The organism is Allorhizobium undicola ORS 992 = ATCC 700741 (assembly GCF_000621665.1).
In the GTDB taxonomy this organism is placed as follows: domain Bacteria; phylum Pseudomonadota; class Alphaproteobacteria; order Rhizobiales; family Rhizobiaceae; genus Allorhizobium; species Allorhizobium undicola.
The window spans coordinates 55,796-113,466 of the sequence record NZ_JHXQ01000005.1 but is presented as its reverse complement, the minus strand read 5'-3'; the positions used below and the strand labels follow the sequence as shown (position 1 = coordinate 113,466).

Sequence of the window (57,671 nt, the reverse complement as noted above, 5' to 3'; positions counted from 1 at the left end):
AAGCTCTGGCGCGTGGCAGGAGCCGGCGGAGCCGCTTTTCCTCGGCAATGCAGGCACGGCGACACGGTTCCTGACGGCAGCCGTGGCGTTGCAGAAGGGCCGCTTCACAGTGGATGGCGACCAGCATATGCGCAAGCGCCCCATCCTGCCGTTGGTGGAAGCGCTGCAATCGCTGGGTGTCGCCATTGCCGCCCCCAGCGGCTGCCCGCCCGTTGCCATCGATGCCAAGGGCGGGTTTTCAAAAGACCGGGTGGTGATCGATGCCGGGCTTTCCAGTCAATATGTCTCGGCGCTGCTGATGGCGGCTCCGCTCACCGGCCAGCCCTTCGAGATCGAACTGGCCGGGGCCGAGATCGGCGCGCGCGGCTATATCGACCTGACGCTTGCGGCCATGCGGGCCTTCGGCGCGAAAGTCAGCGCGGTCAGCGCTTCCATCTGGCGGGTGGAGCCCACCGGCTATACGGCGAGCGATTTCCACATCGAGCCCGATGCGTCGGCGGCCACCTATCTCTGGGGCGCGGAGGTTCTGACCGGCGGCAGGATCGATATCGGCACGCCCGCGGCGGCCTTCACCCAGCCCGATGCCAAGGCTCATGCTGTCATTTCCGCCTTCCCGCATATGCCGGCCGTCATCGACGGGTCGCAAATGCAGGATGCCATTCCCACCATTGCCGTGCTGGCCGCCTTCAACGAAACGCCGGTGCGCTTTGTGGGCATTGCCAATCTGCGCGTCAAGGAATGCGATCGCATCCGGGCGCTTTCCACCGGGCTCAACGCCATTCGCCCCGGTCTTGCCACGGAAGAGGGCGATGACCTGATCGTTGCCGCCGATCCCTCGCTTGCCGGACAGGTGCTGCCTGCGCAAATCGACACCTTCGCCGATCACCGCATCGCCATGAGCTTTGCGTTGGCGGGCTTGAAAATCTCCGGCATCACCATTCTCGATCCCGGTTGTGTGGCCAAGACCTACCCCGACTATTGGGATGCGCTGGCAAGCCTGGGCGTGGCCTTCGAAAAACCCTGACCGGGCTTTCCCGGCAAGTTAACCATTGTAAGACGGCCCTTCTTTTTGCTAGCAGGGGCCAGCCGTAAAACTCTGGCCTCTGATGAGGCAAGGAAGCCTGATATGCCTGATCTTCTGCTCGAACTCCGCTCCGAGGAAATCCCTGCCCGTATGCAGCGCAAGGCGGCGGGTGATCTGAAAAAGCTCGTGACCGATGCGCTGGTCGATGCGGGTCTGACCTATGAGGGCGCAAAGGAATACTGGACGCCGCGCCGTCTGACGCTGGACATTCGCGGCCTGACGGCCCGGTCCGCCGATGTGAAGGAAGAGAAGAAAGGCCCCGGTGTCAGCGCGCCGCAGACAGCGATTGACGGCTTTTTGCGCGGTGCGGGCCTTGCCTCCATCGATCAGGCGGTGGTGAAGACCGATCCGAAAAAGGGCGATTTCTACGTGGCCCTGATCGAAAAGCCGGGCCGCTCGGCGGAAGAGATCGTCACCGATGTCATGCCCGGCATCATCCGCAGCTTCCCCTGGCCGAAATCCATGCGTTCCGGCGCTGCTTCAAGCCCGAAGGGCGCGGTCTATGGCGGCATTGAAGGCCGTGGTTCGGAAAGCCTGCGCTGGGTGCGCCCGCTGCAATCCATCGTCTGCACCTTCGGCTCCGAACATGATGAAGTGGCCGTCATCCCCTTCGAGGTGGATGGCATCGTGGCGGGCAATGTCACCTATGGCCATCGCTTCCATGCGCCGGAGGCCATCACCGTCAAGCGTTTCGACGATTATGCCGCCAGCCTCGAAAAGGCCAGGGTGGTTCTCGATGCCGAACGCCGCAAGGACATCATCCTGCACGATGCCCGCGACGTGGCCTTTGCCAGCGGGCTGGAACTGGTGGAAGACGAGGGCCTGCTGGAAGAGGTCTCCGGCCTGGTGGAATATCCGCAGGTGATGCTCGGCACGTTCGAGGCGGATTACCTCGCCATTCCGGCGGAAATCATTCGCCTGACCATCAAGACCAACCAGAAATGTTTCGTCACCCGCCCGGTCGGCGAGACGGACAAGCTCTCCAACCATTTCATCCTGATTTCCAACATCGCCGCCCATGATGGCGGTCAGGAAATCATTCACGGCAATGGTAAGGTGGTGCGGGCGCGGCTTTCGGATGCCCTGCATTTCTGGAAGCGTGATCAGGGCAACCTGCCGGATCTCGAAACGCTGCAAGCCTCTGCCGAGACATTCGGCCTCGACCTGAAAAAGCCGCTCGATCAGCGCATGGCCAAGCTCGACGCCCTGAACGTGACCTTCCACGCCAAGCTCGGCACGCAGGGCGAGCGTGTACAGCGCATTCGGGCGCTGGCCAGGGTGCTGGCCCCCATCGTCGGCGCGGATGCGGCGCTGGTGGACCGCGCCGTGGTTCTCGCCAAGGCCGATCTGCGCACCGAAGCCGTGGGCGAATTCCCGGAACTGCAAGGCGTGATGGGCCGCAAATACGCCCTGCTGCAAGGCGAACCGGACAGCGTCGCCGCAGCCATCGAAGACCACTACAAGCCGCAAGGCCCCTCCGACCGCCTGCCGGAAGACAAGGTGGCCATTACCGTCGCGCTGGCCGACAAGCTCGATACGCTGGTGGGTTTCTGGGCGATTGACGAAAAACCGACGGGCTCGAAGGACCCGTTTGCGCTAAGACGGGCTGCGCTGGGCGTGGTGCGGATTTTGCTGGAGAAAGGGATTCGGCTGGAGCTTTTTAATAAAGCTATTGAAGCTGCTAGGAAAATTTATCGAAGCGCAAATGCTGCGTCCCTCATCAAGAAAGCTTACTTAAGTGATTTGGCTCCTTACGTGTTGCGTGAAGATCATTTGGCCATTGTCTTTCCACCCGGTTATTCGTCCCCATGCACAGAGCGAGAAATGCCTAATGTGGATTTGCTTGTTGAACATGTGCTTTCTCAAACAAAACCGGAAGACGATATTTATTTTAAAACGTTAGGCTTTATAGAAGCCGGCGGGCCAGTGATCGTTGAATTTGCAGAAAATTGGGATTTAAGTGCTGATGACGAGCCAAGCCTAAAGGGTATCCCGCTTGTAGGCGACCTCCTCTCCTTCTTCCACGACCGCCTGAAAGTCTATCTCCGCGATCAGGGCGCCCGTCACGACATTATCGATGCGGTCCTGACGCCGGAGGCCGACGATCTGCTGATGGTCGCCCGCCGCGCCGAAGCGCTCACCGCCTTCATCACCTCCGAGGATGGCAAGAACCTGCTGGCTGGCACCAAGCGCGCCACGCAGCTTCTGGCGGTGGAAGAGAAGAAGGGTACGGTGGTGGCCGATGCGGTTTCGCCGGAGCTTTTCAAGCTCGACGCCGAAAAGGCGCTTTATGCGGCGATCACCGAAGCCACCAAATCGGCAGCCGAGGCCGTGGCAGGGGAAGATTTCCGCTCCGCCATGCAGGCGCTTTCCACCCTGCGGGCGCCGGTGGACAGGTTCTTCGAGGATGTGCTGGTCAATGACGAGGATGCGGCCATCCGCGCCAATCGTCTGGCCCTGTTGAAAGCCATCCGCGAGGCAACCGGCACGGTTGCGGATTTCTCAAGGATCAGCGGCTGAGCATGTCGCGCAAAAGTGTGCAGCGGTTTTGCGATAACGACATGCGTTAAAACAAAATCTTAAAGCACGTTGCATAAGGCTGATAAGCCGCAACGTGCTTTCGAGCATTTTCAGGAAAAGTGGAAACCGGTTTTCCCTCCGAAAATGCGTAGAAACAAAGATTGAGAGCGTTTCAATATTTCCTTGAAACAATGAAACGCTCTGAAGCTTGAGCTTGGCCTCTCGATGATCTACATTTTGCAGAGAACGGCATCAGAGGCGTTATGATCAAGGCTCGACAAATCGCATTGGATGAAAAAAACGATCGGCTGATCGAGCAGCGGCTGGTGTCCGGCCGCTATGCGTCGGCCGAGGATGTTGTCATCGCGGGTCTACGGCTTCTGGAACAGGAAGAGTGCAAACTGGAGACATTGCGCTCGGCCCTTTCGGTTGGAGAAAATAGCGGGCCTACCCGCGTTTTGACACGCGAGGACTTCTTCCGCGCAGTCAAATCCGGACAATAACGCTTGTCCGGCCATCTTCTTCGCCCTCCGGCAGAGCAGGATCTCAAGGATATATGGAAATATGGGGTGGCGGAGTGGTCGGAAGCCCGTGCCTGGACGTATCTCAACGCACTCTTCAATCTTTTGGATGAATTGAGTGCCTTTCCGTTCTCCGGTCACGATGTCGGGTGGGTCATGCCTGGATATAGGCGCAGACATTGCGGGCGGCATTCTGTTTATTATCGTGTAACGGATGGTGGTGAGATCGAAATTGTTCGCATCCTGCATCAGCAGATGGATGCTGCGGAGGGACTTTGACGATGGATAAAATCCTCGTCAGCGCCTGTCTTCTTGGTTTCCCCGTTCGTTAGAGCGCTTTTCGATCTGATTGAATCAGATCGGCGCTCTAAGCTTTTGTTTTCCCGCATTTCCGCACGGAAAACTGTGACTACACTTTTCTCGGAACAATGCTCTACTGCATAATTCCTTAAATCGGAATCGATTTAAGGTGAAAATTATGCAGCAGATTTAAAGTGTTACAGCGCCGTGCGTTTGATAAAACGCACGGCGCTGTAGGATTTTCTTTTCCAAGCATAATATTGTCGATCCTCGTTTCACTCCGGTCGGATTATGCTATAGACAAATGAAAGGGCGGCGGGATTGGTTCCCGCCGCCCTTTCATGTGTGAACACAGTGCGATGAAGGATCAGCCAGCCCGGCGCATCTGCTCGGCCACGGCCGAAAGGCCGGTGCCGGTCTCGCGGGAAACCCGGAATCCCTGGATCAAGGTCAGCAATTCGCCGGTATCATTGGCCAGAACCTCTGCCGATGCGGTGGTTTCTTCGGCCATCGCGGCGTTTTGCTGGGTGGCGCTGTCAAGCTGGTTCAATGCTGCGGAGATGGAGCGCAGCGTGGTATCCTGCTCCTGGGCGCTGGCGGCAATGCGGCCCACCACGTCATTGGCCTCGGCAATCTGATGGGCGATGCGGCGCAAGGCCTCGCCCGTCTGGCCGACAAGCTGCACGCCCTCATTGACCTGACCGGAGGAGCGGGCAATCTGGTCGCGAATTTCTCTGGCAGCGGCCGCGGAGCGCTGGGCAAGTTCGCGCACTTCCTGCGCGACGACGGCAAAGCCCTTGCCGCTTTCTCCGGCGCGGGCTGCCTCCACCCCGGCATTCAGCGCCAGAAGATTGGTCTGGAAGGCGATTTCGTCGATCACGCCGATGATCTTGGCAATCTCGTCGGAGGATTTCTCGATCCCGCTCATCGCTTCGATGGCGCGGTTGACGACGCTATCGCTCTGCTGGGCCTCGACGCTGACGGTTTTCACCCGGTTGGCGGCCTCGCGGGCGCCTTCCGCCGTCTGGCGAATGGCAACGGTCAGTTCGTCCAATGCGGCGGAGGTTTCCTCCAGATTGGCGGCCTGCCGTTCCGTGCGGTTTGCCAGTTCGCCGGAAGCACGGCGGATTTCTTCCTTGCTCACGCCAATATCCGTGCCCTTGAGATTGACGCGGGCCATGGCCTGCTCAAGGCGCGAAAGCGCATCATTGAAATTCTGGCGCAGGCCTTCGTATTTCGGGCCGAGATCGGCGCAACGCACCGTCAGGTCGCCATGGGCCAGCTGCTCCAGCGAGACGCCGATGGTGGAAACGGCGTGCGCCTGCTGGCGGGCCTCTTCGGCCTGCATGGCCTCGTTACGCTGGCGCTCGCTGTCCAGCGCGCGCTGTTGCTCCACCTCGCGGGCGGCCATGGCGTGGCGTTCGCGCACCTTGTCCTGCAAGGAGCGGGTGGCCTTGGCCATCATGCCCACTTCATTGGCCATGTCGGTATGGGGAATGGCGATGGTGACATTCTCGTCGGCAACCGCCTGCAAGCTGTCGTGAATGGATTTCAGGGGCCGCGAAATGCCGCGAATGACCATATAGGCCGCTGCAAGGCCAATGAGACCGACAATGAGATTGATGGATACCGCCTTGAGGATCGCGGAATTCACCTCCGTATCGAGATCGTCCATGTAAAGCCCGGTGACGACCACAACGCCCCACGGCTCGAACGCCTTGGCATAGGAGGTCTTGCGGAAGTCATTGCCTTCCTGGCCGGGCTTGGGGCCATAAAAATCCGTCTGGCCGCCGCCGGCCCGCGCCAGTTTCACCAGCTCGTCGCGATAGGCAAAGCCCTTGCTGTCGGCCTTGCCCTTGTAGTTCTGTCCCACCCGCTTGGGATCGGGATGAAACAGCATGTTGATGTCGTAGTCATAGCCGAAGAAATAGCCGTCGGGATCGAATGCCATGCTGTCAATGACGTCGAAGGCCTGCTTCTGGGCGTCCTTCCGGGTCAATTCGCCGGATGCCTCCTTGGCCTGATAAAGCTTCAGCACGGAGATCGCGGTTTCCACTTCGGTTCGCAGCATTTCATAACGCTGCTGGTAAATCGTCGCGGAGGAGGATCGTATCTGCACCAGCGTTGCCGCGGCAAAGGCCGCCATAAGCCCGCCGACCAGCAGAAAGAGTTGCAGGGAAATTTTCAGGTTTTTCATGCTTGCCCCGGAAGCGTTTGAACAGGCCTCCCGTCTTCGCAAGCGGGGGCCAGATTGGTGTCATCGTCAAACCCCGCGCTCCCCCTGCGCGTGGTCATACTGATGCATTTTAAGATAGGTTGATAAAGAAAGGGTGAACCACCCGCTTGCCTATCGCGGCGGTTGTGCGGTCGCGGTGAGGCGCGGGCACATTCATGCCGGGTGGTGCCCGGCTGGCCCGCAGAAAATGTCGGAAAAGCGTCAGTTCAGCCTGAGGGCGAATTGAGCCGGCGTCATGGCCGGGGGCTCGACGGCGGCGGTGGTGGCGGCGCCATCAATGGCCGGGGGCGCAGTGCTTGCCGCCAGCATGGTGCTATCGCTCAGCCAGCCATCGGCCTTGCTGATGAAAACCACGGGCGAGCCGCCCATCCATGCTTCCGTACGCACCAGTTGCTTTTGCCCGTTCACGGTGCGCACTTCCAGCGTTTGCGTTCCCGGCGCAAGCTGAGGAGGCTCGTAGCCGCCCGGCTTTTTCGGGGCGACGGCCGGGCAATCGGCGCAGCGAATGACGTCTATGCTGTTGCCCGAAAGGCGGGGCGCGGAAATGACGTCGATCGAGCCCGCTGCCACAGGAAGCGGTAGAAGGAAAGCCATGCAGGCCGCAAGAGCAACAGGACGCATCGGCAGAAGCCTTTCGAAAGCAGCACCCGCCCGCCAGACAATTTTCTGGCCGGACGGAAGATTTCTAGCGCTGTTTGTCTTTCATTCCGGTCAGCAAAAACGGTAAAATTTCACTTAAAGCGCTGTGCCGAGAATGAAATTTCCGCAGGAGGGGACGCCACTATTTTCACCCGTTCCGCCCGGACAGCCGCCCTTGCAGGGGAGGCGTCCGGCAGGACGATGTCGGGTAAATCACGCTGAAAACCGTTGAACCCTGTGGTATCCACTTTTCTCGGGTTGCGAGAGTTTGACCCGCTTACTCGCGCTCGATCGCCCGCCAGCCAATGTCGCGGCGGCAAAAGCCGTTTTCCCATTCAACCGTGTCCAGAAGCGCATAGGCACGCGCCTGCGCCGCCGAAACCGTCTTGCCGCGCGCCGTCACGTTGAGGACGCGCCCGCCGGTTGCCACGAGCTGGCCGTCCTTCATCGCCGTTCCGGCGTGGAAAACCTTGGCATCGGCGCTTTCTGCCGGAATATGGCGGATCGGCGTGTTCTTCTCATAGCTGCCGGGATAGCCTTTCGATGCCAGAACCACGGTCAGGGCCGGATCGTCATGCCATTGCGCCGTCACCTGATCGAGCGTTCCGGTGGCGGTAGCGTAGAGAATGGGCAGAATATCGCTTTTCAGGCGGGTCATCAGCACCTGGCATTCCGGGTCGCCGAAGCGCACATTGTATTCGATGAGTTCAGGGCCCTTGGCTGTTATCATCAGCCCGGCGAAAAATACGCCGCTGAACGGCATTCCAAGCTCCGCCATGCCGCGCATGGTGGGCTCGATAATCTCTTTCAGCGTGCGCTCCACCAGGTCCGGCGTCATGACCGGGGCTGGCGAATAGGCGCCCATGCCGCCGGTATTGGGGCCGGTATCGCCGTCGCCCACGCGCTTGTGATCCTGGGCGGTTGCCAGCGGCAGCAGGGTCTTGCCGTCGCACAGGCAGAAGAAGCTTGCCTCTTCGCCATCCAGAAAGGCCTCCACCACCACCTCGGCGCCGGCTGCGCCAAAGGCGCCTTCGAAGCAATCGTCAATGGCGGCCAGCGCCTCTTCCACCGTCATGGCCACCGTCACGCCCTTGCCTGCGGCAAGGCCATCGGCCTTGATGACAATGGGCGCGCCCTGTTCGCGCACATAGGCCTTGGCCTTGGGCGCATTGTTGAAGCGCTGATAGGCGCCGGTGGGAATGCCGAAGCGGGCGCAGATGTCCTTGGTGAAGCCTTTGGAGCCTTCCAGTTGCGCCGCCGCCGCCGAAGGGCCGAAAACGGCAAGCCCCGCCGCCCGCAAGCTGTCGGCAAGCCCGGCCACCAGCGGCGCTTCCGGACCGACGACGACGAAGGTGATGCCCTTTTCCCGGCAAAAGGCGAGAACCGCGTCATGGTCATCGATATTCAGTGCCACCAGCACGGCATGTTCGCCAATGCCGGGATTGCCGGGGGCTGCGTAGAATTCCTCAAGCAGGGGAGACTGCGCAATCTTCCATGCCAGGGCATGTTCGCGTCCGCCGGAACCGATCAACAGAAGTTTCATTGTCTGCCTCCACCTTGGTTGAAGGCCGCGCCTTCACGTTCGTTGAAGGGCGGTTACGGCCCGCCACCGCAAAAATCAAGGAAAAAGCCGCTTTCCTGTGGAGGGTCTTGCACATCCGTTGCCTCGCCACGATCTCACGCTATGGTCCGCCCACAAAAACTGGAGAAGACATCGCCATGGCCGACGACATCAAATCCATTGCCGCCATCATTGCCGGTGAGATCAAGGCGCGTCCCGATCAGGTGATTTCCGCCGTCGGCCTGCTGGATGAGGGCGCGACCGTTCCCTTCATCGCCCGTTACCGCAAGGAAGTGACCGGCGGGCTCGACGATACGCAATTGCGCAATCTGGCCGAGCGGCTCACCTATCTGCGCGAGCTTGGCAGCCGCCGCAAGGCGATTTTCGACAGCATTTCCGGCCAGGGCAAGATGAGCGACGAGCTGGCGGTGAAGATTGCCGCCGCCCAGACCAAGGCGGAACTGGAAGACCTTTATCTGCCCTACAAGCCCAAGCGTCGCACCCGTGCCGAGATGGCCCGCGAAAAGGGGCTGGGGCCTTTGGCAGAAGCAATTCTGGCCGATCGGGCCTGCGATCCGGCCGAGCTTGCCAAGGCCTGGCTTGGCCCTGAGGTGGTGGATGTGAAGGCGGCGCTGGAAGGGGCGCGCGACATCGTGGCCGAGGCCATGTCGGAAAATGCCGAGCTGCTGAAGACCCTGCGCAATCATCTGAAGGACAAGGCTTTCCTCTATTCCAAGGTGGTGGAAGGCAAGCAGGCGGCGGGCGAAAAATTCGCCGACTACTTCGATCATTTCGAGCGCTGGGCCACGGTTCCCGGCCACCGGGCGCTGGCCATGCTGCGCGGCTGGAACGAAGAGGTGCTGACACTGTCCATCGAGGCAGACAAGGACGATACCGCCGCCATCAAGCCCGCCCAGCGCATGATCGCCAATGCCTATGAGGTGAGGGCGAAAGGCCCCGCCGACCAATGGCTGCTGGATGTGGCGGGCTGGACCTGGCGCGTCAAGCTTTCCACCTCGCTCTCGCTCGATCTGATGCGTGAGCTGCGCGAACGCGCCGAGGAGGAGGCCATTCACGTTTTCGCCCGCAATCTCAAGGATCTGCTGCTGGCGGCGCCCGCCGGATCGCGGCCCACCATGGGGCTTGATCCCGGCATCCGCACCGGCGTGAAGGTTGCGGTCGTGGATGGCACCGGCAAGCTTCTGGAAACCGCCACTGTCTATCCCTTCCAGCCGAAAAACGATTTGCGCGGCGCTCAGGCGGAAATCGCCAGCCTGATCCGCAAGCACAAGGTGGAGCTGATCGCCATCGGCAATGGCACGGCCAGCCGCGAGACGGAAAAGCTGGTGGCCGATCTTCTGGCAGCACTTCCCGCCACGGGCGCAAAGCCCACCAAAGTCATCGTCTCGGAGGCGGGCGCGTCGGTCTATTCCGCCTCTGAAACCGCGGCGAAGGAGTTTCCCGGCCTCGATGTCTCGCTGCGCGGTGCCGTGTCCATTGCCCGCCGCTTGCAGGATCCGCTGGCGGAACTGGTCAAGATCGAGCCGAAATCGATCGGCGTCGGCCAGTATCAGCATGATGTCGATCAGGGCAAGCTTGGCCGCTCGCTGGATGCCGTGGTGGAGGATGCGGTGAATGCCGTGGGCGTGGATCTCAACACGGCTTCTGCCCCGCTTCTGGCGCGGGTTTCAGGGCTTGGCGGGGCGATTGCCGAGGCTATCGTCACGCATCGCGATCAGAATGGCCCCTTTGCCACCCGCAAGGAATTGCTGAAAGTGGCCCGTCTTGGCGCACGCACCTTCGAGCAATGCGCCGGCTTTTTGCGCATTCCCAACGGCAAGGAGCCGCTCGACGCCTCCGCCGTTCACCCGGAAGCCTATGGCGTGGCCAAGAAGATCGTGGCGGCCTGCGGGCGTGACCTGCGCACGCTGATGGGCGATAGCGCGGCGCTGAAAAGCCTCGATCCGAAGCAGTTTGTCGATGAACAATTCGGCCTTCCGACCGTGAAGGACATTCTGTCCGAGCTTGAAAAGCCCGGCCGCGACCCGCGCCCGAGCTTCAAGACGGCAAGTTTTGCCGAAGGCGTGAACGAGATCGAGGATCTCAAGCCCGGAATGCAGCTTGAAGGCACGGTGACAAATGTTGCCGCCTTCGGTGCCTTCGTGGATATTGGCGTGCATCAGGACGGGCTGGTGCATGTCTCGCAACTGGCAGACCGCTTCATCAAGGATCCGCATGAGGTGGTGAAGGCCGGTGACGTGGTGAAGGTGCGCGTTGTGGAAGTGGATGTGAAGCGCAAGCGCATCGCCCTTTCCATGCGCAAGGATGGCGGCGAAGCGCCGCCGCCGTCCATGCGGGACAATCGCGGCAATGCCAATCTGCGCCATGCCGGCAAGGGCGAGCCGCGCAAGGCCGAGCAATCCTCCATGGGCGGGCTTGGGGCTGCCCTTGCGGAAGCCATGCGGCGGAAATAGCCGGAGCAGGGCGAACGCCCCCGGTTTTGTTCCCTGATCATGGTTAAAAAATATGTGACAAAAGCATCTTGTCAGACGCTTCAAAGAGCATAGGGTGATGTCCGGCGGACGGAAATCCTTCTCTTCTGGAGGTATCAATGGCATCATCGCTACGTCGCATATTGCAGCGGATCATCCGGCGCGGAACCCTTGAGGTGACAGGTGCGGATGGTTTGACAGAACGCATGGGGGATGGCGGCGAGCCGATTGTCGCCTTGCGCTTTCTCGACGATCGGGCTGAAGAAGAAGTGGCCCGCGATGCCCAGCTCAAGCTGGGCGAAATCTATATGCAGGGCCGGATGCTCGTTGAAAAGGGCGACATCTACGACCTGCTGACCCTCGTCAAGGACAATACCCTCGTTACGGACCTCAATTTCTCCATGCTGTGGCGCGGGCTGCTGCGCATTGCCGCGGCGCGTTTGCGGGGGCTTTTTCCGGTCAATCGCAACCGGCGCAATGTCGCCCATCATTATGATCTCGATGGCCGTCTGTTCGATCTGTTTCTCGATGACGACTGGCAATATTCCTGCGCCTATTTCAACCCGCCCGGCATTTCGCTGGACGAGGCGCAGCTTGCGAAAAAGCGCCATATCGCTGCAAAGCTTTGCCTGGAGGAGGGCCAGCGCGTGCTGGAAATCGGCTCCGGCTGGGGCGGCATGGCGCTTTATCTTGCCGAGATTTGCGGCGCCGATGTGTCTGGCATCACGCTCAGCGAGGAGCAGCTGAAGGTTTCGCGCGCACGCGCCGCCCGGCGCGGCATGGAAGAATTTCTGCGTTTCGACCTTCAGGATTACCGGACCATGCAGGCCGATCCCTTCGACCGGATCGTCTCCGTCGGCATGTTCGAGCATGTGGGCAAGGCCAATTACGGCCATTTCTTCGGTAAACTCTCAAAATTGCTGGCCGATGACGGGGTGATGGTGCTGCATTCCATCGGGCAGCCCTATCCGGCACTCTACAACAACCCGTTTTTCGAGAAATATATCTTCCCCGGCGGTTACATCCCCTCGCTGGCGGAGGTGTTGCCAGCAATCGAAAAAAGCGGCTTGCTGGTGGCAGACTGCGAAATTCTGCCGATGCACTACGCCCACACGCTGCGCCATTGGCGCCAGCGCTTCATGGCGCGACGGCAAGAGGCGGCAAGGCTTTACGACGAGGCCTTCGTGCGGATGTGGGAATTTTATCTGGCAGGTTCGGAAATGGCCTTCAGCCATGAGGACTTCTTCATCTTCCAGCTCCAGATCACCAAACGGCGCATGGCGGTGCCGGGCAATCGCGACTATATCGGCCAGCGCGAGGCGCAGTTGCGCGAGCGTGAAACATGCCGTCCGCCGCTGGAAAAAGTCACGCTCCAGCCTGAGGCCGGAGAGGGCGAGCCGCATGTCCTGCCGCAAGAGACGGCTTTTCCGGCATGGCGACGCGCGGGCAAGGGGGCGCGATAATCGCTGAGGACAGTTGCGCTTTTCGCGCTTGCTGCTTTGGTCTATCAAGGAGGCATGACAACAGCCGATTCCTCCGCCCGCGTCGCAGACGCGCCTTCCGACAACTGGGTCTATCGCACCCTGCCGCGTGCCCTCTGGCCCTATGCCCAGCTTGCCCGCTGGGACAGGCCCATTGGCTGGCAATTGCTGATGTGGCCGTGTTTGTGGTCTTCGGCGCTGGCCGCCAATGCGCTGGCGGGGCAGGGTAGGCTGCATTTCGGTCTGTTTCTTTTCCAGCTTCTGCTGTTTTTCATCGGCTCGGTCGCCATGCGCGGTGCCGGTTGCACCTATAACGATCTTGTCGATCACGAGATCGACATGGCCGTGGCGCGCACCCGCTCACGGCCCTTGCCGTCCGGGCGCGTCAGCCGCCTTCAGGCAAAGCTGTTCATCCTGGCGCAAATGCTGGCGGGGCTTGCCGTGCTTTTGTGTTTCAACTTCTTTTCGGTGGTTCTGGCCATTGCCTCGCTGGTGGTGGTGGCGATTTACCCCTTCGCCAAGCGTTTTACCGACTGGCCGCAATTCTTCCTCGGCCTTGCCTTTTCCTGGGGCGGGTTGATGGGCTGGGCCGGGCTCACCGGCGGGCTTTCCATGCCCGCCTTGCTGACCTATGCCGCAGCCGTGGTCTGGACCATCGGCTATGACACGATCTACGCCCATCAGGACAAGGAGGATGATGCGCTGATCGGTGTGCGCTCCACTGCAAGGCTTTTCGCTGCGGATACGAAAATCTGGCTTATCGGCTTTTACGGCTCGATGATGCTGCTGCTGCTGGCAGCCTTCATCGGCGCGGGCGTCGGGCTTCCGGCCTATCTTGGCCTGCTTGCGGCAGCGGTGCTGCTGGCCTACCAGATCGTGGTTCTGGATATAGACAATCCCGGCCAGTGCCTTGCCCTGTTCAAGATGAATACACCTGTGGGCATATTGCTGTTTGCCGGTCTGCTGATCGGCATTCCTTTCGCGTGAACGCAAGACGCGCGGCGCTGTAAAGCGGCCTGAAATGAAACAGGCCCGCTCTGGTCTGTCCGTGAGCGGGCCGAAGATGTTTGCATTTTTCATGGGGAATATCTCAAGCCTCTGACGCAGTTGAGATATTCGAAATCCCCTCAAGGCAAGGATGCATTCGCATCTTCGAGCCTTGGCATAAGACGCGCTGAGCGCGATATGATTCAGCTTCGCGCGATGATTTCGCGGCCGGAAATCTTCATGGTGACGCCCAGAGTGCCGGTGCTGCGGCGCACGAGGAAGCGCGGACGGCGTTCGGCGAAATAGGAATGGCGGCGGCGAGACTTTGCCGGCTGCGTGCGGATTTCGCCCAGATGGTCTTCCAGCGGGCGGGCCACGCCATCGGCTTCCACCATCAGCATGGGAATGCGGAAAGCCTGCGCCCAGGCCCGCCAGTCGGCGGCAATGTCGCACAGATCATGCGCCACCAGCAGGGGAATGCTCAGTTCGGGATCGTCGTGATGCAGCTCCAGCGTCACCGTCACGTCGCCATTGCCATGATCGATGGCGCGGGCGGCCACACCCTTGAAGGCGCGGGCAGGAAGGGCAAATGACAGCGGCAAGCCGCTGGAAGGCAGGATCTTTCGCAGCACCGCACCCCGTTCATCGACGGTAATGCTGACATCTCCGGACGTGCCGCGCAATGCATAGCTCATCTGCTGCGGAAAGCGGGCCGGGTCCAGGCGGAAAGTCGCTCCGGCCCATTCGGGCTTTGTAACCGTGTTCGTCATCATGCTACCCTTGTTTTACCTGAGAGCCGTCTGAAGGGCTCCTTATCCGGGACGTTTTCGTCCTCTGGGGCAGAAGATAGCGCCGCCCTGTTCCGCAGCGCTTAAAAATCGCGGTTAAGAAAGATTTGCCGTGTGGGATGGTTATCGAAATGCCATTTTCCAAGGTTTCATTTCGATGAACGGGAATCTGAAGATTGCCCGCAAATTTTTAAGGGAAATGGCGTTAATATGTGTAAAGCTATGCCCTGTCCTACAGCCAGGGGCAAGGCTTGCCGGTCATGATGACCTGTCGAAATCTGGGTGCTTCGCCAACATGAAGGCGTGGGGCACCTCAAGGGCGGTATCCGCGCCGGTGGGGCGCAGCCTGTGACGGGAGTAATGGCATGGTCTCGACCTATACGAGCTACGACATCATCGCTCGCGATATGAAGACGAGCCTCAAGCGGGTGTCGCAGGAGCCGCAGGTCAGCCGCGAGGCGCAGTATTACAAGGATCATATCGGCAAGATCACCTCGGTCGATGAATTCATGGCCGATGACCGCCTTTATAATTACGCCATGACCGCGCACGGCCTTGAGGACATGATCTATGCCAAGGCCTTCATGAAGAAGGTGCTGGAAAGCGACCTCAACGATTCCAACAGCTATGCCAACAAGCTGACGGATGATCGCTATCGCAACTTTGCCGCTTCCTTCAACTTCACCAAGGGCACGACCGACAGCCAGACCGCCGCGCAGGAAGATGACGTGATCGGCCTTTACAAGCAGTCGCTGACCACGGAAGGCGACACGCTGAAGGAGGACGTGACCTATTACGACAGCGCGATCGACCAGGTGAAAAGCGTGGACGATCTGGTGAAGAACAGCCGTCTGGCCTCCATCGTGCTGACGGCTTACGGCGTCGATCCCACCTATTATTCCGCCGATCACCTGAAAAAGGTGCTGACCAGCGACGTCAATGACAGCTCTTCCTATGTCAACACGCTGACCACCAACAAATCGGCCTATCTTGCCATCGCCAAGGCCTTTTCCTTCAACAGCGACGGATCGCTCGCCTCCACCACGGCCCAGACCGCCACGCAGAAGGATGAGGTGGAGAACAATTATCTCGAGGCGAAATCCACCGTGGAAAGCGCCTTCATGGCCGAACGCGAGACGGCCTATTACAAGAGCAAGATTGCCACCGTCACGCAGGTTTCCGACATTACCGGCGATGCGCGCATGTTCAACTACGTCAAGACCGCGCTTGGCCTGGACAAGAACATGCTGAAGGCGACCTTCGAAAACATCGTCACCAGCGATCTGACCGACGCCAACAGCTATGCCAATACCCAGGGCGATGGCAGCTATCCGGCTCTGGCCAAGATGTTCAATTTCTCCACCGATGGCACGGTGACAGCCGGCAATGCGCAATCCACCGCGCAGCTCGACCAGACGACCAGCCAGTACACCACCAATTACGACGATGCCGACCAGAAAAGCACCGATAGCCTGACCAGCTATTATTCCACCCAGATGAAAAGCATCGCCAAGGTGGACGATCTCCTGAGCAACACGCGCATCTACGGCATGTTGATGAAGGCCTATGGCATTGGCGAGGACGAATTCAGCAAGGCGACGCTGAAAAAGGTTCTGACCAGCGACATGACCGATCCGGCAAGCTATGCCAACAAGACCAAGGACAAACGGTTGATCAGCCTGGCGTCGGCTTTCAACTTCAAATCCGACGGCACGGCGGATGTGCCGCTTCTGGCCCAGTCGGAGCGCACCATCACCTCGATTGCCAAGGATTACATCGTTCAGAAAACCAAGTTCCTGACCGGAAAGGATCAGACCACGGCCAAGACCGCTGCCGAGGCGGATGCCAAATATTATCAGGAAAACATCGTCAAGATCCGTTCGTCGGAGGAATTGATCAAGGACCGCAAGCTGACGGATTTCGTGCTGACCTCCATGGGGCTCGATCCCAAGGATGTCAGCGACGACATGCTGAAACAGCTCTTCTCCTCCGACCTTACCGACCCGAAAAGCTTTGCCAACAGCCAGAGCGACGAACGCTATGCCGAATTCGTCGCCTCCTTCAATTTCGATAAGGACGGCAAACTGTCACACGATACGGAAAAGGGCATCCAGACGCGCGGGGAAATCCTTTCCACCGAAAACCTCTATCTGCACCAGACCATGGAAACCGAGCAGGGCGACAGCAATGCGGGCGTGCGGCTGGCGCTCTACTGGCAGCGCATGGCGCCCACTATCACCTCTGCCTATGACATTCTCGGCGATCAGGCCTTGCTGGAAGTGTTCCGCACCACCTTCAGCCTGCCCACCGAAATGAGCAGCATGGATCTGGAAAAGCAGAAGGCGCTTGTCGAAAAGAACCTCGATCTCAAGGATCTGACCGATCCCGACAAACAGAAGAAATTCCTCCAGCGTTTTGCCGCCATGTATGATCTGGCCAATGGCACAGGCTCCGACACCTCCGCCGCCAGCACGGCATTGACGCTTCTGGGCGGTTCGTCGTCCAGCGGCGTGAGCGCCAGCATGTTGGAATCCGTCAACGCGCTTGGTTGATTCTTCCGCGTGAAAACCAGCCGCGGGGCTTGCCCTGCGGCTCTGCTTCGGCTACCGAAATATCCATTCGGATATATCGATCAGGGGGTGGACATGTTGTCCTTGTTTCGCGCTGGTTTTCTGGCGGTTGTCATGCTGGTTTCTTCCGCGCAGGCGCTGTTTGCCGCCGATGCGGTCAGGGTTTTTGCCGCCGCAAGCCTCAAGGAAACGCTGGAAAAGGTTTCAGCTAACTGGAAGGCCGAGACCGGCACGGAGGTCAAGCTGTCCTTTGCCGCCAGTTCGGCGCTGGCAAGGCAGATCGAACAGGGCGCGCCTGCCGATCTTTTCGTCTCCGCCGATCTCGACTGGATGGATTATCTCGACAAGGCCGGGCGGATCGATGCGCAAAGCCGGGTAAACCTTCTGGGCAACCGGCTGGTGCTGATTGCCGCCAGCCAGTCGCAGGCAAAGCTTGCCATCGCGCCCGGCATGGACCTTGCCGGGGCGCTTTCAGGCGGACGGCTGGCCATGGGAGCGGTGCAATCGGTGCCGGCGGGCATTTACGGCAAGGCGGCGCTCGAAAAGCTTGGCCTCTGGCCGGGCGTGAAGGATCAGATTGCCCAGGCGGAAAATGTGCGCGCCGCCCTGCTTTTAGTGTCGCGGCAGGAGGCCCCGCTCGGTATCGTCTATGAAACCGATGCGAAGGTCGATCCGGGCGTCAAGATCCTCGATCGCTTCCCGGCAGGCAGTCATCCGCCGATCATTTATCCGGCGGCCCTGACCGCAGGCCCGCATTCGCAGGAGGCGGCGGCTTTCCTCGCCTATCTGCAAGGCAAAAAGGCGGGCGCTGTATTTTCCGCTGCCGGTTTCACGCTGCTGAACGAAGCGCAGTAAGCGATGCGGCGCTGCCGATGATCCTGACACCGGAAGACATCACCGCCCTGCTGCTGACGCTGAAAGTGGCGGGCAGCGCCGTTGCCCTGTCGCTGCCCTTTGGCGTCGCGATCGCCTGGCTTCTGGCCCGGAGGCGCTTTCCCGGCCATGTGGCTCTGGATGGGCTGGTACATTTGCCGCTTATTCTGCCGCCGGTGGTTACGGGCTATCTTCTGCTCGTCACCTTTGGGCGGCGCGGCCCGGTGGGCGCGTTTCTCGATCAATGGTTCGGCTTTACCTTCTCCTTCCGCTGGACGGGGGCGGCACTGGCCGCCGCCGTCATGGGCTTTCCGCTGATGGTGCGGGCTATCCGTCTTTCGCTGGAGGCTGTGGACCGAAAGCTGGAAACGGCAGCCGCCACCCTTGGGGCCGGGCCGGTGGCGGTGTTCTTCACCATAACCCTGCCGCTCACCCTGCCCGGCATTGCGGCGGGGGCGGTGCTGGCTTTTGCCAAGGCCATGGGCGAATTCGGCGCCACCATCACCTTCGTGTCGAATATTCCGGGCGAAACGCAGACGCTTTCCGCCGCCATCTATGGCTATACCCAGGTGCCGGGCGGGGAGGCGGGCGCGCTTCGCCTGACGCTGGTATCCGTGGCGCTCTCGTTTCTGGCGCTGATGGCGTCGGAGGTGCTGGCGCGGCGGCTGGCGAAACGGATTGCGCCATGAGCCTGCTCGACATCGATATTCGCCACCAACAGGGTGAGTTCATGCTCTGCGCCCGTTTTCAGGTCGGGCCGGGGCTGACGGTGCTGTTCGGCCCCTCCGGTTCGGGCAAAACCACGATGGTCAATGCGGTTGCAGGTCTTTTGTCGCCGGATGCAGGCCATATCCGCTTTGGCGAGCATGTGTGGAGCGATGCCGGAGGCGGGCATTTCGTGCCGCCGCATCGCCGCCGCATTGGCTATGTGTTTCAGGAGGCACGGCTTTTCCCGCATATGAGCGTTGCCGCCAATCTGCGCTATGGCGCCCGGTTTGTCCCGAAAGGCGCAGCGCGCGAGAGCCTTGAACGTATCAGCGATCTTTTGCGGCTGACGCCGCTCTTGCGGCGGATGCCTGCCGCCCTTTCCGGCGGCGAGCGGCAAAGGGTGGCGCTGGGGCGGGCGTTGATGGCATCCCCCCGGCTGTTGCTGATGGATGAACCGCTTTCGGCGCTCGATCACGATCTCAAGCAGCAGATCCTGCCCGATATGGAGCGTATCCGCGACGAGGCCCGCGTGCCGATCCTCTACGTCACGCATTCGCTGGCCGAGATGACGCGGCTTGCCAGCCGGATCGTCACGATGGAAAAAGGCAGGGCAGAGCTTCTTGAGCCGCAGCAGGCCCTGCCCGAATTGGGGGATAGCCGCGCCGGAAGCTTTATCCAGGCCGAAATCATCGGGCATGACGAGGGTGAGGGCGTGACGCTGGCGCGCTGCCGGGCCGGAACCCTGTTTCTTCGCCGCTCGCCCTTGCCGCCCGGCACGAAAATCCGGATTTTCCTGCCCGCCAGCGATGTCATTGTCGGGCGCGACGTGCAGGGCGCGCTTTCCTCGCTCAACCGGATTTCGGGCGCGGTGCAAAGGCTTGGAGAAGCGGATGCCAGCGTCACGGTCGATGTGGATTGCGCAGGCGATATAATCCGCGCCACTGTCACGCGGCAATCCATGCACATGCTTGGCCTTGCGCAAGGCACGCCCGTGACCCTGTTCTTCAAGGCGGTGGCCATTGAAGCCAGCGGCCTGTTCCGCCAGGCTTGAAGACCGGGACTATTCTTCCGCAGCCACGCTCTACTGCGCCGTGCGTTTTATCAAACGCACAAAGGACGCTGTAACACTTTAAAGCTGTTTGTTTTTACGCATTTCCGGACGGAAAACCGGTTTCCACTTTTCCTGAAAATGCTCTAGGTCGCGACCTTGGCAAGCCAGGAAAGATCGTCGCTGATTGAATTGCGGGCGGCCTCTTCCATGCGGCGGGCGCGCGCCAGCAATTCCTCGCCAAAGGGGGTGAGAAAGGCCCCGCCGCCGCTTTTGCCGCCGTGGCGGGTGGTAATGGAGGCTTCAACGAACATGCGGTTGATCTCGTCTGCCAGCAGCCAGGCGCGGCGATAGGACATGCCGAGAGCCTCTCCGGCGGAGCGGATCGAGCCTTTTTCGGCAATCAGCCCGAGCAGCGCCACCTTGCCGGGACCAAGCCGCAGACCGTTGGGAAAATCGATGCGGAAGGTGAGTTCGAGAGGCGCTGTCATCCGGGCGAGACCATCTTGCCGGGGTTCATGATGCCTGCCGGGTCGAAAGCCGCCTTGATACGGCGCATCAGCTCGGTTTCGATGGCCGGGCGTGTTGCCTCCAGTTCGTCGCGCTTCAACTGTCCCACGCCGTGTTCGGCGGAGATGGAGCCGCCATGCGCCAGCACGATGCGGTGGACCACGGCATTGACCTCCCGCCAGCGGGCGATGAATTCGGCCTTGTCGGCGCCCACGGGCTGGCTGATGTTGTAATGGATATTGCCGTCGCCCAGATGGCCGAAGGCGCAGATACGTGCGCCGGGAACGGTTTCCATCACCGCCTCTGCCGCCTCGCGCATGAAGGCGGGAATGCGGGCAACAGGCACCGAAACGTCGTGCTTGATGGAGCCGCCTTCGGGCTTTTGTGCCTCCGACATGCTTTCGCGCATGTGCCACAGCCCCTGTTGCTGGGCCAGCGAACCGGCAATCACGGCATTTTCCACAAGACCCGCGGCATGGCCTGCATCCAGGACCGCGTGCATCATGGATGCTGCACTTTCGGGGCTGTCGCTGGTGGAAATGTCGATCAGCGCATACCAGTCATGGCGGGTGGCAAGCGGATCGCGAACGCCGGAAATGTGGCGGGTGGTAAAATCCACGCCAATGCGCGGCATGAGTTCGAAGCCGGTGAGGGCAGGGCCGCATAGCGCGCTTGCCTTTTCGAACAGCGAAAGGGCAGCCTCGGGCGAGGCAAGTCCGGCAAAGGCCACTTCATGGCCGAGCGGTCGTGGGAAAAGCTTCAGCACCGCCCCGGTGATGATGCCGAGCGTGCCTTCCGCGCCAATGAACAGGTCGCGCAGGTCGTAACCGCTATTGTCCTTTTTCAGGCGGCGCAGGCCGTTCCACACCTCGCCGGTGGGCAGCACCACCTCCAGCCCCAGGCAGAGCTGGCGCATGTTGCCATAGGCCAGAACGGCGGTGCCACCGGCATTGGTGGCAAGATTGCCGCCGATGCGGCAGGAGCCCTCCGAGCCGAGAGACAGGGGAAAGAGCCGGTTGACCGCCTCTGCCGCCTTTTGAATATCGGCCAGAATGCAGCCTGCATCGGCAATGATGATATTGTCCAGCGGATCGATGTCGCGAATGCGGTTCATGCGGGCAAGCGATAGCAGCACGTCGCGGGAGCCTTCGCGCGGCACCTGTCCGCCGACATGGCCGGTGCGCCCGCCAACGGGCACGATGGGCGTGCCGGTCTGGCTGGCGAGCGCCATGATGCTCGAAACCTCATCCGTGCTTGCCGGCAAAAGCACAAGCGGCGAGGCGCCGTGGTAAAGCCCGCGGCTTTCCTTGAGATAGGGTGCAATGCCCTCGGCATCCGTCACGGCATTGGCGGCGCCGACAATGGCGATCATGCGTTCCAGCACGGCGGGGGAGGAAGGCTGTTCGCTCATTCTGTCACCTCAGGTCTTCGGCGCGGCGGCGCGCTGCAAACGGTCATTTATCGCCTCGCCGAGGCCGCTCATCGGAATGGCGGCAAAGGCGATGCGCGGGGCGCCGCTCGCATCGGCCAGCTTCATGAAGCTGAAAAGATTGGCCGCCGCTTCGGCAAGATTGCCCGCAGGGCTGAGATCGAGCACCAGAGCCGCTTTTTCAATGCCCGCCGGTGCGAAACCGGCAAATGTGACCAGTGCCTCTCCCGGCTCGACATGGGTGGCATTCAGCCGCACGGCGGCATCGGGGGCGTAATGGGAGGCCAGCATTCCCGGCGCCTCGATGATGGCGCCTGCCTTTTGCGGGCGGATAACGGTGCAACCCGTGGCGGCCTCGATGTCTTCCGCGGCCAGCCCGCCGGGACGCAACATGCGGATGGCGCCATCCTCCACCTTCAGTATGGTGGATTCCACGCCGACGGGCGCTGCGCCGCCATCCAGCACCAGCGCGATCCTCTCGCCCAGATCGGCAGCGACATGGGCGGCGCTGGTGGGGCTGATACGGCCCGAACGATTGGCGCTGGGGGCGGCCAGCGGCCTGCCGAAGGCGGCAATCAACCGGCCCGTCAGACCCTTGGGAATGCGAATGCCCACGCTGTCCAGCCCTGCCGTGGCAAGGCTGTGAATGGAACTTTCCGGCCGCAGCGGCAGGATCAGCGTCAACGGTCCGGGCCAGAAGCGCTCGGCAAGCTTCCGCGACAGCGGATCGAACACGGCATGACGCTCGGCCATGGCCAGGTCTGCCATGTGGCAGATCAGCGGATTGAAGCGCGGCCTGCCCTTGGTCTCGTAAATCCGGGCAATGGCTTCAGGATTGGTCGCATCGGCGGCCAGGCCATAGACCGTTTCCGTGGGAATGGCCAGGCATTGCCCGGCCTGAAGCAGCGGCAGGGCCGCAGCAATCGCCTCATCGGGCCGGGTGAGAGTGGAAATAATATCTGCCATGCCTTGTTTCCGGATCCGTCGCGGGTTTCATGTCATGGCATAAAGTTTGTCAGGCAAAAGTGGAAGCCGGTTTTGCGCCCGACAAACGACAGGCAAAGTTTGTCAGGCAAAAGTGGAAGCCGGTTTTGCCGCCCGACAAACGACAGGCAAAGTTTGTCAGGCAAAAGTGGAAGCCGGTTTTGCCGCCCGACAAACGATGGAGAAAGTTTGTCTGGCAAAAGTGGAAGCCGGTTTTGCCGTCCGACAAACGATGGAGAAACTTTGTCAGGCAAAAGTGGAAGCCGGTTTTCGGCATGGGAAAGCGGGCAGGGGCCGTTGCCACCAAGCCGGCTGTGAAGAAAGACCTTGAAAATTCACAGGGAGATGACTGATTTACCGTGGTTTTCAGGGGGTATTAATTAGTCTCTAAAACTTTACCGATCCCTGTAACCGAAAGAAAGAAGGATCGGGCTAGTGTGTCATCGAACGTTGATTCCAATCGGGGAAGCATTCGATGCAGCCTTTGAAAAATCCGGCTTCCAGCATTGCCTTGCGCGTCGCCACTGCCATGCACCAGATGGGCATTGAAGGCCTGCCGCGCAATTACGAGCTTGTCTATGAGGCCTATTCGGGCAGCAATCCGGATCTGGTGCGCGAATTCATCGCGCTGGGCAAGGTTAAAACGCAGGAAGCGCTGGATGCGCTGGGGCGCAAATATCTGCCCCATCATCATGAGGAAGCGATCCTGGCGCGCCACAATACCAAGGTGCGCGCCGAGATGAGCAGTTTCATCAATCTGCTCAATCAGGAAAAATCCTCGCTATCGGATTATGGCCGCCTGATCGGCGACGCCAGCCGCGTGATCGGCACGGAAGCCGATCTTGGCAATCCGGAACTCAGCCGCCAGATCCAGGCGCTGAAGGCCGCCACCGAGCAGCGGGTGGCCGAAAACAGTAACGTTGTGAAAACCGTTGCCGAAAAATCCGAACAGCTTGCCGGCGTGCAGCGCGAGGCCGAGCAGGTGGAGCAGGCGAAGTTCGTCGATCCGCTGACCGGCATGGGCAGCCGCCGGGCCTTCAACAAGGAACTGGCGAAAATCTACGTCAATCCGGCCATGCCGCTGCTGTGCGGGCTGGCGGTTGGTGAAATCGATGAATTCCAGAAACTGGCCGACCATCTCGGCCCGACGGTGACGGAGCGCTTCATCAAGCAGATCGCCAAGGTGGTCAAGGCGGTCGCGGGAACGGACGATCTGGTTTGCCGCTTCGATGGCAGCCGGTTCGGTATTCTGTTCTATACCTCCGATCAGGATGAAATCAGCCGCATCGTCAATGCCGTGCGCGCCAAGCTGAAGGCAACGGCGGTGATCAATGCGGGATCGAACGGTTCGCTGGGGCCGCTCACCATGTCCTTTGGGCTTTGCTTGTCAGAACAGGCGCCGAATGCTTTCGACCTGATGACCTGTTCGGAACGTGCGCTGGGGGCCTCGAAAGCGGCCGGGGGCGATACGGTGACGGTTTATGGCGCGGCGGAAGGCAATGCCTATGTGCCGAAGGACTGGCTTATCTACAAGCCTTACGTCGTGAACTGAGAACGAGGCGCGCAACCACGCCGGTACTTGGGGGCCGGTGCGGATTTCAAACATTTTTGCTTTCTCCAGCGCTCCGGCTGCCCTTGCGGCGCCGGGGTGTTTTCCGGCGCGTTGCAGTCCGGGCCGATCTCCTCGTGCCAAACTCCGGGTTGCGGAACGGGCCGAGGACTTTTTGCGTTGCAGTGACGGCGTGACGGTGTTAGCGCTAGCGCTGTCCGGCATGTCAGGGACATACCGGACAGCTGTAGGTTTATTTTAACGCATTTCCGATTTCCGGCTGCTGCGTGTCGCTTCGGCAAGGCCCTGCACCGCCTTGCAGGCACGGCTCCAGCCATTTTGAAGTGCAATCCATCGTGTGGGCTTGACCAGGGTGTGTGGGGATTCGACGTTGGGTGAGGCGAAAACGGTGATTTGCGAGAACCGGAGCGGAGTGTACTTAATGTACATGAGCACCGGAATCGCAGCAAATTGCCGTTTGCAGCCCGCCCAAAGTTGAATACCCACACACCCTGGGCGGCCTGCACGCCTTTCTCAGGCCGTGGCGCTCGTCGCGGTCTGAAGCGTTGAATGACAGGGAGACGCGCCATGCAGACGATGCGGGCCGAAAAAATCAAGACCGTGCTGCGGGTAACGAGCGGCAATTTTCTTGAAATGTTCGATTTCTTTCTTTTCGGCATTTATGCCAGCCATATTGCCCATACCTTCTTTCCAAACGAAAACGAGCTGGTCTCGTTGATGTCCACATTCCTCAGCTTTGCAGCGGGCTTCGTCATGCGGCCCATCGGCGCGCTGACGCTGGGGCCGTATATCGACCGCATCGGGCGGCGCAAGGGGCTGATCGTCACGCTGGCGCTGATGGCCATGGGCACGGCGCTCATCGTCTTTGTTCCGGGCTATGCGACCATCGGCATCGCAGCGCCGCTGCTGGTGCTGATCGGGCGGCTCTTGCAGGGCTTTTCCGCAGGTGTGGAACTGGGTGGCGTGTCGGTCTATCTTTCGGAAATGGCAACCCCCGGCCGCAAGGGCTTTTACGTCAGCTGGCAATCGGCCAGCCAGCAGGTGGCCATCATCGTGGCGGCGCTGATCGGCTTCACGCTCAACAAGCTGCTGATGCCGCAGCAGATTTCCGACTGGGGATGGCGCATTCCCTTCGCCATCGGCTGTCTGATCATTCCCTTCATTTTCGTGATCCGCCGCTCGCTTCAGGAAACGGCGGAATTTGCCGCCCGCGCCCACAAGGCGCCGACCACGGGCGAAGTGTTCCGCACCCTGGCCGCCAATTGGGCGGTGGTGCTGGGGGGCGTGGGCATGGTCATCATGACGACGGTGTCCTTCTATCTCATCACCGTCTACACCCCGTCCTTCGGCAAGACGGTGCTCAAACTGCCGGAAGCGGATGCGCTTCTGGTGACGATTGCCGTCGGCCTTTCGAATTTCATCTGGCTGCCGGTGTCGGGCGCGCTTTCCGATCGCATCGGCCGCAAGCCCATTCTCATCGTCTTTTCGCTGCTGGCCATTCTCACCGCCTATCCAGCGCTCAACTGGCTGGTCAGCGACATCACCTTCGGGCGCATGTTGGCGGTGGAACTGTGGCTGTCCTTCATCTATGCCTGGTATAACGGCGCCATGGTCGTCGCCCTTACCGAGGTGGTCCCGGTCAATGTGCGCACGGCGGGTTTTTCACTGGCCTATAGCCTTGCCACCACGCTTGGCGGCTCCTCGCTTGCCATCTCGACCTGGCTGATCGAATCGACCCAGGACAAGGCGGCCCCCGGCTACTGGATGGGCTTTGCCGGTGTCTGCGGCCTCGTTGCCTCGCTCTTCCTTTATCGCAAGGGCGGCAGGCGAGAGAGCGAAACCGTCATTGCCGCATCTGGAAGCGCGCGATAAGCCGGGCCAGCCTGCCGAAGGGCGGAGAAATCAGGCGCGCGGGGTTCAAGCCGCGCACCTCTGATACGCCCTTCGCGTGAGAGAAGCGGCGAAACCCGTCGCGTCCGTGATAGGCACCGACGCCGCTTGGGCCGACCCCGCCAAAGGGCAGGTCCGACTGGGCAATGTGCATCAGCGTGCCGTTCAGCGTCACATTGCCGGAATGGGTTTCCGTCAGCACTTCCGTCTGCTCGGCCTTGTCGCCCGAAAACAGATAGAGCGCCAGCGGGCGTGGCCCGGAGCGAATGAAGCGCAGGGCCTCTTCCAGTGTTTCATAGGGGACGAGCGGCAGCACGGGTCCGAAAATCTCCTCCTGCATGATCGAGCTCCTGCGGTCTGGATCGAGAACCAGCGTCGGGGCAAGTCTTTTGCCCGGACCGGGCAGGGGCGTCTCGCAGGTGAGGATTTGTGCGCCTGCCGCGCTTGCTTCGGCTATGGCCGCCTCCAGCCGCTCAAGGCCATTGCCCACCAGGCTTGTATAGTCCACACCCTGACGGTTTTCAGGATAAAAGCGGGTAATCTCCCGGAGAATGGCGTCGGCCAGCGGCTGGAGCAGCGGCCGTGGCACCAGCACATAATCTGGCGCGATGCAGGTCTGCCCGGCATTCACCATTTTGCCAAAGGCAATATCGCGGGCGGCTTTTTCCAGCGGCCAGCTTTCGGTGACGATGGCGGGCGATTTGCCGCCAAGCTCCAGTGTCAGCGGCGTAAGATTGGCCGCCGCCGCCGCCATGACCTTGCGGCCCACCGCAGTCGAGCCGGTAAAGAGCAGATGATCGAAGGGCAGGGCGGCAAAGGCTGCCGCCACATCGGCGCCGCCCGTCACCACCGTCACCTCTTCGGGCGCGAAGAAAGCCGCGACCGCCTCCTGCAACAGGGCGGCAGTCTGCGGCAACAGCTCGGAAGGTTTGATCATGACGCGGTTTCCCGCCGCCAGCGCCTCGATCAGCGGCTCCAGCGTCAGCATCAGCGGGTAGTTCCACGGCGCCATGATGCCGACGACGCCAAGCGGCTGATAGACGACGCGATTGCGAAACAGCAAAAAATCAAGGCTTGCCGTCCGTCGCTCCGGGGCCATCCAGCGCGCCAGATGGCGGCGAACGTGCCGCTCGGCCGAAAGCACCGGACCCAGTTCCAGAAGCGCGGTTTCCGCCGGGGCGCGCCTGCCAAAATCCCGGTCTATCGCCTCCGCAAGACGGGTACCAAAGGTCTCGACCAGTTGCCGCACGCGGCCGATCGCTTCCAGACGCCCGGCAAGGGCAGGGAAGGGGGAAGTGTCGAAGGCAAGACGCTGGGCGCTCAACAGCGCGGCAAGTTCCGGCAGGTTCTGGGTCATGGCAATCCGCTGGTTTATGCATTTCCGGGCGGAAAACCGGTTTCCACTTTTCCTGAAAATGCGCCAATACTCTATTTTAAAGCGATTATCTTGTCGATCCTCGCGTCACTTTGCCTGGATTGGGTTTTGACGGTCCTGCATCATTCCTTAACCGGCAATCGTCTATCACTCCGGTTGAAAGTGGTGGAGCAAAGGGAGGTTGCCTGTTTCGTTCCGGGGCGCGTTGCGCCGGAATGGTTGCGGCGGGTAGAAATTTCCACGCCTGATAAACGTAGAATGTACTAAATTAATATATATGTAATATACTCACGCCAATATCCGGTTGCTTTCGGGAAAATTGCACGCAAGTGCCGGTTATCCTGACTGTGTCGGGGCATCCTCAAGGTTTTAAAGCAGCGTCCTGCCGCGTGAAGCGCGATCCGGCCGGATGATGCGTGATGAAGCAAGCCATTGAGTGGTGATCTCAGAGCATTTCCAGGAAAAGTGTCGTTACGGTTTTCCGTCCGGAAATGCGGGAAAACAAAAGCTTGGAGCGCATCCGGTGAATTTCTGCTCACCGGATGCGCTCTCAGAGCATTGCCAGGAAAATGCCTCAGGAGCGGGAAACGTCGATGTCATTTCTAACCAATATCACCATCGCCCGAAAGATTTACGTGGCCTCTGGCCTTGGCATCGCCATGGTGCTGGGATTGGTGGCGAACGAGCATATGACCAGACGCGCCATCGATGCCGCTGAAGACATCGTAAAGCGCGAGCGCACCATTCTCGACAGTCTCTCGACAAGCGAGCGGATGCTGGTGGAGATGAAAAGCGGCGTGCGCAATGTCATGCTGGCGCCGACGGTGAAGGAAGTCGAAGACGAAATGACGTCCGTCACCAAAGCGGCCGCGGCCGGGCAGGACGCGCTCAAGCCGGCGCTTGCGGTCGCAACCGATACGGCCACTTTGCAGACCATTTCCGCAGGCTTTGCCGATTATGCGGCCGCCGCCGCCAAAATCCGCGATTTCGTCAAGGAACAGCGGGTGCAGGACAATCACGATCTTGTGGCGCTGACGGCCAAGCGCGATCAGATCACGCGGCCCGTCACCGCCCGGCTTACCGAAGCCTTCAAGTCCTCTGTGACCAATTCCCGCAAGCTCACTGCCGACGCGCTTGCCTATCTTCAGCTTGTCCAGGAATATTCGCGGCTTGTGACGCTGGGCATTGAGGTCATGATCGTGCTGATCCTGCTTGCCACGACCTTCGTGCTGCGCAGCACGGTGGTGCGTCCCATCAAGCTTCTGGTCGATGCGATGAACCGGCTTTCTTCCGGTGATACGCAGCGCCGGGCCGATTTTGGCCCGCGCAAGGATGAAATCGGGCTGATGTCGGACGCGGTCGAAGTTTTCCGCACCGATGCCGTGGCCAAGCGACAGCTGGAGGCGGAGGCCGAAGCGGGCCGCTTGCGGCTGGAAGAGGACCGGAAACTTGCCCAGGAACGGGCGCAGGAAGAGGCGCGCGCGCGCCTTCTTGTCGCGACCTCCGGCCTTGCGACGGGGCTCAAACGGCTGGCAAGCGGCGATCTGACGGTGGAGCTCAACGAAGCCTTCTCCGAGGAATTCGAAAATCTCCGTCACGATTTCAACCAGTCGGTGCGCACGCTGGGCCTGACCATGGGCGCGGTGCTGGAATCGGTGACGAATATCAACAGCGGCTCCAGCGAAATCGCCTCCGGCGCGGGCGACCTCTCCAAGCGCACCGAGCAGCAGGCGGCATCGCTGGAGGAAACCTCGGCCGCACTCGATGAAATCACCGTGAATGTGGCCAATTCCGCCCGCCGCACGCAGGAGGCGCGCTCGGTGGTCATCGAGGCCAACAAGGCGGCGCGCCAGTCCGGCGAGGTGGTTGCCAATGCGGTGGAGGCCATGCAACGCATCGAAACCTCCTCCAATCAGATTTCCAACATTATCGGCGTGATCGACGAGATCGCTTTCCAGACCAATCTTCTGGCGCTGAATGCCGGAGTGGAAGCCGCGCGTGCCGGTGAAGCGGGCAAAGGCTTTGCCGTTGTCGCGCAGGAAGTGCGCGAGCTTGCCCAGCGCTCGGCCCAGGCCGCCAAGGAGATCAAGGACCTCATCCGCAATTCCACGCAGGAGGTTTCAACCGGCGTGACGCTGGTGCGCGATACCGGCGAGGTGCTGAAGACCATCGAAGGCTATGTCGCAACCGCCAATGGCCACATGGACGCCATTGCCACCTCCGCCCAGGAACAGTCCGTCGGTCTCAACGAGGTCAACAGCGCTGTCAACCACATGGACCAGATGACCCAGCAGAATGCCGCCATGGTGGAGGAAACCACCGCCGCCAGTGCGTCGCTGGCAGGCGAGGTCAACAAGCTGCGCCAGCTTCTGGGTCAGTTCCAGATCGGCAAGGCTTCCGCCGGTGGATATATGTCACGGGCCGCATGACGGGCGGCTGGCGCATCCGGGAAAACGGCAAGCCCGTTTTCCCCCAAATGCTTGCCCGGCTGTCGCAAACAGCACCATGTCGCAATCCATATCTGTGATGTCGTAGGCCAAGGCGGCAGAACGCCATGGCTTATGGCTAGATAGAGACAGTCTCAAATCCGCTGAAAGGGAATGGTTCCGATCCATGAAATGGGGTAGGATCAGTGCCTGGGGAAGGGGCTGGATCATCAGGCATGGGTTGCGCTGTGCGCTCGCGGGCGGAAAATTCCACCTGTTCGATGCTCTCGCGCTCTTGAGAAAGAGGGTATCATGGATCTTCAAAGCACTGTTCTGCGCCAGCTCAAAAACCGGCGGGAAGGCTTCAGCCTGGAGCAGCCCTTCTATATCGATCAGGATTATTTCAAGCTCGATATGGAGATGATCTGGTATCGCGACTGGCTCTTCATTGGCCATGATTGCGAAATTCCGAAGGCCGGCAATTACGTCACCGTGCAGATCGGCGATTATCCGGTGGTGATCGTGCGCGGCCGCGACGGCGTGATCCGCGCCTTCCACAACACCTGTCGCCATCGCGGCCACCGCGTCTGCACGCAGGAGCGCGGCGCGTCTGCAAAGCTGGTCTGTCCCTATCACCAGTGGACCTACGATCTCGATGGGTCGCTGGTCTTTGCCCGCCAGATGGGCGAGGATTTCGACAAGTCGCAATTCGGCATGAAGCCCGTGGCCTGCGAAACCATGGCGGGCTATATCTTCATCTGTCTGGCCGCAGAGCCTGTGGATTTTTCCACCTTCCGCGCCACTGCCGAGCCTTATGTGCTGCCGCACCGGCTGCAAGAGGCCAAGGTTGCGCACAAGAACACCATCATCGAAAAGGGCAACTGGAAGCTCGTCTGGGAAAACAACCGCGAATGCTACCATTGCGCCGGCAACCATCCGGAGCTTTGCCGCACCTATCCGGAAGCGCCTTCGGCCACCGGCGTGCAGGGCGCGGGCGAGGATCCCTTCATTACCGAGCATTGGCAGCGCTGCGAAGGCGCAGGCCTTCCCAGCCAGTTTACCATGCATCAGAGCGGCCAGTTCCGCGTGGCGCGGATGCCGTTGATCGAGGAAGCCGAAAGCTACACCATGGACGGCAAGCGCGCCGTCAAGCGGCCGCTTTCGGACGATGTGAAGATCTCGCATATCGGCACCATGCTGCTCTTCCATTATCCCACCACCTGGAACCACCTTCTGGGCGATCATGCCATTTCCTTCCGCGTGCTGCCGATCAGCGCCGAGGAAACGGCTGTCACCACCACCTGGCTGGTGCATAAGGATGCAAAGGAAGGCGTCGATTACGACATCGACCAGCTCACCCATGTCTGGAACATGACCAACGATCAGGACCGCGCCATTGTCGAGGAAAATGCCTTCGGCATCCGCTCGCCCGCCTATGAGCCCGGCCCCTATTCGCCCGATCACGAGGGCGGCGTCATGCAGTTCGTGGAATGGTACTCCAATTTCATGATAAACCGCCTGCAAGGCGACAAGCAGCGCCTTTCCGTGGTGGCCTGATCCCTTCCGGGGCCGGATTTACCGGCCCTTTTCTCCACATGTCACGCAATGTGCCTCGCGCATTCCCCACCGGTAAATCATGGCAAATATTTCCTACAAGCATGTCGATGAGATGCGTCCCTGGTCCGACAGGGAGCATCTTCTGGAATGCGTCGCCTGGACGCCGGAAGCGCCGGGCGTGATGACCTTCACCTTCAAGCCGGACAGGCCGGAACACTGGTTTCGCTACCTGCCGGGCCAGTTCGTCACGCTGGAACTGCCGGTGGGACCGGAGCCGGTGCTGCGCACCTATACGCTCTCCTCCAGCCCGTCGCGGCCCTATACGGTGGCGGTCACGGTGAAGGCGCAGGCCGATTCCATCGGCACGCGCTGGATGTTCGACAATCTGAAGCCGGGCATGAAGATCAAGGCCTTCGGGCCGCTCGGGGACTTTTCCTATGTGAAGCATCCGGGCGAGAAATATCTGTTCATCTCGGCCGGTTCCGGCATCACGCCGATGATGTCGATGACCCGCGACATGGCCGACCGCCAGCCGGATAGCGACATTGCCTTTCTTCACTGCGCCCGCACGCCCGATGATATTATTTTCCGCTGGGAACTGGAATACAAGGCCCGTTATCTGCCGCATTTCCAGCTCGGCTTCATTGTCGAGGATTTGCAGCGTTCGCAGCTCTGGACCGGGCTGAAAGGGCGGATCGACAAGGCGAAAATCGCGCTGCTGGCGCCTGATTTTCTGGAGCGCACCGTATTTTGCTGCGGGCCGGAACCCTTCATGGCCACCGTGCGCGAAAGCCTTGCCGGTGCAGGCTTCGACATGGCGCGTTATCACGAAGAAAGCTTCAAGCCCGCCGCGCCGGACGTGCCGGTCTTCGTCAACGAGGAAGGCGCGGAGGCAAAGCCGCTCAAGGTTTCCTTCTCCATGGCCGGTAAAACCGCGACCTGCGAGCCCGGCTTTACCGTGCTGCAAGCGGCGCGCTCGGTGGGCGTGCGCATTGGTGCGGCCTGCGAATCCGGCCTGTGCGGCACCTGCAAGGTGATGAAGCTTTCCGGCGAGGTCGAGATGAACCACAATGGCGGCATTCTCGATGAGGAAATCGAGGAGGGCTATATCCTCGCCTGTTGCTCACGTCCGAAGGGTGACGTGGAGGTGGAGGTCTGAGGAGAAAGGGAAACGTGGAATCCATATTCCACCTTCCCCAAAGGCTGCCGTGAGGGGAGGCCCCCTCACATGCTGGCAATGATCTTGCGCAGCGCAGAGGTGCGCGCACCCAGCAGCAAAACGTTTTTCAAGGCCTGCATGGGGTCTGCCGTCTGGAACAGCAGGCCGTTATCGCGGATGGAGCGGTCGATGACCATTTGCCGCTGCTTGGGATCGGGCTTCAGCGCCACGGCAAAATACATCCGGCCATATTGCGGGGTGATGCGTTTGAAAAAACCTTCCTCGCCACCAATGTCGGCATTGAAATTGGCGATGTAGAAGGCCCAGGGCACATCGGCATAATCGTGAAAGCTGCTGCGGGCGGCGGTGACATGGCAGTAGCCGAGATGGGGAATGCCATCCAGCGTGCGATGAAACACCACCTTGGGAAAGCGAATGGCCTTGTGAAAACTGTTGATGCGCTGATGCGTGGTCTCGCCCGCTGCCTCCAGCCGTTTCCCGGTGCGGGTGGCCACCTCTTCATAGGTCAGATAGCGCTTTTCATCGGCCAGCCAATCCTCGCTGTCACGCATGATCTTGCCGGTGCGCAGAAACTCGCTGTGAATGGCCTTTGGCAGGCGAGGGGCCTGATCCTCAGCCTTCGGCGCGGCATAATATCTAAGCTTCGACATGACAGCCTCCCGGACAACGCAGACGAAAGGTCATTTTTCCGCCTTGCACTTAAGAATCCCCTAATATCGAGGGTGTCAGGCGTTGCCGCCTCGTGCTGGCCGTGGAACAATGTCCTTTCAACGGAACAGAACCTAACCCTCCGGCATTTCGCGAGGCTTGCTGCGTGGCTGTTCGCGCTGCCGTTAATGGCCGGTTCAGGTGTCCGCCTCTAGATTCCGCTTCAGCATGAATCCGGCGCCTGCCCCATGGAAGGGTGCCCCTTCGAATGCCCTTTGGCAATGGAGAAAAGGATGACGAAGATCAAAGCTTTTGCGGTGGCTGTCACCGGCCTTGCCGTTCTGGCCACCAGTGTGTCCGCCGCCGGCGCCATGCCGCTTTCGCCCTATGCTGCGGCAGGTGTTGCCGATCAGCCGGGGCTGGTGCAGCAGGTGCAGTGGCGCGACGATGGCTATTACCGCCGCCCGCCGCCGCCGCCCGGCTATTATGGTGGTTATCGTGGCTACCGCGAGTTTCGCCCCGGCTATCGTCGCCATCGGGATGGCTATTGGTATCCGCTGGCGGCTTTTGCCGCGGGTGCGATCATCGGGGGTGCAATAGCCTCGCAGCCGCGCCCGGCGCCGCCGCCGCCCTCCTATGGCGGAGGCATCAATCCGCGCCACTATGAATGGTGCCAGATGCGTTATCGCAGCTATGACAGCTACAGCAATACCTTCGTGAATTACGACGGTATGCGCCAGCAGTGCTACTCGCCCTATTATTGAGGCGCTCCACTCAGCGCTCTTGCGTGTTTGACGCAAATACGCAAGAGCTTACAATATGTTCGCCCGCCGCAGCACCAGCCAGGCCAGGAAGATGGAGCCCAGCATGAGGCCGGTGGCATAGATCCACCCCTCCGGCCCGGTGGTAAAGGGCAGGTGCGAGGTGTTCATGCCGAAAAAGCCGGTGACGAGCGAGGGCGGCAGCAGAAAGGCCGTCATCAGCGACAGCACGTAAAGATGCCGGTTGGTTTCCGAGGTCTGCTTGGAATCGATTTCTTCATGCAGCAGGCGGGCGCGCTCATGCAGGGCGTAAACATCGTGATCGGCTGATTCCAGCCGGTTGATCAGCCGCGAGGCGACATCTTCGAACCCCTGCGGAAACTCATCTTCATCCACGGCGGAGGCCCGGCGCATCAGGCTCAACATGCCGCGCAAATGCCGGTGCAGGCGCACGATCACCCGGCGCACGGGCGCAAGACGGGTGCGCTCGTCGCGCATGTCCTCGCCATATACCACATCCTCGATGCGGTTGATCTCGTCGGTCATTTCCAGCACGAGCTGGATGATGCCGCGCTGAAACTCGGCCACCAGCACCTCATAGACATGCAGCGGGGAGGCAAACTTCGCCGGGTTCTTTTCAATGGCGCCGCGCAGCAGATCCACAGAGCGTATGGGCTGGAGCCGGGTGGTGATGATGAAACGGTCCGACAGGGCAAAATGCAGCCAGCCGAGATCGCGGGTCGCGGCATCGAATTCGCGCTGGAAATCGACAAGCGTGCCAAAAATGAGCTGCTCGTCCACGCCCAGTGCCGCGTGATGCTCATGGGTGATAAGGGCCGTGCGGGCGGCCTCGTTCAGCCCGGAAAACTGCTCGATAAAGGCGGGAACGCGGCTATCGGCCAGATTGAGATGCAGCCACAGAAAGCCCTGCTGCGGTAAAAGACCGGTTTCTGCCTCCTGTGCCGTCAGGCGCCGGGCATGGCCGTTGGCGGCATCGATGTGATAGGCCCAGACCAGCCCGGGCAGGGCGGAAACGTCAGTCAGCATTCGGACTCCAGACGTCTTGGATATTCTCGCGTTTTGCCGTCCTGGCATTTCCGGAAAAATGACAGGAAAAACAAGAGCGGGACGGCAAGGCCACCCCGCTCTTGTTTTTGACTGGCGGGGACGCGCCAGGCAAGCCGGGATTATCCCCGCAACATGACAGGCATATAACAGCCTTCACACCATGGAACGAATAATCGCCGCGAAGCAGACAATCAGAAAAATGGCGGGAAGGGAATATTTGACATTGGCGATGATGGTGCTTTCCAGCGCCGGATAACGCTCTTTCCCCGGAAATCTGGCGTGAACCAGAATGACATTTACCAGAAGCACGAAGATCAGGAAGAAATAGCCGATCGAAATCATGAAGGCGACGGGCGAATCCATGGATATCGACCCCGGAAAGCTGGCGTCATAGGTAAAGCTCAGGGCCGCCAGCGCCAAGAGCGAGGAAAAGGTCAGCGGGGCTTTTTCCCCCAACAGCCGCTCTGGCGCCCACAGCACGAAGATCGCCACAGACATGACGGCGAGATAAGGAATGAAGATCGGCAGAATGTAGAATTGCCAGTTGCGCCCCACCACGGCATCGGCCACCACCCGCACGAAGGGGCGCGCATTCCAGCCATAATAGCGCTCCATCACGAATTGCAGCGAGCCGGGATGCCAGTTGATGGTGGAAAGGCTGGAGGAAATGGTGGAAAGCTCGCGGTCAATATCGTTCATGGCATAGATTACCTCATCGGCCGAATAGCGCGGCGAGGTGAGCGAGAGTGACAGCCGCTGCCGGTCGAAGGGAAAGCTGTCCATATCGATCGAAACGCGGAAATCGGCATCCACCCTGCGGATCAGCGTCACCGTTCCATCGGCGCGGATGGAAAGCGAAAGCGATTGCGAGCGCGGCTCGCTGATGCGGTTTTCAAACCGCGTGGCAGGCGACCACATTCCGGCAAGCCGCGCTTCGGCTTCCTTTTCCACGTAATCATAGCGGGCAAGGCCCTTGTCCAGTGGATTGAAGGCAAGGCCCGGATCGCGCCAGCGCTCCGTGGTCTCGATCAGCATGGAGGCCTCGCCCAGCGTTTCCTGAATACGGGAAATGTTGAGAACCCGCATGGAGACGTTGACGACCACGGGCAATTGCACGGCGGGAAGGCCAGGTTCGTCCGCATGGGCCGGGGCGGCGAGGGAGACGAGGGCGGTAAGGAGCGCAAGAAGCCGTCTCATGCAGCCTCTCTTTCTTTGCCGTCTGCAAGGGGCTTCAGCACCAGCGCACGCACCGTAACCATGATGATGGAATAGGCGGCAATCAACCCGCATAGCGCCAGCGCGACCGCCGTGACGATTTCCCGGTTCAGCACGCTGTCCAGCCCGGAAAAATTGCGGGCAATCAGGATGGAGCCGATCATCCTGCCGCTATAATCCAGCAGCGGCTGGCCGAGAACGCCGATGGTTTCACCATCGATGCGGCTTTCGCCCTGAAAGATCTCCCGCGAGAGGCGGATTTCGCCAGAGGAATAGAGCCGGTTGAACAGGGCCGTATCGGTGGCGCTTTCCACCGAAAGCGATGCCGCCCCGCGCGATGCATCCTGCCCCTGCTTGGTCAGGCCCGTCATGGCCGGGCTGGTGAAGAGGGCGAAATCGGCCGCGCTTGCCGATTTGGCAAGATCGAGCAAGGTCTTGAGATCGGTGCCGACCTCCACCGTGCCCACCACGCGCTCGCCATCGACAATCGGCGCAATGGCGCGCAGGCTGAGGCCCGCAAGGCCCACTTCCAGCCCCTTTTGCGCCAGCCGGGTGCGGTTGGCGGCCACGATCATCGGCCGGAAGGACGACAGATCCTGACCGAAATTCTTCGGATCCTGCACGCGCAGGAAGGATTTGATGTCGGCGGAATGAAAATGCAGCATGTTGACGCCAGCGGTTGCGTTCAGCGCATCGTAACGCGGCTTCATCAGCGCTTGCAGGCCATCGCGGTCGCCCGCGGCCATCAGCTTCACCACGCGCGGGTCGCTGGCGATTTCCTCCGCATGGGTCAGCGACAACAGCGCCGATTGCGACATGGCCGTCGTCAGCACCAAAGCGGTGGTGCGCATGTCGGAGGCCTTGCTTTCGCGCAATTGCTGCTTGCTGCTGAATATGACGATGCCAAGGGCTGCCGCCAGCACAAGGGCAATCAGCGGCGCGATGGTGAGAGCAAGTCGCGTGGAAATGGACATGCGGCCTCCGGAAAAACAGGTGATGTTTCCCGCGATACGCCGTGCCGTTCCTCAAGCAAACGGCCAATTCTGGGCTTTCCGCCTTGCCGGTCGCCACAACCGGATTTGTTGACGTTTACGTAAAAATCAATTAGCCATTCTTCAGGAGTGTTGCCACGCCGTTCAAGGTCTGGCGACAGGCATGAGGACTGCGGAGGAGTGCTGCCATGTACAAGGCGCCGGTTGAGGATATTGCCTTTACCCTGAAACATGTTGCCGGTCTGGGGCCTGCCCTTCGGGCGGGCGTTTTCGGGGATCTGGCGGAAGATCTGGTAGATGCCATTCTGGAGGAGGCGGGCCGGTTCAGCGCCGAGGAGATCGTGCCGCTGGCTGCAAAGGGCGACAGTCAGGGGGCCCGCCTGACCGAAAAGGGCGTGGTGCTGCCGGATGGCTGGGCCGATCTTTACCGCCGCTGGGCTGAAGGCGGCTGGAACGGGCTGGCGCTCGATGCCGGTTTTGGCGGGCAGGGCCTGCCGCATATGCTGAACGTGGCGGCGCTGGAAATGTGGAATGGCGGCTCCATGAGCTTCACGCTTGGCCCGGTTTTGACCATGGGGGCGGCGGAGGCCTTGAGCGCCCATGGATCGGACGCGCTGAAGGCGATCTATCTGGAAAAAATGATTTCCGGCGAATGGATGGCGACCATGAACCTGACGGAGCCGGGCGCGGGCTCCGATCTCGGGGGCTTGCGCACCCGCGCCGAGCGCCGCGAGGATGGCAGCTACCGCATTTTCGGCCAGAAGATCTTCATCACCTGGGGCGATCACGACGCCACGGAAAACATCATCCATCTGGTGCTGGCGCGCCTGCCGGATGCGCCCGCCGGATCACGCGGCATTTCGCTGTTTCTGGTGCCGAAATTTCTGGTGAAAGAGGATGGCGCCCCCGGTGCGCGCAATGATCTGCACTGCCATTCGCTGGAGCATAAGCTCGGCATTCACGGCTCGCCCACCTGCACGATGATTTATGGCGATGGAAAATTCGGCACGGAGCCGGGCGCCATCGGCTATCTGATCGGCGAGGAGAACAAGGGGCTGGCCTGCATGTTCACCATGATGAACAATGCGCGGCTGGCGGTTGGAATGCAGGGTGTTGCCATTGCCGAGGCCGCCACGCAGAAGGCGCTGGCCTATGCGAAGGAGCGCCGTCAGGGCAAGGCCCCCGGCTGGTCCGGCGAGGGGATGAGCCCGATCATCGAACATCCCGATATTGCCCGCACCTTGCTGGTGATGAAAGCGCTGACGCAGGGCGCTCGCGCCATATGCTATGCCTGCGCCCACGCCATCGACATGAGTCATGCCGAAGCCAGTGAGGTTGCAGGTGGCGATGCCCGCCATTTCGCCGACCGCGCCGCGCTGTTGACGCCGATTGCCAAGAGCTTTTCCACCGATATTGGCGTGGATGTCGCCTCCATGGGCATTCAGGTGCATGGCGGCATGGGCTTTATCGAAGAAACGGGGGCCGCCCGCCTGCTGCGCGATGCCCGCATCGCGCCGATCTATGAAGGTACGAACGGCATTCAGGCCATCGATCTCGTCACCCGCAAGCTGCCGCTTTCCGGCGGCGACCACGTGCGCGGCTTCATTGGCGAACTGAAGGCCATAGCGGTTGCGGTGGATGCTTCCAACCGTCCGGGTTTCGGGCAGACGGCCACGCGGCTGTTTTCGGCCATCCGCGATCTGGAGGAAACGACGGAATGGCTGCTGGCGCGGCTTGCCGAGGGGCAGCAGGCTCAGGCGCTTTCGGGGGCTACGCCCTATCAGCGCCTGTTCGGCCTCACCCTCAGCGGGGCCTATCTCGCCAAGGCGGCGCTGGCCGATGAGGCCATGAGCCGGCGCGAAGCGCTGTGCCGTTTTGCCGCCGAAAACCTGCTGGGCGAAACCTCGGCCCTCAAGGGCGCTATTCTCGGCGGCAGCGAAAGTCTTGCCGCAGCCCGCAATGTGCTGGAAGAGGTGGGGTGACGGGCAGAGATCGTCACCCGACAGGCCTTTGGTATCATAGATTTGCGCTGCGGGGCCGCAGCCTTGGGGAGTTGCCATGCAGGATGCCATTCTCATCGCGCGCGCGCCAGGCCATGCCGGGGTGCTGGTTTTGCGCTTCAACCGGCCGGAAAAGAAGAACGCGATAACCTCGGCCATGTATCACCGCATGACGGAGGCACTGATTGCCGCCAATGACGACGAGGACATTCGCGCCATCGTCTTTCTGGGAACGGAGGGCTGTTTTTCCGCCGGCAACGACATGGCGGATTTCATTGCCTATGCCCTGTCGGGTGCGGGTGGCGAGCCGGCCGCCTTTGCCTTTCTCAAGGCGCTGGCCGGTTGCCGCAAGCCGCTGGTGTCAGGCGTCGATGGTCTGGCCATCGGCATCGGTACGACACTGAACATGCATTGCGACCTGACGATTGCTTCCTCGCGCAGCCTGTTCAAGGCGCCCTTTGTCGATCTGGCGCTGGTGCCGGAGGCCGGTTCCAGCCTGCTTGCGCCGCTTGCCATGGGCCATCAGCGCGCCTTTGCGCTGCTGGCGCTGGGGGAGGGGTTTTCCGCCGCCGAGGCGAAAGAGGCGGGCCTGATCTGGAAGGTTACAGAGCCGCAGGAGGTGGAGGAACAGGCGCTTGCCGCCGCCGCCCGGCTTGCGGCCAAGCCGCCGGAGGCGCTGGCCATTGCCCGACGCCTGCTGCGGGGCGATCAGACCGCCCTGATGGCGCGCATGGAGGAGGAGCTGCATCACTTTCTGGCCCGGCTGAAAAGTGCTGAGGCCATGGCGGCGTTTCAGGCGTTCATGGGGAAGAAATAGCATGTCGCGCAAAAGTGTTTAGCGGTTTTGCGATCACGACATGCGTTGCAAAAAGCATGTCGTAGCCAAAAGTGTTAAGCGGTTTTGCGGTGGGGGAGGCAGCGCCGGGAATATATTTAAATTACATATTTTAAAAAAATCATATAAAGGTAGCGAAAACGGCGTATTTTTAGCAAATGATAAGGATTTCGCGCTTAGTGGTTGCCGTGCCGAACACGGGAAATCGACCTTTCCCGCGCAGCGCATGAGGCTTTGCGACTTGACCCTTCGGCAATGAAATGGCGCTCAGCGCCACTGCCGACTTGCTCCCGCGAACCCTCACAGGATGTCCAGCCGTGTTTCACAAAGCCAAATTGATGACGCGCATTCTCGTCATTGCCTCTTCCGTTGTCCTTGTCTCCTTTGCGGGCTTTGCCGTTTATAACGATGGGCGGCAGGCCGATCTCATGCGCCAGTCCCTGCAATCGGAGACCACCAGCGCGGGCACGCTTGCGGCTGAGAGCGTGTCGCACTGGCTGGGGGCTTCCGTGCAGATGACGGCCATGGTGGCCAGCGCATCGGCCGGTCTCGACAAGCGCGAGGAGATTTTCGGCGTGCTGCGCAACGATGCGCTTTCGGGCTTTACCAGCGCCTATGTGGGCGATCAGAACGGCGTGTTCACCGAATGGCCGGAGACGAAGTTGCCGGAGGGATACGACCCGCGCAAGCGTCCGTGGTATCAGGCCGCCGTCAAGGCCAATGGAGCGATCATCACCGAGCCGTATGTGTCGGCCTCCAGCGGCGAGCTGACGATGACGGCGGCAGTGCCCCTTGTGCGCAATGGCAGCATTATTGGCGTTGCGGGCAGCGATTTCTCTTTGAAAACGCTGGTGCAGAAAATTTCCGCCATCGATCTTTCCGGCAAGGGGCAGGCCTTTCTGGTCAATCGTGACGGCAAGATCCTGATGCATTCCAACAAGGATCTGATCAACAAGCCCATCGATGCGCTGCTGGAAAAGAAGACGTCCTTCTCTTCCAGTCTGGAGGAAAACAGCGTGGCAGGCCGTGACGTGCTGGTCAGCTTCGTGAATATTTCCGGCCTGCCGGGTGTCGAGTGGCGGCTGGGGCTGGTCGTGAACAAGGATGTGGCCTTTGCACCTTTGGCCCGCGCGCGCATGGAGGCGGGTATTGCAACGGTCATCGCCATCCTGCTGATGACGGCAGCGCTTGCGGGTGTGCTGTCGCGGCTGGTGGTGCGGCCTGTTCTGTCGATGACATCGGCGATGACACGTCTTGCCGCCGGTCATGTCGATCAGGCCATTCCCGGCGCTGACCGGCAGGATGAGATTGGCCACATGGCCCATGCCGTTGCCGTCTTCCGTGACAATGCCATCGAGCGCCGCCGCCTGGAAGGCGAGGCGGAGGAAAACCGCACACTCGGTGATCAGGAACGTCAGGTACGCGAGGCTGCAAGCCGTGAAGCGGCAGAGGAAATCCGTGCCGCTGTCGATGCGCTTGGCGTGGGTCTTGGCAGGCTGTCGCAGGGCGATCTCGTCTGCGAGATCGGCCAGCCGTTCCGTGGCGAGCTGGACCGGCTGCGGGTGGATTTCAACAATGCCGTGCGCAAGCTGCATGATGCGCTGGCGGAAGTGGGCCGCAATGCCTCTGCCATCGATGCGGGCGCCCATGAAATTCGCGGCGCCGCCGACAGTCTTGCCCGGCGTACCGAACAGCAGGCCGCATCCGTGGAAGAAACGGCGGCGGCACTGGAGGAAATCACCACGACGGTCACGGATTCCGCCAAGCGGGCTTCGGAGGTCGGGCGTCTTGTCTCACGCACCCGTCAGGAGGCAGAGGCCTCCGGCAAGGTGGTGGAAAACGCCGTCTCGGCCATGCAGGGTATCGAAAAATCCTCCGGCGAGATTTCCAGCATCATCACGGTGATCGACGAGATTGCCTTCCAGACCAACCTTCTGGCGCTCAATGCCGGTGTCGAGGCGGCGCGTGCGGGAGAAGCAGGCAAGGGCTTTGCGGTCGTGGCGCAGGAAGTGCGCGAACTGGCGCAGCGCTCCGCCAATGCCGCCAAGGACATCAAGGGGCTCATCCAGTCCTCCGGCCAGCAGGTGGCCTCCGGCGTGGGCCTCGTCAACGATGCCGGTGCAGCCCTTGCCTCCATTGCCGGGCAGGTGCAGGACATCAGCCGCCATGTGGAAGCCATCGTTACCGCCACGCGCGAACAGTCGGTCGGGCTTTCGGAAATCAACACGGCTGTCAGCAGCATGGATCAGGGCACGCAACAAAACGCCGCCATGGTGGAAGAGCAGACGGCGGCAAGCCACGGCCTTGCCCAGGAGGCGGCATCGCTGAACCGGCTGCTGGCGCAATTTTCCCTGCGCACCACCCCGGCGGGCACAGACGACCGGCGCTTTGCGGCGTGGGGCACAGATCGGCCCGAAAAGTGGGAACCGGTTTTCGGATAAGCCGATGTGGGAAAAACTTCGGCCCGAAAAGTGGGAACCGGTTTTCGGATAAGCCGATGTGGGAAAAAACTTCGGCCCGAAAAGTGGGAACCGGTTTTCGGATAAGCCGATGTGGGAAAAACTTCGGCCCGAAAAGTGGGAACCGTTTTCTTGCCGTGCGCAAAACCGCCCTTTCCGGGGCGGTTTTTGCGTTGACGATGAAAATCTGTCATGAGAGTGGGGCAGTGCTACAGATTCCAGGTAGGAGCCCCCATGCGTATGATGATTGCCGTCTTTCTGTCCACGATCAGCCTTGGGGCGGCGCTGCCGCTCGCTTCTGCCTCTGCTACGGGTCTGTCTTCCGGCAGCGTCGAGCTGGCGCAGGCGCAGCCCAACAGCACCAATCGCAACATTCCCGCTGAGGGCCAGGGCGTGCGGCCGCCGCGCTATGTCTGCATCATCAAGCCGCCGGCCAGCGACAAGCAATCGGGTCAATATAGCTGCCGCCGCTCTTCCGGGCGGGTGGGTGAAAGCTGCCGCTGCCCCAACACCGTGGGCACCGGCAAGCTGATGCAATATTGAGAATTCAGGCCGTCAGGAAACCTCGCGAGGGGCTGAGGCGTCTCCTACCCCTTGGTCAGCACGGCCACCACTTCCACATGGGCTGACCAGAGGAACTGGTCGATGGGCGTGATGGAGCGGATGCGATAACCGCCTGCGGTCAGAATGGCCAGATCGCGCGCCAGCGTCAGCGGATTGCAACTGACGGCCACCAGCGTCCTGACGTCGGATTTGGTAAGCTCGGCAGACTGGGCTTCGGCCCCGGCGCGGGGCGGATCGAACACCACCGCATCCAGCCCCTTCAGCTCGAAGGGCATGAGCGGACGGCGGAAGAGATCGCGCCGTTCCGCCTTGACCGGCTTCAGCCCTTGCGTGGCGCGGGCGGCGGCATCCAGCGCTTTCACCGCCTTTTCATCGGATTCCACGGCCAGAACCTGAGCCTTGCGGGCAATGCGCAAGGCGAAGGTGCCAATGCCTGCGAAGAGATCGGCCACCTTCTTCGCCTTGCCCAGTTCCGCCATGACCAGCGCAGCCATCGCCTCTTCGGCTGGCAGGGTGGCCTGGGTAAAGGCCCCCGGCGGCGGACAGACCAGCGCGCCACCAAAATCCAGCAGCGGCTTTTGCGGCTCGATGACGATTTCGCCATTCACGGAAAGCCGGGCAATGCCCTTCAGCTTCAGCACGGTATCGCTGAGGGCGCGGCGCTCGCGCTCCTTCAGCCCACCGCGCACGCCATCCAGAGAGACATCCAGCCCCGTGGTGGTTTCGATCACCGTCATGCGGAAGGCATCCGAGCCCGCGGCCATGCTGGCGCAAATGGCCCGGAGCGCCGCAAACCGCGCCATGACGGCGGGCGAGGTGATGGGACATTCCTCGATCGGCACGACCTGATGGGTGCCGGGCTGGTTGAAGCCGAAGATCAGGCCCTTTTCGCGGTTGCGCACCGTATAGACCAGCCTGCGGCGCTGGCCCTGCGAGGCCTCCACCAGCGGGGAAACGGGGGCATCGATGCCGCGCGCCTTCAGCGCGGCTTCCACAAGGCCGCGCTTGAAGGCATTATAGGCGCTCTTTTCCATATGTTGCAGGCTGCATCCGCCACAGGTGCCGCCCACGCCATCCGGGCCGAAATGCCTGCATTTCGGTTCAACGCGCTCTGGCGCGGCCTGGGTGATGGACATGATCGTGCCCTGATTGCCGACGCGGGCAACGGCAAGCGTCTCGCCCGGCAGGGAAAAGGGCACATAAAGCGGCCCGTCCGGCCCATGGGCAATGCCATCGCCTTCCGCGCCAAGGCTGCTGATCGTCACGCTCTGGGTGCTCATCGTCTTCCCTGTTTCATGTCCTGCCGGGGCTTTTGCCACCCGGCCCTGTCTTCACATCATGATGCGGCGGGCTTTTTGCCCGCCAGCAGAAATTCGGCGTTGCCGTCGCCGCCGGCAATCGGCGAGGGGATGAGGCCGAGGCTTTGCCAGCCCATGTCCTCCACCAGCCAGCGCTGCAACTCTTCTGCCACCTGCGGCGCCGTTTCCGGTGCTTTCAGCAGGCCCGCCTTGCTGATTGCCTCGCGCCCGGCTTCGAATTGCGGTTTGACCAGCAGCAGGCAGGATGCGCCCGGTTCTGCCAGCGAAAGGGCGGGCGCCAGCGCCAGCTTCAGAGAAATGAAGGAAACATCGGAAACCACAAAGCCAAACCGGCGCCCGCCGATTGCCTCGCGGTCAAGGAAGCGGGCGTTCAGCCCCTCATGGTTGCTGACGCGCGGGTCGGCGGCAAGGCTCTCATCCATCTGCCCGTGACCCACATCCACGGCAATCACATGGCTTGCGCCCCGTTCCAGCAGCACCTGCGTAAAGCCGCCGGTGGAGGCGCCGACATCGAGACAGACGAGCCCCTGCGCATCGAGCGCGAAATGATCGAGCCCCGCCTTCAGCTTGAGGGCCGCCCGTGACACATAGCCGCGGGCCGGGTCGTCGATCTCGATGCGCGCGTCGGAATGCACCGGCTGGCCGGGCTTTGTCACAAGTTTTCCATCCACGCGCACCGTGCCGCGCTCCACCGCATCACGGGCGCGGGAGCGGCTGGAAAAATGGCAAAGCGTGACCAGAAACTGATCGAGACGTTGGGTTTTCTCTGTCATGCGCCGTCAATGACCCGTTCCGTCCTGCAATGCAAGCCAAGAGCCGCAAAGCGCTATCCTCGTACAGCAGCAAGGGGCACGCAGCGCATTGCAATCATTCGCCCGTTCGACAGCCCCCGGAAAATCCCAGTGGAAACATGATGGATACGTGCAGTAGAGAAATATAAATATTTCAGGTTGTAATTTGTGTCTTCCCTGGAAGGTTACGTATATCAACACATATGGAAATATGAAATTTAATTCTGAAATTGCGCAGATACCCCCAAATATAATTCAAAAACGGGCCTCAACCGAGAAAGAAACGCACGTTTCGCGTGTAAAATTTTAAGAATTGAACGCCTACTAACATTAGAAAAATTTTGTCTAAAGCATCACAGGCTGGCTTGCTCCTGCGCGCGCGGGCCGGTGAACGGAAAGGCTTTGCATGAAACGTCCTCAAATCAAGACCGCGCTTGCCGGTTTGCTCCTTGTCCTTTCGGCGGCCATCGGACTTCTGGCCTATAGCGGCCTGTCCAGCATCCGCCAGATTACCAACGCTTCCCAATATATTGGCGATTACTGGCTCACACAGCTCATGTATGGCCGCGACATTCAGGCGGCCATGGGCGAATTGCGCATCAATTACGCCCGCTACACCATGGCGATGTCGCCGGAGGATTTTGCCGAGGAGGACCGGTCTCTGGCCGCCAACAATGCTGCCCTCGATAAGGCGATTGCGACCTATGAGGAGCGGATCGTAACGCCGCAGGGGCGCGAAAACATCAACCGCATCAAGGCGGCGCTGGCCGATTATCGGGCCGCAGGCCCTGCCTATCTGGATTTGCAGCGGGCCAGCAAGGATGAGGAGGGCGCTGCCTATTTCAAGCAAATCCTGCGCCCCAAGGCCGCCATCGTGACCCAGGCGGTCATGAATCTGGTGGCTGCCAGCAGGCAGCGCGCCGATGAAACCGTTCAGAAATCCGAGACCGATGCGACTATGGCCTTCTGGACGCTCTCGGGGATCGCATCCCTGTCCGGCATTCTCGCACTTGGCGGCATCTGGTTTGCCTTGGCCGGCATTGCGGCTCCAATCGGCGCCATCACCGGCTCGATGCGCCGCCTTGCGGGCGGAGATCTCGATGCCGCCATTCCCTTTGCCGGCCGCAGCGATGAAATCGGCGAAATGGCCAGCGCGGTCGAGCATTTCCGTCAGGCGGGCCTTGAAAACCGCCGTCTGGGTGCCGATGCGGAGCTTGCGCGCCAGAAGCAGGCGGCCATGCAGCATGAGACAGCCGAGCGCGCCGCCGATGAAGCCGAGAAACTGCGCTTTGCCACCGAAACCCTTGGCGAGGGCCTGCGCCGTCTGGCGGCGGGTGACGTCTCCTTCCAGCTTACCCAGCCCTTTGCCAGGGAGTATGAAGGCCTGCGCCACGATTTCAACAGCTCGCTCAGCCAGCTCGGTTCGGTCATCGGTTCCGTTCTTCATGCCGTGGACAGCATGGATAGCGGCACGCGGGAGATTGCCGGAGGCGCAAACGACCTGTCGCGCCGCACCGAGCAGCAGGCCGCCTCGCTGGAAGAAACCGCCGCAGCCCTGGACGAGATCACCGTCAACGTTTCCAATGCCTCGCAGCGTACCGAAGAGGCCCGCAACGTGGCCAAGCTGGCCGATCAGGAAGCGGCCAGCTCCGCCAAGGTCGTGGCTCATGCCGAAGATGCCATGCGCCGGATAGAGGAGAGCGCGCAGCAGATTTCCAACATCATCGGCGTGATCGACGAAATCGCCTTCCAGACCAACCTTCTGGCGCTCAATGCCGGTGTGGAGGCAGCCCGTGCCGGGGAAGCAGGCAAGGGCTTTGCCGTGGTGGCCCAGGAAGTGCGCGAGCTTGCCCAGCGCTCCGCCAATGCCGCCCGCGAGATCAAGGGGCTGATCCAGAACTCCTCGCAGGAAGTGGAAAGCGGCGTTCAGCTGGTGCGCGATACCGGCGTGGCGCTGAAAGCAATCGGTGAGCATGTCGGGCGTATCAATGTGCTGATGGATGCCATTGCCACCTCCGCGCGCGAGCAGTCCGTCGGCCTGTCGGAAGTCAATATCGCCGTCAACCAGATGGACCAGTCCACCCAGCAGAACGCCGCCATGGTGGAACAGTCAACGGCCGCCGCATCCTCGCTGGCCAGCGAGGCAAACCGTCTGAAGGAGCTGATCAGCCGCTTCCAGGTGGAGCCTGTCGGGATGCAACACGGCAACCTGAAGCTTCGCCGCGCCGCCTGAGGCGCCGGGTTGCCGGTCCTGTTCTTGACACTTGTCAAAACATTATGAGGCTTGCCTGAAAACCGCCGCCCAAAGCGGCGGTTTTCCTTTATCCACAAGCTTTGCGCGGTCCCGCGTAACGCTTTGTTAGACCTGCCGCGCTAGGTTTCGGCCGAAGGATAGGCCGGATCGGCCGGGTTGACAGTGGCTCTCATGCCAGCCTCCTGTGGTTGCACGTCCGCCCCTTGTCCTCGCTCTCGGGCGTGGGAAACGAGGTGGGGCGCGGCATTTGCAGGATGTGGCAGGGGGCGCTGGAGCGGGCAGGGGCAAGAGTTTTGTCCTGATCTTCCGCTCTGCCGCAACAGCATCAGGAGTGGATGGAACGCATGTCTTTTCAGAATTTATCGCTCAGCAAAAAACTTTATCTGACATTTTGCGCGATCATGGCGGGCTGCTTCCTGGCCTCGATGGTGGTTCTCGTGCAGGGCCGCAAGGCAACCGAGGCCTCGTTGCAGCAATTGCGTGTCGAGCATGTGATCGAGGCGGTGGACCGCGCCCAGCAAGCCATGCTGGAGGAAGCGACGAACCAGCGTGGCTACATGCTGCTGCGTTCCGATAGCACGCTTCAGGCCACGCAGGCCGCGCGAGAGCTTCTGGTGAAGACGCTTGGGGAAATTCGCACCGGTCTGACCGGTCGGGATGCGCTGCTGAAGAGCCTGGATGACATGCAGGCTGCCGCCGACCGTTATCACAATAGCCGCGCCGTGCCGCAGATGCAGGCGGTGAAGGACGGCATGTCCATCGACGACGCCATGAAGATCGGCGCATCCGCCGGTCCCGGCGAGCTTGACCAGTTCCGTCAGGCGGCAACCGCGCTGCGCGGCGAGCTGGCCTCCGTGGGGCTCGTCTATCGCGATGCCCAGCGCGCCGCCCATGCCAATCTTGAATTTGCGCTGATTGCCGGATGTGGCGTGGCCGGTTCGGTTGCCGTGCTGCTGATCTGGATGCTGGCGCGTTCCATCGTCGTGCCGATCACCGGCATGACGGCTGCCATGACCCGGCTGGCCGAGGGCGATAACGGTGTGGATGTGCCTGCCGTGAACCGCGCCGATGAAGTGGGCCGCATGGCCAAGGCGGTGCTGGTGTTCAAGGACGCCGCCGTCGAAAAGCTGCGCCTGACATCGCAGGCCGATGCCCTGCGCCGCCAGTCTGAAGAGGAGCAGCGCCGCAGCGAGGCGGAAAAGCAGCGGGAAACGGAAGAAATCTCCTTCGCCGTCGCCGAGCTTGGCCATGGTCTGGTGGAACTTGCCAATGGCAATGTCTCCTGCCGCCTCGACAAGCCCTTTGCCGAACGGCTCGACAGCCTGCGCATCAATTTCAATGACAGCCTGCAAAAATTGCAGGCCGCCCTTCGCACCGTTGGCGACAATGCCCAGGCAATCAATGCTGGCGCTGCCGAAATCCGCGCTTCCGCTGACGATCTTGCCCGCCGTACCGAGCAGCAGGCGGCATCCGTGGAAGAAACCGCCGCAGCCCTGGAGCAGGTGACGCGCACGGTCAAGGACAGCGCCCGCCGCGCCGAGGATGTGGGCCAGCTCGTGACCGCAACCCGCACCGGCGCCGAGCGCTCCGGCGATGTGGTGCGCAAGGCGGTTGCCGCCATGACCGAGATCGAGAAGTCCTCCGGCGAGATCGGCAATATTATCGGCGTGATCGAAGATATTGCATTCCAGACCAATCTTCTGGCGCTGAATGCCGGCGTTGAGGCGGCACGTGCGGGTGAGGCGGGCAAGGGCTTTGCCGTCGTTGCCCAGGAAGTGCGGGCGCTTGCCGAGCGTTCGGCCAATGCCGCCAAGGAGATCAAGGGCCTCATCGGCACATCCTCCACCCAGGTTGGCCACGGCGTGGAACTGGTGGGCGAAACCGGCCGCGAACTGGAGCAGATCGTCAAGGCGGTGCAGGAAATCAGCGAAAACGTCAGTGCGATCGTCACGGCCAGCCGCGAGCAATCCACCGGCCTTTCGGAGATCAATATTGCCGTGACGGCGATGGATCAGGGCACGCAAAAAAACGCCGCAATGGTGGAAGAGCAGACCGCTGCAAGCCATACGCTGGCAACGGAGGCCGATGCGCTCATGCATCTGCTGCGTCAGTTCAAGCTGGGCGAGGGGCAGACCCATTCGCAATCCCATTCGCAATCCAAGTCGCAATCCCATGCGCCGATGCGGCCTGCCACCGCAAGCGCATCACCAGCCGCCGCGCCCGCAGCGGCACCAGCCAAGAAGGCCGAATCCCGACCCTTTATGCGCAAGGCTGGGCCTGTCGCCGCCAGTTCCGCCCAGCGTGCGGTGGCCTCGCCCGCCCGCGCCCTGGCCAGCAAGCTCACCAGCGCCTTCGGCGGCGCAAGCGCAAGCTCCAGTGTAAAGCAGGAATGGACGGAGTTTTGATCCGCTCTGCCTGAAGCATTTTCAGGAAAAGCCTATTCACGGTTTTCTGTGCGGAAATGCGGGAAAACAAAAGCCTGGAGCGCGTCCTGTGAACCTTGGTTCACAGGACGCGCTTTACGACCTTGCGGCAGTCCGTACGAAAAGGCCTGACGGCATCGGCCAATTTCGGGCTGATCGGATTTGCAGATTCGCAAAATACCGGAATAAACACCCGATTTTACAACCGCATTTCTGAAAATTTCAGCATTTCAGCCCTGCATTGTGGAGGATTTCGGAAAGGTTGCGAACCTTCCAGCCATTGTAATCGTTAGGTTTTTCTTAAATTTATCGCTGCCAAACTATATCTAGCTGCCATTATTCTGGCCGACACCATTAGTCGTAAGGGCCGATCCGGGCGCAAGCTTCGCGCAAGCTTCAAAGGTTAACAGAGCCTTAACGAAGCGAAGGAAAGGGGCCTGCGATGAGGATCGACAGCAGCCTTGGGAATTCTACATATCAGAACCGTTACGTCTATGGCGTCACCACGGCTGAGGATACGGTTGCCGAAACGGCGACCGCGACACGGTCGCGCTCTGCGGGCGGCAACTCCACCAGCACGCTTTTATCGGCGTCTCTGGCAAATGCCCTGTGGAGCCTCGACGGCAAGGCCGGAAGCGCGGCAAATGCGACTGTGAAGGAGGATGAAGATGCGTCCTCCCCGGTTCAGCAGGTCGAAGCGCGTTACCTCGAAAACATGTATCTCGACGAAGCGTGAAAACGCCTCGTCTGTCCTCAGGGCTCACCCGGATGCAGCGGCGCTCCGGGTGGGCCTTGTTGTATTTTCGCGGCCTTGATGGAGGCTGTTCGATGCCGAGACGGCGCTGCGTGAATTTACGCCCGTCTTACGCTTTTCGGACGGAAACCGGTTTCCACTTTTCCTGAACATGCTCTATAGGCATAGTATACGGTGCTGAGGTATGTCGGGTGGCCTACCCCCCTCTGCCTTGCCAGGCATCTCCCCCTCAAGGGGGAGATTGCAATACGGACAAAGCGCCATTCTTCAAAGAGTATTGGCGACGACGGCCTTTTTCAGGAATTCAGGCAGGGCCTTGATCTTGCCGATCTCCCCCCTTGAGGGGGAGATGTCCGGCAGGACAGAGGGGGGTAAGCCACACGCAAAACCGTAGCGTCGTGTCCTGTGCTCTATAGGGAAAGCAGCCGGTTAAGGGGTTGAAAACCGCTTGGATATTTGTTTCGAACAGGCCAGCCTGTCCTATCAGGACCATGTGGCGCTTCAGCCATTGAGCTTGCGGCTCTGCGAGGCGCGCATTGGCGTGATTGGCCTGAACGGATCGGGAAAGTCCAGCTTTGCCCGTCTCATCAAGGGTCTGGTCAGGCCCAGCAGCGGGCGTGTGCTGCTGGACGGGCTGGATACCGTCAAGGATGCAAAAGCGGTTTTGCCGCTCACCGGCTTCATTTTTCAAAATCCGGCCAATCAGATCATCCTGCCGATCATCCGGGAGGATGTCGCCATGGGTCCAAAATCGCAGGGCCTGAAGGGCAGCGCGCTGAAAGAGGCGGTTGAAGGCGCGCTGGCCGGTCTTGGCATCGCGCATCTGGCGCATCGGCGCCCGCACGAGCTTTCCGGCGGGCAATTGCAGCTTGCCGCGCTGGCCGCCGTTCTGGTGACGCGGCCGAAACTGGTGATTTTCGATGAGCCCACCAACCAGCTCGATCTGAAAAACCGCGCCCGCGTGCAGGCCGCCATCGATGGCTTGCAGGAGCAGGCCATTGTCATCAGCCATGATCTGGAACTGGTGGCCTCTTTTCAGCGGGTGCTGGTGTTCCATCAGGGCAATCTCGCCTTCGATGGCGCCGCTGGCGAGGCGATTGCCCGCTACCGGGAGATTGCGCGGTCATGATCAGCCTCTATGTGGCTGGAAACGGTCCGTTGCATCGCCTGCCCGCCGCATTCAAGCTTTTGAGCCTTGCGGTGCTTGCCGGGGTGGTGCTTTCCCTTCCGGGCGTTGGCTTGCTGGCGCTTGCGGCGGCCCTTGCGCTAGGGCTCTATCTTTGCGCGGCCCGTCCGGTGCTGCGGGCGCTGATTGCCCTGCGCCCGCTTGCCTTTTCCATAGCGCTCATCGCAGGTTTCACGGCGCTCTTGGCGGGGCCATCCGATGGGCTGCTGGCGCTGCTGCGGTTGTCGGCGCTTGCGCTTCTGGCCGCTGCCGTTACCGCCAGCACGACGCTGGAGGAATTCATGGCGGTGATAGAGCGCGCCGCCCGGCCGCTGGAAAAGCTGGGGCTCGCCCATGCCGCCGATCTCAGCCTGGCGGTGGGGCTGGCGCTACGCTTCCTGCCGGATGTTCTGACCCGCTACCGTGCCATAGCCGAAGCGCATCAGGCCCGCGGGCAAAAGCTGAAGCCGGTGACGCTGATCGGCCCGCTGATGATTTCCGTGCTGCGCGAGGCCGATGCCATTGCCAGCGCCATTGACGCGCGCGGCATTCGCGGCCATGAAAAGGCAAAGCCGTCCCGATCTGCCCGTGGAGGAGAAAACCATGCAGACCCGTGATCTCGTTCTTATTGCCCTGTTTGCGGCCATCATCGCCGCGTTGGGCCTTGTTCCGGCCATTCCGCTGGCCTTCATTCCGGTGCCGATCACCGCGCAGACGCTGGGCGTGATGCTGGCTGGCGTGGTGCTTGGCGCCCGGCGCGGCGGGCTGGCCGGTGGCCTGTTCCTGCTGCTCGTGGCCATTGGCCTGCCGGTGCTGCCCGGTGGACGCGGCGGGCTTTCGGTGTTTTTCGGGCCCACGGGTGGCTTTCTGCTGAGCTGGCCGTTCGGCGCTTTCGTCACGGGCCTTATGGCAGAGCGCCTTGCGCTCAGCAGCGCGTCGGCCACGCGCCAGACTCTGGGCTTCTTCCTCTCCGCCACCCTTGGCGGCATCGGCGTGGTCTATCTCATCGGCATCGTTTTCCTGGCTGCTGTTACGGGTATGGGGCTTCCCAAGGCCATGCTGGGCTCCGTGGCCTTCATTCCGGGTGATCTTCTCAAGGCGGGGATTGCAGCCCTTGCGGGCCGCGCGGTCATGGTGGGCTATCCGCTTCTGGGCCAGCGCACGGCCTGAGGGCTTGCGGGCAACCAGGGCCCGCTTTTGCGGGGTTTGCGGTGCTTTGCAGCAATCCTTTCCTCTCCCGCTTGCATCGGATAATGCTTTGACCATGTAATACATGGCTGGAAGGAGCTTGGCGGTGACGACACGTCTCTATGAAAATCCGATTTTCCTGGAACATCGGACCCCGCCGGGCCATCCCGAAAGGCCGGACCGGCTGCGCTCGCTCAACATTGCGCTGGAACATCCGAATTTCTCCGGTCTCGAGCGCAAGGAGGCGCCGCAGGCCAATGAGGATGCGGTAACACTGGCCCATCCGGAGGAGCATCTCTTTGCGGTGATGCGCGAGGTGCCGGAAGAGGATGAGCGCATCAACCAGATCGAGGCCGACACCTATGCCTCGCAAAAAAGCCTGCAAGTGGCCCTGACGGCGATTGGCGGGGCCATGGCCGCCGTGGACGACGTGATGACCGGCAAGGCCGACAATGTGTTCGTGGCCGGACGCCCGCCGGGCCATCATGCTGAAAAGACCCGCGCCATGGGCTTTTGCCTGTTCAACACGGTGGCGATTGCCGCCCGCCACGCGCAGAAGGTTTACGGCGTGGAGCGGGTTGCCATCGTGGATTGGGACGTGCATCACGGCAATGGCACCCAGGATATTTTCTGGGACGATCCATCGGTTTTGTTCTGTTCCACCCACCAGATGCCGCTTTACCCCTGGACCGGCAAAAAGGAGGAGGCGGGCGCCCATGGCACCATCGTCAACGCGCCGCTTTCTGAAAATGCCGGTTCCGATCATTTCCGCGAGGCGTTCAAATCGCGGGTGCTGCCAGCCCTTCACGATTTTGCCCCCGACCTCATCCTGATTTCCGCCGGATTCGATGCCCATCACCGCGATCCGCTGGCGCAGATCAATCTGGTCGGCGAGGATTTCGACTGGGCAACGGGCCGCCTGATGGAAGTGGCGGATCGTTTTGCGGGCAACAGGGTCGTCAGCCTGCTGGAAGGCGGCTATGATCTTGAGGGTCTCGCCGAGTCGGCGGGGATGCATATTTCGAGATTGATGAAGGGTTGAGTATGACGGACGGCGCCAACGACATCGCAAGCTATTCCTTTGAAAAGGCGGTGGCGGAACTGGAAGGCATTGTAGCGCGGCTGGAACGCGGCGATGTGGCGCTGGACGAATCCATCGCCATCTACGAGCGCGGCGAGCTGTTGAAAAAACATTGCGAAACCCTGCTGAATGCCGCCGAGAACCGCATCGAGAAAATCCGCCTGGATCGCGCCGGCAAGCCGCAGGGCGTGGAGCCGCTGGACGGCTGAGCGAGTTTCTGCCGAAAGGGCGGAAAGCTCAGGCTTGCCGCCTTATCCTCTTTGCGAAAGCCCCGCAGAAGCCTATATAGCTCAACAGGGCAGTGCTGCCCTTCAATGTTCCCTTTGTGCGGCAGGCCATGCTTGCCGAACGAGGGTTCCGCGAAACCAAGAATGACAAGAGGCCGGAGCCCACGTGACCGCCACGCCGAATACACCGCTGCTCGATCAGGTAAGATTTCCCGCAGACCTTCGCCATGTCGAAGACAAGGATCTGCCGAAGCTGGCGCGCGAATTGCGCGACGAGATGATCGATGCCGTTTCCGTGACAGGTGGCCATCTCGGCGCGGGCCTTGGCGTGGTGGAACTCACCATTGCCATTCACAAGGTGTTCGAAACGCCGCATGACCGGCTGATCTTCGATGTCGGGCACCAGTGCTACCCGCACAAGATCCTCACCGGCCGTCGCGAGCGCATCCGCACCCTGCGGCAGGAAGACGGGCTTTCCGGCTTTACCAAGCGGGCCGAAAGCGAATTCGACCCCTTTGGCGCGGCCCATTCTTCCACCTCCATCTCCGCCGGTCTCGGCATGGCGGTCGCGGCGGAGCTTTCCGGCACGCCGCGCAATGTGATTGCCGTGATCGGCGATGGCGCGCTTTCGGCCGGCATGGCCTATGAGGCGCTGAACAATGCCGGTGCGCTGGATGCCCGGCTGATCGTCATTCTCAACGATAACGACATGTCGATTGCGCCCCCCACCGGGGCGATGAGCGCCTATCTGGCGCGGCTTGCCTCTGGCCGCACCTATATGGGTTTCCGGGAATTCGGCAAGAAGCTCACCGCCTATCTCGGCAAGAACATTGACCGGGCCATCACGCGCGCGGTGGAACATGCCCGTGGCTATGTCACCGGCGGCACCATGTTCGAGGAAATGGGTTTTTACCATATCGGCCCGATCGACGGCCATTCCTTCGACCATCTCCTGCCGGTTCTGCGCAATGTGCGCGACAATGCGCAAGGACCGGTGCTGATCCATGTGGTGACGCAAAAGGGCAAGGGCTATCCGCCCGCCGAAGCCGCCGCCGACAAATATCACGGCGTCAACAAGTTCGATGTCATCACCGGCGCCCAGGCGAAGGCCAAGCCGAATGCGCCGAGCTATACGAGTGTCTTTGCCGAGGCGCTGGTTGAGGAAGCCCGCCACGACGACAGGATCGTCGGCATCACCGCCGCCATGCCCTCCGGCACGGGGCTGGACAAGCTTCAGGATGTGTTTCCCGAACGCACTTTCGATGTCGGCATTGCCGAGCAACATGCCGTGACCTTTGCCGCAGGCCTTGCGGCGGAAGGCTACAAGCCCTTCTGCGCGCTTTATTCCACCTTCCTGCAACGCGGTTACGATCAGGTGGTGCATGATGTGGCCATTCAGGGCCTGCCGGTGCGCTTTCCCATCGACCGCGCCGGTTTTGTCGGCGCCGATGGCCCGACCCATGCCGGTTCCTTCGATACCAGCTTCCTTGCCAATCTGCCCGGCTTCGTGGTGATGGCCGCTGCCGACGAGGCGGAACTCAAGCATATGGTGCGTACGGCGGCGGCCTATGACGCAGGCCCGATTTCCTTCCGCTATCCGCGCGGCGAGGGGGTCGGCGTGCAAATGCCGGAACGTGGCGAGATTCTGGAAATCGGCAAGGGCCGGATCATGAAGGAAGGCACCAAGGTGGCGCTTCTTTCCTTCGGCACGCGGCTGGCCGACTGTCTTGTCGCAGCCGAAGATCTCGATGCCGCCGGTCTTTCGACCACGGTTGCCGATGCCCGCTTTGCCAAGCCTCTCGACCACGACCTCATCCGCCGTCTCGCCCGCGAGCACGCGCTGCTGATCACGGTGGAGGAGGGGGCCATTGGCGGTTTCGGCTCGCAAGTCGCGCATTTCCTCATCAATGAGGGCCTGCTGGATGAAGGGCTGAAACTGCGCTCGCTGGTGTTGCCCGATGTCTGGATGGATCAGGCCAAGCCCGAAACCATGTATGCCAAGGCCGGTCTCGACGCCAAGGGCATCGTCTCCACCGTATTCAAGGCTTTTCCGGGTTTGAGCCAGGAGCAGTTGCGGGTGCTGGGCGGGTAAGCCTGCTCACTTCGCCACCGCCTCAGCCAACGCCTTCAGGCACTGTTCGAAGCCGGTCAGATCGGTCAACACCTTATCGGCAGGGGCAGGGTGGACGATGATCGGGCCACCCCGGCGCTCTACGCCGCCATGCAGCATCAGATTTTCGATCATCTCGAAATCTTCGAGTGCCGTTCCATCCGTGGCGCGCTTACGGCCGTCTTCCCATTCGCGCACATTGCCCTGATAAAAGGCGCTGGTGCGGGCAAAGTGATTTTCCGCCACATTGGTATAGGCCGCCAGCAGCTTGCCCTGGGCGCACATATAGCCAAGTTCGAAGGCCGTGCCGGGATCGGCGGCGATGCCGCGAAAGGGCGTGAGATTGGCAATCACGCCATCGGCGGAATTCATCATGCCCTCATCGACGGCGCTGATCTTCAGGCCAAATTCATGCCGCGTCGGGGCGGGCTCGATGGAGATGTCGCCGGGGCAGATCGGCGTGAAGCCGTAGGAGCGGGTCAGTTCCGCCTTGGCATCCAGCACCTCGCGGGCATTGGGCAAAAACACTTCCGGACCGGCAAGATAAAGCTTCAAGGACATGGTTTACTCAAAAATTTCAAATATCAGCGCTGTTTGCCGTTCTGGCCACGGTCGCGCAGAAAGTGGTCAGCCAGTGCGCAGGCCACCATGGCCTCGCCCACCGGCACGGCGCGAATGCCGACGCAGGGGTCGTGACGGCCCTTGGTGCGCACATCGACATTCTTGCCATCGGCATCGATGGATTGCCGCTCGGTCAGAATGGAGGAGGTGGGCTTGATGGCAAAGCGCGCCACGATCGGCTCGCCGGTGGAAATGCCGCCGAGAATGCCGCCTGCATGGTTGGAGAGGAAAAGCGGCTTGCCGTCATTGCCCATGCGCATCTGATCGGCATTTTCTTCCCCGGTGATTTCGGCGGCTGCAAAACCATTGCCGATTTCCACGCCCTTGACGGCGTTGATCGACATCAGCAGCGCGGAAATATCCTGATCCAGCTTGCCATAGATCGGCGCGCCGAGCCCGGCGGGCACGCCTTCGGCCACCACTTCCACCACCGCGCCAACGGAGGAGCCCGCCTTGCGGATGTCATC

46 protein-coding genes and 1 pseudogene (2 of these 47 running past the window's edge) are annotated in these 57,671 nt (G+C 61.1%); 31 read left to right on the top strand and 16 right to left on the bottom strand.

The window, feature by feature from the left end; translation table 11 throughout:
- The 4 genes from aroA to T424_RS0107560 all read left to right on the top strand — a co-directional run.
- A protein-coding gene (gene aroA / locus T424_RS0107575; RefSeq protein ID WP_027487202.1) for a 3-phosphoshikimate 1-carboxyvinyltransferase crosses the window boundary here: on the top strand, window positions 1–1,024 show its 3' portion. Its footprint begins 233 nt before the window's first position; only the last 1,024 of its 1,257 coding nucleotides appear in the window; its start codon lies beyond the left edge, outside the window; it ends in the stop codon at window positions 1,022–1,024.
- 102 nt (window positions 1,025–1,126) lie between these two features.
- Window positions 1,127–3,604 carry a glycine--tRNA ligase subunit beta gene (gene glyS, locus T424_RS20410; RefSeq protein WP_037066934.1) on the top strand — a complete coding sequence of 826 codons (2,478 nt, stop codon included), beginning with the start codon at window positions 1,127–1,129 and terminating at the stop codon, window positions 3,602–3,604.
- Between the two features lie 263 nt (window positions 3,605–3,867).
- Window positions 3,868–4,107, top strand: coding sequence for a type II toxin-antitoxin system ParD family antitoxin (locus T424_RS0107565; protein ID WP_027487201.1), 240 nt, complete (start codon window positions 3,868–3,870; stop codon window positions 4,105–4,107).
- 3 nt (window positions 4,108–4,110) lie between these two features.
- The gene (locus T424_RS0107560; protein ID WP_027487200.1) at window positions 4,111–4,404 is read left to right on the top strand and encodes a type II toxin-antitoxin system RelE/ParE family toxin; all 294 of its coding nucleotides are present in this window, start codon (window positions 4,111–4,113) and stop codon (window positions 4,402–4,404) included.
- Between the two features lie 388 nt (window positions 4,405–4,792).
- Here T424_RS0107560 and T424_RS0107555 read toward each other — a convergent pair whose 3' ends face one another.
- The 3 genes from T424_RS0107555 to purD all read right to left on the bottom strand — a co-directional run bounded on the left by T424_RS0107555 (window position 4,793) and on the right by purD (window position 8,843).
- Entirely contained in the window at window positions 4,793–6,622 is a 1,830-nt protein-coding gene (locus T424_RS0107555) for a methyl-accepting chemotaxis protein (protein ID WP_027487199.1), read from the bottom strand.
- A 240-nt stretch (window positions 6,623–6,862) separates the two neighbouring features.
- A complete protein-coding gene (locus tag T424_RS20405) occupies window positions 6,863–7,282 on the bottom strand; it encodes a plant virulence effector HPE1-like domain-containing protein (protein WP_051558849.1) in 420 nt (139 codons plus the stop codon).
- Window positions 7,283–7,577: 295 nt separating this feature from the next.
- Window positions 7,578–8,843 (bottom strand): phosphoribosylamine--glycine ligase, encoded by a 1,266-nt coding sequence (gene purD / locus T424_RS0107545; protein ID WP_027487198.1) that lies wholly within the window; start codon window positions 8,841–8,843, stop codon window positions 7,578–7,580.
- Between the two features lie 176 nt (window positions 8,844–9,019).
- Here purD and T424_RS0107540 point away from each other — a divergent pair, with 176 nt between their 5' ends.
- The 3 genes and pseudogenes from T424_RS0107540 to ubiA all read left to right on the top strand — a co-directional run bounded on the left by T424_RS0107540 (window position 9,020) and on the right by ubiA (window position 13,821).
- Window positions 9,020–11,335: a Tex family protein gene (locus tag T424_RS0107540; protein WP_027487197.1), complete on the top strand. Its 2,316-nt coding sequence runs from the start codon at window positions 9,020–9,022 to the stop codon at window positions 11,333–11,335.
- A gap of 137 nt (window positions 11,336–11,472) precedes the next feature.
- Window positions 11,473–12,723 (top strand): annotated as a pseudogene (locus T424_RS20400) (class I SAM-dependent methyltransferase); the annotation flags it as partial.
- A gap of 147 nt (window positions 12,724–12,870) precedes the next feature.
- The gene (gene ubiA, locus T424_RS0107530; RefSeq protein WP_027487196.1) at window positions 12,871–13,821 is read left to right on the top strand and encodes a 4-hydroxybenzoate octaprenyltransferase; all 951 of its coding nucleotides are present in this window, start codon (window positions 12,871–12,873) and stop codon (window positions 13,819–13,821) included.
- Window positions 13,822–14,024: 203 nt separating this feature from the next.
- Here the strand turns inward: ubiA and T424_RS0107525 are convergent, their stop codons facing one another.
- Window positions 14,025–14,591: a DUF6101 family protein gene (locus T424_RS0107525; RefSeq protein WP_027487195.1), complete on the bottom strand. Its 567-nt coding sequence runs from the start codon at window positions 14,589–14,591 to the stop codon at window positions 14,025–14,027.
- Window positions 14,592–14,974: 383 nt separating this feature from the next.
- Between T424_RS0107525 and T424_RS0107520 the strand changes: the two genes are divergently transcribed.
- From T424_RS0107520 to modC, 4 genes are all read left to right on the top strand, one after another.
- Window positions 14,975–17,161, top strand: coding sequence for a DUF1217 domain-containing protein (locus tag T424_RS0107520; protein WP_027487194.1), 2,187 nt, complete (start codon window positions 14,975–14,977; stop codon window positions 17,159–17,161).
- A gap of 93 nt (window positions 17,162–17,254) precedes the next feature.
- Complete coding sequence (modA, locus tag T424_RS0107515) at window positions 17,255–18,034, top strand: molybdate ABC transporter substrate-binding protein (RefSeq protein WP_027487193.1); 780 nt, start codon at window positions 17,255–17,257, stop codon at window positions 18,032–18,034.
- Window positions 18,035–18,051: 17 nt separating this feature from the next.
- A complete protein-coding gene (gene modB / locus T424_RS0107510) occupies window positions 18,052–18,741 on the top strand; it encodes a molybdate ABC transporter permease subunit (RefSeq protein WP_027487192.1) in 690 nt (229 codons plus the stop codon).
- Window positions 18,738–19,811, top strand: coding sequence for a molybdenum ABC transporter ATP-binding protein (gene modC / locus T424_RS0107505; RefSeq protein ID WP_037066930.1), 1,074 nt, complete (start codon window positions 18,738–18,740; stop codon window positions 19,809–19,811). Before modB ends, modC begins: the two co-directional genes overlap by 4 nt.
- Before the next feature lie 143 nt (window positions 19,812–19,954).
- Here modC and T424_RS0107500 read toward each other — a convergent pair whose 3' ends face one another.
- Genes T424_RS0107500 through T424_RS0107490 form a run of 3 tightly spaced genes read right to left on the bottom strand, consistent with a single transcriptional unit; the run spans window position 19,955 to window position 22,713 of the window.
- On the bottom strand, window positions 19,955–20,299 hold the full coding sequence (locus T424_RS0107500; RefSeq protein WP_027487190.1) for a winged helix-turn-helix domain-containing protein: 345 nt from the start codon (window positions 20,297–20,299) through the stop codon (window positions 19,955–19,957).
- Window positions 20,296–21,729 carry an FAD-binding oxidoreductase gene (locus T424_RS0107495; RefSeq protein WP_027487189.1) on the bottom strand — a complete coding sequence of 478 codons (1,434 nt, stop codon included), beginning with the start codon at window positions 21,727–21,729 and terminating at the stop codon, window positions 20,296–20,298. Before T424_RS0107495 ends, T424_RS0107500 begins: the two co-directional genes overlap by 4 nt.
- A gap of 9 nt (window positions 21,730–21,738) precedes the next feature.
- Window positions 21,739–22,713, bottom strand: a complete 975-nt coding sequence (locus tag T424_RS0107490) for an L-threonylcarbamoyladenylate synthase (protein WP_051558848.1) — start codon at window positions 22,711–22,713, stop codon at window positions 21,739–21,741.
- 29 nt (window positions 22,714–22,742) lie between these two features.
- Between T424_RS0107490 and T424_RS0107485 the strand changes: the two genes are divergently transcribed.
- The 3 genes from T424_RS0107485 (at window position 22,743) to tcuC (ending at window position 26,173) form a co-directional block, all read left to right on the top strand.
- Window positions 22,743–23,084: a hypothetical protein gene (locus T424_RS0107485; protein ID WP_154664832.1), complete on the top strand. Its 342-nt coding sequence runs from the start codon at window positions 22,743–22,745 to the stop codon at window positions 23,082–23,084.
- Between the two features lie 122 nt (window positions 23,085–23,206).
- Window positions 23,207–24,283 carry a GGDEF domain-containing protein gene (locus T424_RS0107480; RefSeq protein WP_027487186.1) on the top strand — a complete coding sequence of 359 codons (1,077 nt, stop codon included), beginning with the start codon at window positions 23,207–23,209 and terminating at the stop codon, window positions 24,281–24,283.
- A gap of 585 nt (window positions 24,284–24,868) precedes the next feature.
- The gene (gene tcuC / locus T424_RS0107475; RefSeq protein WP_027487185.1) at window positions 24,869–26,173 is read left to right on the top strand and encodes an MFS transporter; all 1,305 of its coding nucleotides are present in this window, start codon (window positions 24,869–24,871) and stop codon (window positions 26,171–26,173) included.
- On the opposite strand, the gene T424_RS0107470 is transcribed toward tcuC, so the two are convergent.
- Window positions 26,145–27,548 carry an aldehyde dehydrogenase family protein gene (locus tag T424_RS0107470; protein ID WP_027487184.1) on the bottom strand — a complete coding sequence of 468 codons (1,404 nt, stop codon included), beginning with the start codon at window positions 27,546–27,548 and terminating at the stop codon, window positions 26,145–26,147. The two genes, tcuC and T424_RS0107470, sit on opposite strands and share 29 nt — an antisense overlap.
- Window positions 27,549–28,159: 611 nt before the next feature.
- Here T424_RS0107470 and T424_RS20395 point away from each other — a divergent pair.
- The 3 genes from T424_RS20395 to T424_RS0107455 all read left to right on the top strand — a co-directional run bounded on the left by T424_RS20395 (window position 28,160) and on the right by T424_RS0107455 (window position 32,708).
- On the top strand, window positions 28,160–29,995 hold the full coding sequence (locus T424_RS20395; protein WP_051558846.1) for a methyl-accepting chemotaxis protein: 1,836 nt from the start codon (window positions 28,160–28,162) through the stop codon (window positions 29,993–29,995).
- A gap of 309 nt (window positions 29,996–30,304) precedes the next feature.
- The gene (locus T424_RS0107460) at window positions 30,305–31,549 is read left to right on the top strand and encodes an aromatic ring-hydroxylating oxygenase subunit alpha (RefSeq protein ID WP_027487183.1); all 1,245 of its coding nucleotides are present in this window, start codon (window positions 30,305–30,307) and stop codon (window positions 31,547–31,549) included.
- A 79-nt stretch (window positions 31,550–31,628) separates the two neighbouring features.
- Complete coding sequence (locus tag T424_RS0107455) at window positions 31,629–32,708, top strand: hybrid-cluster NAD(P)-dependent oxidoreductase (RefSeq protein WP_027487182.1); 1,080 nt, start codon at window positions 31,629–31,631, stop codon at window positions 32,706–32,708.
- A gap of 65 nt (window positions 32,709–32,773) precedes the next feature.
- Here the strand turns inward: T424_RS0107455 and T424_RS0107450 are convergent, their stop codons facing one another.
- Window positions 32,774–33,379 (bottom strand): DUF6656 family protein, encoded by a 606-nt coding sequence (locus tag T424_RS0107450; protein ID WP_027487181.1) that lies wholly within the window; start codon window positions 33,377–33,379, stop codon window positions 32,774–32,776.
- A gap of 291 nt (window positions 33,380–33,670) precedes the next feature.
- Here T424_RS0107450 and T424_RS0107445 point away from each other — a divergent pair, with 291 nt between their 5' ends.
- Window positions 33,671–34,141, top strand: a complete 471-nt coding sequence (locus tag T424_RS0107445) for a BA14K family protein (RefSeq protein ID WP_027487180.1) — start codon at window positions 33,671–33,673, stop codon at window positions 34,139–34,141.
- A 48-nt stretch (window positions 34,142–34,189) separates the two neighbouring features.
- On the opposite strand, the gene T424_RS0107440 is transcribed toward T424_RS0107445, so the two are convergent.
- The 3 genes from T424_RS0107440 to T424_RS0107430 form a co-directional block, all read right to left on the bottom strand.
- The gene (locus tag T424_RS0107440; protein ID WP_027487179.1) at window positions 34,190–35,185 is read right to left on the bottom strand and encodes a transporter; all 996 of its coding nucleotides are present in this window, start codon (window positions 35,183–35,185) and stop codon (window positions 34,190–34,192) included.
- A gap of 174 nt (window positions 35,186–35,359) precedes the next feature.
- Complete coding sequence (locus T424_RS0107435; RefSeq protein ID WP_027487178.1) at window positions 35,360–36,403, bottom strand: ligand-gated ion channel; 1,044 nt, start codon at window positions 36,401–36,403, stop codon at window positions 35,360–35,362.
- Window positions 36,400–37,395, bottom strand: coding sequence for a cache domain-containing protein (locus tag T424_RS0107430; protein ID WP_027487177.1), 996 nt, complete (start codon window positions 37,393–37,395; stop codon window positions 36,400–36,402). The genes T424_RS0107435 and T424_RS0107430 overlap by 4 nt, the downstream gene beginning before the upstream one ends.
- A 206-nt stretch (window positions 37,396–37,601) precedes the next feature.
- On the opposite strand from T424_RS0107430, the gene T424_RS0107425 reads away from it, so the two are divergent.
- The 4 genes from T424_RS0107425 to T424_RS20385 all read left to right on the top strand — a co-directional run bounded on the left by T424_RS0107425 (window position 37,602) and on the right by T424_RS20385 (window position 43,250).
- On the top strand, window positions 37,602–39,395 hold the full coding sequence (locus T424_RS0107425) for an acyl-CoA dehydrogenase (RefSeq protein ID WP_027487176.1): 1,794 nt from the start codon (window positions 37,602–37,604) through the stop codon (window positions 39,393–39,395).
- Window positions 39,396–39,471: 76 nt separating this feature from the next.
- Window positions 39,472–40,230, top strand: coding sequence for a crotonase/enoyl-CoA hydratase family protein (locus T424_RS0107420; protein WP_027487175.1), 759 nt, complete (start codon window positions 39,472–39,474; stop codon window positions 40,228–40,230).
- A gap of 335 nt (window positions 40,231–40,565) precedes the next feature.
- Window positions 40,566–42,689, top strand: a complete 2,124-nt coding sequence (locus T424_RS20390; protein WP_210164382.1) for a methyl-accepting chemotaxis protein — start codon at window positions 40,566–40,568, stop codon at window positions 42,687–42,689.
- 252 nt (window positions 42,690–42,941) lie between these two features.
- A complete protein-coding gene (locus T424_RS20385; protein WP_154664831.1) occupies window positions 42,942–43,250 on the top strand; it encodes a hypothetical protein in 309 nt (102 codons plus the stop codon).
- A gap of 44 nt (window positions 43,251–43,294) precedes the next feature.
- Here the strand turns inward: T424_RS20385 and T424_RS0107405 are convergent, their stop codons facing one another.
- Both T424_RS0107405 and T424_RS0107400 read right to left on the bottom strand, forming a co-directional pair.
- Complete coding sequence (locus T424_RS0107405) at window positions 43,295–44,551, bottom strand: class I SAM-dependent RNA methyltransferase (protein WP_027487174.1); 1,257 nt, start codon at window positions 44,549–44,551, stop codon at window positions 43,295–43,297.
- 56 nt (window positions 44,552–44,607) lie between these two features.
- A complete protein-coding gene (locus tag T424_RS0107400; protein WP_027487173.1) occupies window positions 44,608–45,363 on the bottom strand; it encodes a TlyA family RNA methyltransferase in 756 nt (251 codons plus the stop codon).
- A 424-nt stretch (window positions 45,364–45,787) separates the two neighbouring features.
- Between T424_RS0107400 and T424_RS20380 the strand changes: the two genes are divergently transcribed.
- The 9 genes from T424_RS20380 to dxs all read left to right on the top strand — a co-directional run bounded on the left by T424_RS20380 (window position 45,788) and on the right by dxs (window position 56,565).
- On the top strand, window positions 45,788–47,614 hold the full coding sequence (locus tag T424_RS20380; RefSeq protein WP_051558844.1) for a HAMP domain-containing methyl-accepting chemotaxis protein: 1,827 nt from the start codon (window positions 45,788–45,790) through the stop codon (window positions 47,612–47,614).
- A 365-nt stretch (window positions 47,615–47,979) separates the two neighbouring features.
- A complete protein-coding gene (locus tag T424_RS0107390; RefSeq protein WP_027487172.1) occupies window positions 47,980–50,040 on the top strand; it encodes a methyl-accepting chemotaxis protein in 2,061 nt (686 codons plus the stop codon).
- 460 nt (window positions 50,041–50,500) lie between these two features.
- Window positions 50,501–50,794 (top strand): hypothetical protein, encoded by a 294-nt coding sequence (locus T424_RS0107385; RefSeq protein WP_027487171.1) that lies wholly within the window; start codon window positions 50,501–50,503, stop codon window positions 50,792–50,794.
- Window positions 50,795–51,260: 466 nt separating this feature from the next.
- The gene (locus T424_RS0107380; protein ID WP_027487170.1) at window positions 51,261–51,941 is read left to right on the top strand and encodes an energy-coupling factor ABC transporter ATP-binding protein; all 681 of its coding nucleotides are present in this window, start codon (window positions 51,261–51,263) and stop codon (window positions 51,939–51,941) included.
- A complete protein-coding gene (locus T424_RS20375) occupies window positions 51,938–52,594 on the top strand; it encodes an energy-coupling factor transporter transmembrane component T family protein (protein WP_051558843.1) in 657 nt (218 codons plus the stop codon). The genes T424_RS0107380 and T424_RS20375 overlap by 4 nt, the downstream gene beginning before the upstream one ends.
- On the top strand, window positions 52,581–53,147 hold the full coding sequence (locus tag T424_RS0107370; RefSeq protein WP_027487169.1) for a biotin transporter BioY: 567 nt from the start codon (window positions 52,581–52,583) through the stop codon (window positions 53,145–53,147). The genes T424_RS20375 and T424_RS0107370 overlap by 14 nt, the downstream gene beginning before the upstream one ends.
- Before the next feature lie 124 nt (window positions 53,148–53,271).
- Window positions 53,272–54,207: a histone deacetylase family protein gene (locus tag T424_RS0107365; protein ID WP_027487168.1), complete on the top strand. Its 936-nt coding sequence runs from the start codon at window positions 53,272–53,274 to the stop codon at window positions 54,205–54,207.
- Window positions 54,208–54,209: 2 nt separating this feature from the next.
- A complete protein-coding gene (locus T424_RS0107360) occupies window positions 54,210–54,455 on the top strand; it encodes an exodeoxyribonuclease VII small subunit (protein WP_027487167.1) in 246 nt (81 codons plus the stop codon).
- Between the two features lie 184 nt (window positions 54,456–54,639).
- Window positions 54,640–56,565, top strand: a complete 1,926-nt coding sequence (dxs, locus tag T424_RS0107350; protein ID WP_027487166.1) for a 1-deoxy-D-xylulose-5-phosphate synthase — start codon at window positions 54,640–54,642, stop codon at window positions 56,563–56,565.
- 6 nt (window positions 56,566–56,571) lie between these two features.
- On the opposite strand, the gene T424_RS0107345 is transcribed toward dxs, so the two are convergent.
- Together T424_RS0107345 and aroC are read right to left on the bottom strand one after the other, a co-directional pair.
- Window positions 56,572–57,144 (bottom strand): nucleoside 2-deoxyribosyltransferase, encoded by a 573-nt coding sequence (locus T424_RS0107345; RefSeq protein WP_037066920.1) that lies wholly within the window; start codon window positions 57,142–57,144, stop codon window positions 56,572–56,574.
- Between the two features lie 23 nt (window positions 57,145–57,167).
- Window positions 57,168–57,671, bottom strand: partial view of a chorismate synthase gene (aroC, locus tag T424_RS0107340; RefSeq protein ID WP_027487164.1) — the 3' end only. Its footprint extends 591 nt past the window's final position; the window shows 504 of its 1,095 coding nt (coding positions 592–1,095); the start codon falls outside the window, past its right edge; its stop codon occupies window positions 57,168–57,170.

Bases quoted from the DNA above. Each gene is read 5' to 3' on its own strand.
- glyS (WP_037066934.1), top strand. From the start codon at position 1,127: ATGCCTGATCTTCTGCTCGAACTCCGCTCCGAGGAAATCCCTGCCCGT.
- T424_RS0107565 (WP_027487201.1), top strand. From the start codon at position 3,868: ATGATCAAGGCTCGACAAATCGCATTGGATGAAAAAAACGATCGGCTG.
- T424_RS0107555 (WP_027487199.1), bottom strand. From the start codon at position 6,622: ATGAAAAACCTGAAAATTTCCCTGCAACTCTTTCTGCTGGTCGGCGGG.
- T424_RS20405 (WP_051558849.1), bottom strand. From the start codon at position 7,282: ATGCGTCCTGTTGCTCTTGCGGCCTGCATGGCTTTCCTTCTACCGCTT.
- purD (WP_027487198.1), bottom strand. From the start codon at position 8,843: ATGAAACTTCTGTTGATCGGTTCCGGCGGACGCGAACATGCCCTGGCA.
- T424_RS0107540 (WP_027487197.1), top strand. From the start codon at position 9,020: ATGGCCGACGACATCAAATCCATTGCCGCCATCATTGCCGGTGAGATC.
- ubiA (WP_027487196.1), top strand. From the start codon at position 12,871: ATGACAACAGCCGATTCCTCCGCCCGCGTCGCAGACGCGCCTTCCGAC.
- T424_RS0107525 (WP_027487195.1), bottom strand. From the start codon at position 14,591: ATGACGAACACGGTTACAAAGCCCGAATGGGCCGGAGCGACTTTCCGC.
- T424_RS0107520 (WP_027487194.1), top strand. From the start codon at position 14,975: ATGGTCTCGACCTATACGAGCTACGACATCATCGCTCGCGATATGAAG.
- modA (WP_027487193.1), top strand. From the start codon at position 17,255: ATGTTGTCCTTGTTTCGCGCTGGTTTTCTGGCGGTTGTCATGCTGGTT.
- modB (WP_027487192.1), top strand. From the start codon at position 18,052: ATGATCCTGACACCGGAAGACATCACCGCCCTGCTGCTGACGCTGAAA.
- modC (WP_037066930.1), top strand. From the start codon at position 18,738: ATGAGCCTGCTCGACATCGATATTCGCCACCAACAGGGTGAGTTCATG.
- T424_RS0107500 (WP_027487190.1), bottom strand. From the start codon at position 20,299: ATGACAGCGCCTCTCGAACTCACCTTCCGCATCGATTTTCCCAACGGT.
- T424_RS0107495 (WP_027487189.1), bottom strand. From the start codon at position 21,729: ATGAGCGAACAGCCTTCCTCCCCCGCCGTGCTGGAACGCATGATCGCC.
- T424_RS0107490 (WP_051558848.1), bottom strand. From the start codon at position 22,713: ATGGCAGATATTATTTCCACTCTCACCCGGCCCGATGAGGCGATTGCT.
- T424_RS0107485 (WP_154664832.1), top strand. From the start codon at position 22,743: ATGTCATGGCATAAAGTTTGTCAGGCAAAAGTGGAAGCCGGTTTTGCG.
- T424_RS0107480 (WP_027487186.1), top strand. From the start codon at position 23,207: ATGCAGCCTTTGAAAAATCCGGCTTCCAGCATTGCCTTGCGCGTCGCC.
- tcuC (WP_027487185.1), top strand. From the start codon at position 24,869: ATGCAGACGATGCGGGCCGAAAAAATCAAGACCGTGCTGCGGGTAACG.
- T424_RS0107470 (WP_027487184.1), bottom strand. From the start codon at position 27,548: ATGACCCAGAACCTGCCGGAACTTGCCGCGCTGTTGAGCGCCCAGCGT.
- T424_RS20395 (WP_051558846.1), top strand. From the start codon at position 28,160: ATGTCATTTCTAACCAATATCACCATCGCCCGAAAGATTTACGTGGCC.
- T424_RS0107460 (WP_027487183.1), top strand. From the start codon at position 30,305: ATGGATCTTCAAAGCACTGTTCTGCGCCAGCTCAAAAACCGGCGGGAA.
- T424_RS0107455 (WP_027487182.1), top strand. From the start codon at position 31,629: ATGGCAAATATTTCCTACAAGCATGTCGATGAGATGCGTCCCTGGTCC.
- T424_RS0107450 (WP_027487181.1), bottom strand. From the start codon at position 33,379: ATGTCGAAGCTTAGATATTATGCCGCGCCGAAGGCTGAGGATCAGGCC.
- T424_RS0107445 (WP_027487180.1), top strand. From the start codon at position 33,671: ATGACGAAGATCAAAGCTTTTGCGGTGGCTGTCACCGGCCTTGCCGTT.
- T424_RS0107440 (WP_027487179.1), bottom strand. From the start codon at position 35,185: ATGCTGACTGACGTTTCCGCCCTGCCCGGGCTGGTCTGGGCCTATCAC.
- T424_RS0107435 (WP_027487178.1), bottom strand. From the start codon at position 36,403: ATGAGACGGCTTCTTGCGCTCCTTACCGCCCTCGTCTCCCTCGCCGCC.
- T424_RS0107430 (WP_027487177.1), bottom strand. From the start codon at position 37,395: ATGTCCATTTCCACGCGACTTGCTCTCACCATCGCGCCGCTGATTGCC.
- T424_RS0107425 (WP_027487176.1), top strand. From the start codon at position 37,602: ATGTACAAGGCGCCGGTTGAGGATATTGCCTTTACCCTGAAACATGTT.
- T424_RS0107420 (WP_027487175.1), top strand. From the start codon at position 39,472: ATGCAGGATGCCATTCTCATCGCGCGCGCGCCAGGCCATGCCGGGGTG.
- T424_RS20385 (WP_154664831.1), top strand. From the start codon at position 42,942: ATGCGTATGATGATTGCCGTCTTTCTGTCCACGATCAGCCTTGGGGCG.
- T424_RS0107405 (WP_027487174.1), bottom strand. From the start codon at position 44,551: ATGAGCACCCAGAGCGTGACGATCAGCAGCCTTGGCGCGGAAGGCGAT.
- T424_RS0107400 (WP_027487173.1), bottom strand. From the start codon at position 45,363: ATGACAGAGAAAACCCAACGTCTCGATCAGTTTCTGGTCACGCTTTGC.
- T424_RS20380 (WP_051558844.1), top strand. From the start codon at position 45,788: ATGAAACGTCCTCAAATCAAGACCGCGCTTGCCGGTTTGCTCCTTGTC.
- T424_RS0107390 (WP_027487172.1), top strand. From the start codon at position 47,980: ATGTCTTTTCAGAATTTATCGCTCAGCAAAAAACTTTATCTGACATTT.
- T424_RS0107385 (WP_027487171.1), top strand. From the start codon at position 50,501: ATGAGGATCGACAGCAGCCTTGGGAATTCTACATATCAGAACCGTTAC.
- T424_RS20375 (WP_051558843.1), top strand. From the start codon at position 51,938: ATGATCAGCCTCTATGTGGCTGGAAACGGTCCGTTGCATCGCCTGCCC.
- T424_RS0107370 (WP_027487169.1), top strand. From the start codon at position 52,581: ATGCAGACCCGTGATCTCGTTCTTATTGCCCTGTTTGCGGCCATCATC.
- T424_RS0107360 (WP_027487167.1), top strand. From the start codon at position 54,210: ATGACGGACGGCGCCAACGACATCGCAAGCTATTCCTTTGAAAAGGCG.
- T424_RS0107345 (WP_037066920.1), bottom strand. From the start codon at position 57,144: ATGTCCTTGAAGCTTTATCTTGCCGGTCCGGAAGTGTTTTTGCCCAAT.